Source organism: Pseudomonas sp. LAIL14HWK12:I7, from assembly GCF_000483465.1.
Taxonomy (GTDB): Bacteria; Pseudomonadota; Gammaproteobacteria; order Pseudomonadales; family Pseudomonadaceae; genus Aquipseudomonas; species Aquipseudomonas kermanshahensis.
In genome coordinates, this window is record NZ_AXYZ01000001.1 from 1 (window position 1) to 56,431 (window position 56,431).

Annotated in this window: 53 protein-coding genes (1 of these 53 cut by a window edge); 31 read left to right on the plus strand and 22 right to left on the minus strand. The window is 62.5% G+C overall.

What is annotated here, in order from left to right:
* Positions 1-133: 133 nt before the first annotated feature.
* The gene (locus tag D886_RS0100005) at positions 134-1,354 is read right to left on the minus strand and encodes a CaiB/BaiF CoA-transferase family protein (protein WP_027591940.1); all 1,221 of its coding nucleotides are present in this window, start codon (positions 1,352-1,354) and stop codon (positions 134-136) included.
* A gap of 14 nt (positions 1,355-1,368) precedes the next feature.
* Complete coding sequence (locus tag D886_RS0100010) at positions 1,369-2,550, minus strand: acyl-CoA dehydrogenase (RefSeq protein WP_027591941.1); 1,182 nt, start codon at positions 2,548-2,550, stop codon at positions 1,369-1,371.
* 162 nt (positions 2,551-2,712) lie between these two features.
* On the opposite strand from D886_RS0100010, the gene D886_RS0100015 reads away from it, so the two are divergent.
* The 10 genes from D886_RS0100015 to D886_RS0100060 all read left to right on the plus strand — a co-directional run bounded on the left by D886_RS0100015 (position 2,713) and on the right by D886_RS0100060 (position 12,550).
* Entirely contained in the window at positions 2,713-3,615 is a 903-nt protein-coding gene (locus D886_RS0100015) for a LysR family transcriptional regulator (RefSeq protein WP_027591942.1), read from the plus strand.
* A gap of 428 nt (positions 3,616-4,043) precedes the next feature.
* A complete protein-coding gene (locus D886_RS0100020) occupies positions 4,044-5,165 on the plus strand; it encodes a Re/Si-specific NAD(P)(+) transhydrogenase subunit alpha (RefSeq protein WP_027591943.1) in 1,122 nt (373 codons plus the stop codon).
* 12 nt (positions 5,166-5,177) lie between these two features.
* Positions 5,178-5,492, plus strand: coding sequence for an NAD(P) transhydrogenase subunit alpha (locus D886_RS0100025; RefSeq protein WP_027591944.1), 315 nt, complete (start codon positions 5,178-5,180; stop codon positions 5,490-5,492).
* A 2-nt stretch (positions 5,493-5,494) separates the two neighbouring features.
* On the plus strand, positions 5,495-6,931 hold the full coding sequence (locus D886_RS0100030) for an NAD(P)(+) transhydrogenase (Re/Si-specific) subunit beta (RefSeq protein ID WP_027591945.1): 1,437 nt from the start codon (positions 5,495-5,497) through the stop codon (positions 6,929-6,931).
* 187 nt (positions 6,932-7,118) lie between these two features.
* Complete coding sequence (locus D886_RS0100035) at positions 7,119-8,612, plus strand: acetyl-CoA hydrolase/transferase family protein (protein ID WP_027591946.1); 1,494 nt, start codon at positions 7,119-7,121, stop codon at positions 8,610-8,612.
* Between the two features lie 408 nt (positions 8,613-9,020).
* On the plus strand, positions 9,021-9,236 hold the full coding sequence (locus D886_RS0100040) for a DUF1127 domain-containing protein (protein WP_012269957.1): 216 nt from the start codon (positions 9,021-9,023) through the stop codon (positions 9,234-9,236).
* A 295-nt stretch (positions 9,237-9,531) separates the two neighbouring features.
* Positions 9,532-9,849, plus strand: coding sequence for a DUF2388 domain-containing protein (locus D886_RS0100045; protein WP_027591947.1), 318 nt, complete (start codon positions 9,532-9,534; stop codon positions 9,847-9,849).
* A gap of 86 nt (positions 9,850-9,935) precedes the next feature.
* On the plus strand, positions 9,936-10,241 hold the full coding sequence (locus D886_RS0100050) for a DUF2388 domain-containing protein (protein ID WP_027591948.1): 306 nt from the start codon (positions 9,936-9,938) through the stop codon (positions 10,239-10,241).
* Between the two features lie 36 nt (positions 10,242-10,277).
* On the plus strand, positions 10,278-10,598 hold the full coding sequence (locus D886_RS0100055) for a DUF2388 domain-containing protein (protein ID WP_027591949.1): 321 nt from the start codon (positions 10,278-10,280) through the stop codon (positions 10,596-10,598).
* Positions 10,595-12,550 carry a DUF4105 domain-containing protein gene (locus D886_RS0100060; protein WP_027591950.1) on the plus strand — a complete coding sequence of 652 codons (1,956 nt, stop codon included), beginning with the start codon at positions 10,595-10,597 and terminating at the stop codon, positions 12,548-12,550. The genes D886_RS0100055 and D886_RS0100060 overlap by 4 nt, the downstream gene beginning before the upstream one ends.
* Before the next feature lie 50 nt (positions 12,551-12,600).
* Here D886_RS0100060 and D886_RS0100065 read toward each other — a convergent pair whose 3' ends face one another.
* Positions 12,601-13,002 carry a GFA family protein gene (locus tag D886_RS0100065; RefSeq protein ID WP_027591951.1) on the minus strand — a complete coding sequence of 134 codons (402 nt, stop codon included), beginning with the start codon at positions 13,000-13,002 and terminating at the stop codon, positions 12,601-12,603.
* Positions 13,003-13,269: 267 nt separating this feature from the next.
* Between D886_RS0100065 and D886_RS0100070 the strand changes: the two genes are divergently transcribed.
* The 9 genes from D886_RS0100070 (at position 13,270) to D886_RS0100110 (ending at position 23,597) form a co-directional block, all read left to right on the plus strand.
* Positions 13,270-14,577, plus strand: coding sequence for a CitMHS family transporter (locus D886_RS0100070; RefSeq protein WP_027591952.1), 1,308 nt, complete (start codon positions 13,270-13,272; stop codon positions 14,575-14,577).
* Positions 14,578-14,650: 73 nt separating this feature from the next.
* Complete coding sequence (locus D886_RS0100075; protein ID WP_027591953.1) at positions 14,651-15,421, plus strand: TerC family protein; 771 nt, start codon at positions 14,651-14,653, stop codon at positions 15,419-15,421.
* 297 nt (positions 15,422-15,718) lie between these two features.
* Positions 15,719-17,377, plus strand: coding sequence for a Na/Pi cotransporter family protein (locus tag D886_RS0100080; RefSeq protein WP_027591954.1), 1,659 nt, complete (start codon positions 15,719-15,721; stop codon positions 17,375-17,377).
* Positions 17,378-17,407: 30 nt separating this feature from the next.
* The gene (locus D886_RS0100085) at positions 17,408-18,814 is read left to right on the plus strand and encodes a pitrilysin family protein (protein WP_027591955.1); all 1,407 of its coding nucleotides are present in this window, start codon (positions 17,408-17,410) and stop codon (positions 18,812-18,814) included.
* Between the two features lie 133 nt (positions 18,815-18,947).
* Positions 18,948-19,970 (plus strand): DUF5924 family protein, encoded by a 1,023-nt coding sequence (locus tag D886_RS0100090; protein ID WP_027591956.1) that lies wholly within the window; start codon positions 18,948-18,950, stop codon positions 19,968-19,970.
* Between the two features lie 143 nt (positions 19,971-20,113).
* On the plus strand, positions 20,114-21,247 hold the full coding sequence (locus D886_RS0100095; RefSeq protein ID WP_027591957.1) for an ABC transporter permease: 1,134 nt from the start codon (positions 20,114-20,116) through the stop codon (positions 21,245-21,247).
* Positions 21,244-22,035, plus strand: coding sequence for an ABC transporter ATP-binding protein (locus tag D886_RS0100100; RefSeq protein ID WP_027591958.1), 792 nt, complete (start codon positions 21,244-21,246; stop codon positions 22,033-22,035). The genes D886_RS0100095 and D886_RS0100100 overlap by 4 nt, the downstream gene beginning before the upstream one ends.
* 3 nt (positions 22,036-22,038) lie before the next feature.
* Entirely contained in the window at positions 22,039-22,977 is a 939-nt protein-coding gene (locus tag D886_RS0100105; protein ID WP_027591959.1) for an MlaD family protein, read from the plus strand.
* On the plus strand, positions 22,974-23,597 hold the full coding sequence (locus tag D886_RS0100110; protein ID WP_027591960.1) for an ABC-type transport auxiliary lipoprotein family protein: 624 nt from the start codon (positions 22,974-22,976) through the stop codon (positions 23,595-23,597). The genes D886_RS0100105 and D886_RS0100110 overlap by 4 nt, the downstream gene beginning before the upstream one ends.
* Here D886_RS0100110 and D886_RS0100115 read toward each other — a convergent pair.
* The 6 genes from D886_RS0100115 to D886_RS0100140 all read right to left on the minus strand — a co-directional run bounded on the left by D886_RS0100115 (position 23,579) and on the right by D886_RS0100140 (position 29,119).
* Positions 23,579-24,808 carry a nucleoside recognition domain-containing protein gene (locus D886_RS0100115; protein WP_027591961.1) on the minus strand — a complete coding sequence of 410 codons (1,230 nt, stop codon included), beginning with the start codon at positions 24,806-24,808 and terminating at the stop codon, positions 23,579-23,581. The two genes, D886_RS0100110 and D886_RS0100115, sit on opposite strands and share 19 nt — an antisense overlap.
* A gap of 242 nt (positions 24,809-25,050) precedes the next feature.
* Positions 25,051-26,379 (minus strand): glutamate/aspartate:proton symporter GltP, encoded by a 1,329-nt coding sequence (gltP, locus tag D886_RS0100120; protein ID WP_027591962.1) that lies wholly within the window; start codon positions 26,377-26,379, stop codon positions 25,051-25,053.
* A gap of 763 nt (positions 26,380-27,142) precedes the next feature.
* Positions 27,143-27,613, minus strand: a complete 471-nt coding sequence (locus tag D886_RS0100125) for an inhibitor of vertebrate lysozyme family protein (protein ID WP_027591963.1) — start codon at positions 27,611-27,613, stop codon at positions 27,143-27,145.
* A 2-nt stretch (positions 27,614-27,615) separates the two neighbouring features.
* Positions 27,616-27,777 carry a DUF1328 domain-containing protein gene (locus tag D886_RS27515; RefSeq protein WP_003252966.1) on the minus strand — a complete coding sequence of 54 codons (162 nt, stop codon included), beginning with the start codon at positions 27,775-27,777 and terminating at the stop codon, positions 27,616-27,618.
* 55 nt (positions 27,778-27,832) lie between these two features.
* Positions 27,833-28,123, minus strand: coding sequence for a hypothetical protein (locus D886_RS0100135; protein ID WP_027591964.1), 291 nt, complete (start codon positions 28,121-28,123; stop codon positions 27,833-27,835).
* A 174-nt stretch (positions 28,124-28,297) separates the two neighbouring features.
* Positions 28,298-29,119 carry a BON domain-containing protein gene (locus D886_RS0100140; protein WP_027591965.1) on the minus strand — a complete coding sequence of 274 codons (822 nt, stop codon included), beginning with the start codon at positions 29,117-29,119 and terminating at the stop codon, positions 28,298-28,300.
* Positions 29,120-29,328: 209 nt separating this feature from the next.
* On the opposite strand from D886_RS0100140, the gene algB reads away from it, so the two are divergent.
* Together algB and D886_RS0100150 are read left to right on the plus strand one after the other, a co-directional pair.
* Positions 29,329-30,675, plus strand: a complete 1,347-nt coding sequence (gene algB, locus D886_RS0100145) for a sigma-54-dependent response regulator transcription factor AlgB (RefSeq protein ID WP_027591966.1) — start codon at positions 29,329-29,331, stop codon at positions 30,673-30,675.
* A complete protein-coding gene (locus D886_RS0100150; protein WP_027591967.1) occupies positions 30,672-32,450 on the plus strand; it encodes a KinB sensor domain-containing domain in 1,779 nt (592 codons plus the stop codon). The genes algB and D886_RS0100150 overlap by 4 nt, the downstream gene beginning before the upstream one ends.
* A 15-nt stretch (positions 32,451-32,465) precedes the next feature.
* Here the strand turns inward: D886_RS0100150 and D886_RS0100155 are convergent, their stop codons facing one another.
* The 7 genes from D886_RS0100155 to D886_RS0100185 form a co-directional block, all read right to left on the minus strand.
* Positions 32,466-34,085, minus strand: a complete 1,620-nt coding sequence (locus D886_RS0100155; RefSeq protein ID WP_027591968.1) for an EAL domain-containing protein — start codon at positions 34,083-34,085, stop codon at positions 32,466-32,468.
* Positions 34,086-34,192: 107 nt separating this feature from the next.
* Positions 34,193-34,981 carry an N-acetylmuramoyl-L-alanine amidase gene (locus tag D886_RS0100160; RefSeq protein WP_027591969.1) on the minus strand — a complete coding sequence of 263 codons (789 nt, stop codon included), beginning with the start codon at positions 34,979-34,981 and terminating at the stop codon, positions 34,193-34,195.
* A 79-nt stretch (positions 34,982-35,060) separates the two neighbouring features.
* Entirely contained in the window at positions 35,061-37,004 is a 1,944-nt protein-coding gene (locus D886_RS0100165; protein ID WP_027591970.1) for a GGDEF domain-containing protein, read from the minus strand.
* 27 nt (positions 37,005-37,031) lie between these two features.
* Positions 37,032-37,886 carry an endonuclease/exonuclease/phosphatase family protein gene (locus tag D886_RS0100170; protein ID WP_027591971.1) on the minus strand — a complete coding sequence of 285 codons (855 nt, stop codon included), beginning with the start codon at positions 37,884-37,886 and terminating at the stop codon, positions 37,032-37,034.
* Positions 37,887-37,897: 11 nt separating this feature from the next.
* On the minus strand, positions 37,898-38,530 hold the full coding sequence (gene dsbA, locus D886_RS0100175) for a thiol:disulfide interchange protein DsbA (RefSeq protein WP_027591972.1): 633 nt from the start codon (positions 38,528-38,530) through the stop codon (positions 37,898-37,900).
* A gap of 203 nt (positions 38,531-38,733) precedes the next feature.
* The gene (locus tag D886_RS0100180) at positions 38,734-39,351 is read right to left on the minus strand and encodes a cytochrome c (RefSeq protein WP_027591973.1); all 618 of its coding nucleotides are present in this window, start codon (positions 39,349-39,351) and stop codon (positions 38,734-38,736) included.
* 31 nt (positions 39,352-39,382) lie between these two features.
* Complete coding sequence (locus tag D886_RS0100185) at positions 39,383-39,685, minus strand: cytochrome c5 family protein (protein ID WP_027591974.1); 303 nt, start codon at positions 39,683-39,685, stop codon at positions 39,383-39,385.
* Between the two features lie 201 nt (positions 39,686-39,886).
* Between D886_RS0100185 and yihA the strand changes: the two genes are divergently transcribed.
* Complete coding sequence (gene yihA, locus D886_RS0100190; protein ID WP_027591975.1) at positions 39,887-40,519, plus strand: ribosome biogenesis GTP-binding protein YihA/YsxC; 633 nt, start codon at positions 39,887-39,889, stop codon at positions 40,517-40,519.
* A gap of 427 nt (positions 40,520-40,946) precedes the next feature.
* Here yihA and polA read toward each other — a convergent pair whose 3' ends face one another.
* Positions 40,947-43,700, minus strand: coding sequence for a DNA polymerase I (gene polA / locus D886_RS0100195; protein ID WP_027591976.1), 2,754 nt, complete (start codon positions 43,698-43,700; stop codon positions 40,947-40,949).
* 74 nt (positions 43,701-43,774) lie between these two features.
* On the opposite strand from polA, the gene D886_RS0100200 reads away from it, so the two are divergent.
* Positions 43,775-44,062, plus strand: a complete 288-nt coding sequence (locus D886_RS0100200; protein ID WP_010951520.1) for a DUF2782 domain-containing protein — start codon at positions 43,775-43,777, stop codon at positions 44,060-44,062.
* A 68-nt stretch (positions 44,063-44,130) separates the two neighbouring features.
* Positions 44,131-45,081, plus strand: a complete 951-nt coding sequence (locus D886_RS0100205) for a homoserine kinase (RefSeq protein ID WP_027591977.1) — start codon at positions 44,131-44,133, stop codon at positions 45,079-45,081.
* Positions 45,082-45,254: 173 nt separating this feature from the next.
* Here D886_RS0100205 and D886_RS0100210 read toward each other — a convergent pair whose 3' ends face one another.
* Positions 45,255-46,211, minus strand: a complete 957-nt coding sequence (locus D886_RS0100210; protein WP_050580704.1) for a zinc ABC transporter substrate-binding protein — start codon at positions 46,209-46,211, stop codon at positions 45,255-45,257.
* Positions 46,212-46,229: 18 nt separating this feature from the next.
* Between D886_RS0100210 and zur the strand changes: the two genes are divergently transcribed.
* The 4 genes from zur (at position 46,230) to D886_RS0100230 (ending at position 49,095) form a co-directional block, all read left to right on the plus strand.
* Entirely contained in the window at positions 46,230-46,715 is a 486-nt protein-coding gene (gene zur, locus D886_RS0100215) for a zinc uptake transcriptional repressor Zur (protein ID WP_027591979.1), read from the plus strand.
* Positions 46,712-47,485: a zinc ABC transporter ATP-binding protein ZnuC gene (gene znuC / locus D886_RS0100220; RefSeq protein ID WP_027591980.1), complete on the plus strand. Its 774-nt coding sequence runs from the start codon at positions 46,712-46,714 to the stop codon at positions 47,483-47,485. Before zur ends, znuC begins: the two co-directional genes overlap by 4 nt.
* Positions 47,478-48,260, plus strand: coding sequence for a zinc ABC transporter permease subunit ZnuB (znuB, locus tag D886_RS0100225; protein WP_027591981.1), 783 nt, complete (start codon positions 47,478-47,480; stop codon positions 48,258-48,260). The genes znuC and znuB overlap by 8 nt, the downstream gene beginning before the upstream one ends.
* 127 nt (positions 48,261-48,387) lie before the next feature.
* Positions 48,388-49,095 (plus strand): PA5502 family lipoprotein, encoded by a 708-nt coding sequence (locus D886_RS0100230; RefSeq protein ID WP_027591982.1) that lies wholly within the window; start codon positions 48,388-48,390, stop codon positions 49,093-49,095.
* 109 nt (positions 49,096-49,204) lie between these two features.
* Here D886_RS0100230 and katE read toward each other — a convergent pair whose 3' ends face one another.
* Positions 49,205-51,349, minus strand: a complete 2,145-nt coding sequence (gene katE, locus D886_RS0100235) for a catalase HPII (RefSeq protein WP_027591983.1) — start codon at positions 51,347-51,349, stop codon at positions 49,205-49,207.
* Positions 51,350-51,575: 226 nt separating this feature from the next.
* Here katE and D886_RS0100240 point away from each other — a divergent pair, with 226 nt between their 5' ends.
* The 3 genes from D886_RS0100240 to D886_RS0100250 all read left to right on the plus strand — a co-directional run bounded on the left by D886_RS0100240 (position 51,576) and on the right by D886_RS0100250 (position 54,089).
* Positions 51,576-52,583 carry a methionine ABC transporter ATP-binding protein gene (locus tag D886_RS0100240; RefSeq protein WP_027591984.1) on the plus strand — a complete coding sequence of 336 codons (1,008 nt, stop codon included), beginning with the start codon at positions 51,576-51,578 and terminating at the stop codon, positions 52,581-52,583.
* Positions 52,583-53,254: a methionine ABC transporter permease gene (locus D886_RS0100245; RefSeq protein ID WP_027591985.1), complete on the plus strand. Its 672-nt coding sequence runs from the start codon at positions 52,583-52,585 to the stop codon at positions 53,252-53,254. Before D886_RS0100240 ends, D886_RS0100245 begins: the two co-directional genes overlap by 1 nt.
* A 64-nt stretch (positions 53,255-53,318) precedes the next feature.
* Positions 53,319-54,089, plus strand: coding sequence for a MetQ/NlpA family ABC transporter substrate-binding protein (locus tag D886_RS0100250; RefSeq protein ID WP_027591986.1), 771 nt, complete (start codon positions 53,319-53,321; stop codon positions 54,087-54,089).
* Positions 54,090-54,210: 121 nt separating this feature from the next.
* Here the strand turns inward: D886_RS0100250 and D886_RS0100255 are convergent, their stop codons facing one another.
* The 3 genes in view from D886_RS0100255 to D886_RS0100265 are tightly spaced (each overlapping or abutting the next) and all read right to left on the minus strand, a layout consistent with a single transcriptional unit that may run on beyond the window.
* Positions 54,211-54,843: an SCO family protein gene (locus tag D886_RS0100255; protein ID WP_027591987.1), complete on the minus strand. Its 633-nt coding sequence runs from the start codon at positions 54,841-54,843 to the stop codon at positions 54,211-54,213.
* Positions 54,840-55,733 carry a heme o synthase gene (gene cyoE / locus D886_RS0100260; protein WP_027591988.1) on the minus strand — a complete coding sequence of 298 codons (894 nt, stop codon included), beginning with the start codon at positions 55,731-55,733 and terminating at the stop codon, positions 54,840-54,842. Before cyoE ends, D886_RS0100255 begins: the two co-directional genes overlap by 4 nt.
* A protein-coding gene (locus D886_RS0100265) for a heme A synthase (RefSeq protein ID WP_027591989.1) crosses the window boundary here: on the minus strand, positions 55,718-56,431 show its 3' portion. Its footprint extends 360 nt past the window's final position; the window shows 714 of its 1,074 coding nt (coding positions 361-1,074); the start codon falls outside the window, past its right edge — the gene reads right to left on this strand; it ends in the stop codon at positions 55,718-55,720. The genes cyoE and D886_RS0100265 overlap by 16 nt, the downstream gene beginning before the upstream one ends.

Consider the following 56,431-nt stretch of genomic DNA (forward strand, 5'->3'; position numbering starts at 1 on the left):
ACGCTGGAAGTGGGGCGCATTATAAGGGGATTCGAAACCCCGTCAACCTTTAATTCCAAGAAACCTTAATAAAGCTGAAAAACAAAGCGGGGAGGCCTTCGGCCTCCCCGCTATTCCACTTCTCTATATAGGCTCAAAGCACCCCAGCACTGCGCAAGCGGTGCACGGCATCCGTATCCAACCCAAGCACCTCACTCAATACCGCCTCGGTGTGCTCACCCAACAGCGGCGGCGCCCGCCGGTACTCCACCGGCGTCTCCGACAGGCGAATAGGGCTGGCTACCTGCGGCACACTCCCCGCCAGTGGATGCGGGACAGTCACCGCCAACCCTCGAGCCACCACCTGCGGATCCTGGAACATCTGCGCCAGGTCATTGATTGGCCCACACGGCACCCCAGCCTTCTCCAACTGGCTCACCCACTCCGCCGTGGTCTTGAACACCGTAGCCTGACGAATCAACGGAATCAGCTCACCACGGTTGGCCACACGCAGCTTATTTGTAGCGAAGCGCGGATCATCCGCCCACTGCGGCTGCCCAGCCACCTCGGCAAACTTGCGAAACTGACCATCATTACCCACGGTAAGGATGAAATCGCCGTCTGCTGTAGGGAAGTCCTGGTAAGGCACGATATTGGGATGCGCATTACCCAGGCGCCGGGGCGGGGTGCCCGTGGTCAGGTAGTTCATGGCCTGGTTCGCCAGGCAGGCCACCTGGACATCGAGCAGTGCCATGTCGACATGCTGACCGATCCCGGTCTGGTCCCGATGGGCGAGGGCAGCCAAAATCGCCACAGTCGAGTACAACCCGGTAAGAATGTCAGTCAGCGCCACGCCAACCTTTACCGGCCCAGCACCTTCTTCCCCCTCAGGCCGACCGGTCAGGCTCATCAGGCCACCCAGCCCTTGGATCATGAAGTCATAGCCCGCGCGCTTGGCATAGGGCCCGGTCTGGCCAAAACCGGTAATGGAGCAATAGATAAGCTTTGGGTTGAGCACTTTCAGGCTTTGGTAATCCAGCCCATAGGCTGCGAGGCCACCCACCTTGAAGTTCTCGATGACAATATCCGACTTCGCCGCCAGCTCACGCACCAAACGTTGCCCTTCAGGCTGCGTGAAGTCGATCGTCACCGAACGCTTGTTGCGATTGGCCGAGAGGTAATAGGCGGCCTCACTGGTGTTCTCACCTCGGGCATCTCTGAGGAAAGGCGGCCCCCACGAGCGGGTATCATCGCCATTACCAGGGCGCTCGACCTTGATCACGTCAGCCCCAAGGTCAGCGAGAATCTGGCCAGACCATGGGCCGGCCAACACGCGCGAAAGGTCCAGCACCCGCAGATGTGATAGCGCGCCCATGGGCTGGCTCCTTATTAATAGAAGGCCTGGATGCCGGTCTGAGCACGCCCCAGGATCAACGCATGCACGTCATGGGTACCTTCATAGGTGTTGACCACCTCAAGGTTCACCAGATGGCGAGCCACGCCAAATTCATCGGAAATGCCGTTACCCCCCAGCATGTCACGCGCCATGCGGGCGATATCCAAGGCTTTACCGCAAGAGTTACGCTTCATGATCGAGGTGATCTCGACAGCCGCCGTGCCTTCATCCTTCATGCGCCCCAACCGCAGGCAGCCCTGCAGTGCCAGGGTGATCTCGGTCTGCATGTCGGCCAGCTTTTTCTGGATCAGCTGATTGGCTGCCAGCGGGCGGCCGAACTGCTGACGGTCCAGGGTGTATTGGCGCGCGGTATGCCAGCAGGCCTCGGCGGCGCCCAACGCCCCCCAGGAGATGCCATAGCGTGCCGAGTTCAGGCAGGTGAACGGGCCCTTGAGGCCGCGCACGTCTGGGAAGATGTTCTCCTCAGGCACGAACACGTTGTCCATCACGATCTCGCCGGTGATCGAAGCACGCAGGCCCACCTTGCCATGGATCGCCGGGGCGCTGAGGCCTTCCCAGCCCTTTTCCAACACGAAGCCGCGGATGTCGCCTGCGTCATCCTTGCCCCACACCACGAACACATCGGCGATCGGGCTGTTGGTGATCCACATCTTGCTACCGGTCAGGCGGTAGCCGCCGTCCACCTTTCTGGCCCGGGTGATCATCGAGCCCGGGTCGGAGCCGTGGTTAGGCTCGGTCAGGCCGAAGCAGCCGATCCACTCACCCGTGGCGAGCTTGGGCAGGTACTTCTGCTTCTGCGCCTCGGTGCCGAATTCGTTGATCGGTACCATCACCAGGGAAGACTGCACACTCATCATCGAGCGATAGCCAGAGTCGATCCGCTCGACCTCGCGAGCGATCAGCCCGTAACACACATAATTAAGGCCGCTGCCGCCGTACTGCTCGGGGATGGTGGCACCCAGCAAACCGATTTCACCCATCTCGCGGAAGATCGCCGGGTCGGTCTGCTCATGGCGGAAGGCTTCGAGCACGCGCGGCGCCAGCTTGTCCTGGGCGAACTGATAAGCGCTGTCACGCACCATGCGCTCTTCTTCAGTGAGCTGCTGATCGAGCAGCAGCGGATCGATCCAGTTGAAGCTTGCTTTACCGGCCATGAGCGAAATCCTCGAAAAGAGAGAGCAAATTCTTGTGCCCTTGAGCCTAGGCCTGATCGGCCGTCGGGACAAACGAGGATTGCGCACGGATTAGTGATAATTTGTCACTTCGTAAATCAGCAAAACGCCACATTGACAGCCTTACAAGTGAGGTTGACGTACATGCGCCGCAAGATCCCCAGCACTGCCGCCCTGGTCTGTTTCGAGGCGGCGGCGCGTAACGAGAGCTTCACCAAGGCCGCGCAAGAACTCGCGCTGACCCAGGGCGCCGTTTGTCGGCAGATCGGCGGCCTGGAGGCCTTCCTTAATGTGGAACTGTTTCGCCGCTCAAGGCGCGGGGTGAAGCTGACAGAGGCTGGCCTTTCCTACAGCCGCCAGGTTGCCGCGCAGCTGGATGCGGTAGAGCGCGATACCTTGTCGGTCATGCGCCAGCAGGGCGCCAATGTGATCGAACTGGCCGTGGTACCCACCTTCGGCACCCAATGGCTGCTCCCCAGGCTCAAGGACTTCCAGCAGCGCCACCCAGACGTCACCGTCAACCTGACCAACCGCACCCGGCCATTTCTGTTTGCCGACACAGCCTTTGATGCAGCCATCTATTTCGGCGATGCCGACTGGTCCGGCACCCAATCGCATAGACTGATGGGCGAGAACCCTGTCCCCGTCTGCAGCCCGGCGTTGCTGGGCGGGCAGGGCATGCTCGACGCCCGCCGCATTGCGCAACTCCCCTTGCTGCAGCAGACCACGCGCCCCTATGCCTGGCGGCAATGGTTCGGCGGCCTGGGCATGAACGTGGAGCGCGACATGACAGGCCCGCGTTATGAACTATTCTCGATGCTCGCGCAGGCGGCGATGCACGAAATGGGTATCGCGCTGATCCCGCCCTTTCTAATCCAGCGGGAGTTGCAGGAGGGTAGGTTGGTGGTCGCTAACAGGCATGCCCTGAGCAGTGACAAGGCCTACTATCTGATGATTCCCGAACGCAAAGTGGAGTCTGCCTCGCTACGGGCTTTCCGCGACTGGCTGGTAGCACAAGCGCAGGCTTACACCACCGCCTCTGCCTAGTCGCAGCCAACCAACCTGACTTCGTAGTCAATTATTTTAAACACCTACAGATATATGTATTTGTCGCATATTCGAAAACTGTTACGCAAGCCTGAAAATCCCGTTTAACCCTGCTGACTGCGCGGCTTTCAGGCTTAAATTGCGACATTGAGCGAACCGTAAGCGAAATACCGCAATTTTTTTTAGTTTTATCTCCTAATCTCCCAATGGCCCATGGTTGACGGGCTGCAACCGAAGGCTTGCGACATACGGTCACAGGGTGACTTGTAGTTTTAACTTCGTTTCGCTCCAGAACCGGTTGAAGCCCCTTGGGTTCATCTGCAAAATGCCTGGCCCGCCTAGGATTCGGCGGGTTGGACCGCACCAGCGCACCAGCCGAAGTACGCTGGCTTCAACAAAGACAAAAGGTCACCGCAGGAGACATAGTCGTGCACATTGGTGTTCCTCTCGAGACGCAGACGGGTGAGACAAGGGTCGCCGCGACCCCTGAAACCATCAAAAAACTGGTTGCCCAGGGCCATCAGGTCACCGTCCAACGGGGGGCAGGGCTAAACGCCAGCATTCCGGACAGTGCCTATGAGGCTGTGGGTGCCTCCCTGGGTACCGCCGCCGATGCCTACGGCGCGCAACTGGTACTTAAAGTAGTCGCGCCCAACGACCAGGAGATGGCGCTGATCAACAGCGGCAGCCTACTGGTGGGCATGCTCAACCCGTTCAACAGTGAACTGATCGGCAAGATGGCCGAGCGCGGTATCACCGCCTTCGCCCTCGAAGCAGCGCCGCGTACCTCGCGGGCACAAAGCCTCGATGTGTTGTCGTCCCAGGCCAACATCGCCGGTTACAAGGCGGTACTGCTGGCAGCGCACTACTACCCTCGCTTCATGCCCATGCTGATGACGGCCGCCGGTACCGTGAAGGCTGCCCGCGTGCTGATCCTCGGTGCAGGCGTTGCAGGCCTGCAGGCCATTGCTACCGCCAAGCGCATGGGTGCCGTGATTGAGGCGTCGGATGTACGCCCCGCCGTTAAAGAGCAGATCGAATCGCTGGGCGCCAAGTTCATCGACGTGCCTTACGAAACCGATGAGGAACGTGAGTGCGCCGAGGGCGTTGGTGGCTATGCGCGGCCGATGCCGGCCAGCTGGATGCAGCGCCAGGCCCAGGCGGTACACGAACGCGCCAAGCAGGCCGACATCGTCATCACCACCGCACTGATCCCTGGCCGCAAGGCGCCGACCCTGCTCAGCGCCGAAACCGTCGCGCAGATGAAGCCTGGGTCGGTGGTCATCGACCTGGCGGCCGCCCAAGGCGGTAACTGCCCACTGACCGTCGCCGACCAGGTGGTGCAGGAAAACGGCGTGACCATCGTCGGCCCGACCAACCTGCCTGCCCAGGTGGGGGCCGATGCATCGGCACTGTACGCACGCAACCTGCTGGACTTCATGAAGCTGTTGTTCGACAAGGACAATGCGCTGGTCATCAACCTCGAAGACGATATCGTCGCGGCCTGCCTCATGTGCCGCGATGGCCAAGTCGTCCGCAAGAACGGCTAAGGAGCACGACAAATGGAAGACATGCTGATTTCCCATGGCATCTACAACCTGATCATTTTCGTGCTAGCCATCTATGTGGGCTACCACGTGGTGTGGAACGTCACCCCGGCGCTGCACACGCCGCTGATGGCGGTCACCAACGCCATCTCGGCCATCGTCATCGTCGGTGCCATGCTGGCGGCGGCGCTGACCGTAACGCCCGCCGGCAAGCTGATGGGCACGCTGGCCGTGGCCTTGGCTGCGGTCAACGTGTTCGGTGGCTTCCTGGTCACCCGTCGCATGCTTGAGATGTTCAAGAAGAAAGCCAAGAACGAGGCGAAGAAGTAAGCATGAGCATGAATCTGGTAACGCTTCTCTACCTGGTCGCCTCGATCTGCTTCATCCAGGCGCTCAAGGGCCTTTCGCACCCGACCACGTCACGCCGCGGCAACCTGTTCGGCATGATCGGCATGGGCTTGGCAATCGTCACCACGGTTGGCCTCATTTATAAGCTGGGTGCAGAACTGGCAACGGCCGGTATCGGCTACGTGATCGTCGGCCTGTTGGTCGGTGGTACCGCGGGTTCGATCATGGCCAAGCGGGTCGAGATGACCAAGATGCCGGAACTGGTCGCTTTCATGCACAGCATGATCGGCCTGGCCGCGGTGTTCATCGCCATTGCCGCCGTGTTGGAGCCGCAGTCGATGGGTATCGTCGCCAGCATCAGCGACCCGATCCCGACGGGTAACCGCCTGGAGCTGTTCCTCGGCGCGGCAATTGGTGCCATCACCTTCTCCGGCTCCGTGATCGCCTTCGGCAAGCTGTCGGGCAAGTACAAGTTCCGCCTGTTCCAAGGCGCACCGGTACAGTTCGCCGGCCAGCACAAGCTGAACCTGATCCTGGGCCTGACCACTATCGCCCTGGGCCTGCTGTTCACCTTCACCGGCCACTACAGTGCCTTTACCCTGATGCTGGTTCTGGCCTTCATCATGGGCGTGCTGATCATTATTCCGATCGGTGGCGCGGACATGCCGGTGGTGGTGTCGATGCTCAACAGCTATTCGGGCTGGGCAGCAGCGGGTATCGGCTTCTCGCTGAACAACTCGATGCTGATCATCGCAGGCTCGCTGGTCGGCTCCAGCGGTGCCATCCTCTCGTACATCATGTGCAAGGCGATGAACCGTTCGTTCTTCAATGTCATCCTCGGCGGCTTCGGCGGCGCGACCGATGCCGGTGGCCCCGCAGGCACCCAGGAAGCTCGCCCGGTAAAATCGGGTTCGGCCGACGACGCTACCTTCCTGCTCAGCAATGCCGACACAGTGATCATCGTGCCGGGTTACGGCCTGGCAGTCGCCCGTGCCCAGCACGCGCTGAAGGAGCTGACCGAGAAGCTGACCCACAACGGTGTGACCGTGAAGTACGCGATCCACCCGGTGGCAGGCCGCATGCCGGGGCACATGAACGTGTTGCTGGCCGAAGCCGAAGTGCCGTACGACCAAGTGTTCGAGATGGACGACATCAACGCCGAGTTCGGCCAGGCCGACGTGGTACTGGTGTTGGGCGCCAACGATGTGGTCAACCCGGCAGCGAAAAACGATCCCAAGTCGCCGATTGCCGGCATGCCGATCCTGGAGGCGTTCAAGGCCAAGACCATCATCGTCAACAAGCGCTCCATGGCCAGCGGCTATGCAGGCCTGGACAACGAACTGTTCTACCTGGACAAGACCATGATGGTATTCGGTGACGCCAAGAAGGTAATCGAGGATATGGTCAAAGCCGTGGAGTAACCCACTGGCTGCAAACCGTGCGCTATATAAGAAGCCCCGCCGAGAAATCTGCGGGGCTTTTACATTTACCTGATCCAGATCAACGGCTCTACTTCCGGGCTTCTCATACGACCATGGTCGTGGGACGGCAACCGGCGAAATCTCTAGACTGCGCTCCAGTAGCTTCAGTAGCCTGAGATAACAATCCATGTACCGTGATCGTATCCGCTTGTCCTCCCTGCACAGCAAGGTAATGAGTGCGGCTGATGCCGCTGGTCTGATCGAGGACGGCATGACCGTCGGCATGAGCGGCTTCACCCGCGCCGGCGAAGCCAAGGCCGTACCCCATGCCCTGGCCGAACGTGCCAAGCAGTCGCCGCTGAAAATCAGCCTGATGACCGGCGCCAGCCTGGGCAATGACCTGGACAAGCAGCTGACCGAGGCCGGCGTGCTGGCTCGCCGCATGCCCTTCCAGGTCGACAGCACCCTGCGCAAGGCCATCAACGACGGCCAGGTGATGTTCATCGACCAGCACCTGTCGGAAACCGTCGAGCAATTGCGCAACCAGCAGCTCAAGCTGCCGGACATCGCCGTCATCGAAGCCGTGGCCATCACCGAACAAGGCCATATCGTGCCGACCACCTCGGTAGGCAACTCGGCCAGCTTCGCGATCTTCGCCAAGCAAGTGATCGTCGAGATCAACCTGTCGCACAACGCCAACCTCGAAGGCCTGCACGACATCTATATCCCGACCTACCGCCCAACCCGCACACCGATCCCGCTGGTCAAGGTCGATGATCGCATCGGCAGCACCGCCATCCCGATCGACCCGGCCAAGATCGTCGGTATCGTCATCAGCGACCAGCCGGACTCGCCATCCACTGTATTGCCGCCGGACGACGAAACCCAGGGCATCGCCGACCACCTGATCAACTTCCTCAAGAAGGAAGTCGACGCTGGCCGCATGACCAACAAGCTCGGCCCACTGCAGGCCGGTATCGGCAGCATCGCCAACGCGGTGATGTGCGGCTTGATCGATTCGCCGTTCGAAGACCTGACCATGTACTCCGAAGTACTGCAGGATTCGACCTTCGACCTGATCGACGCCGGCAAGCTGAGCTTCGCCTCCGGCAGCTCGATCACCCTGTCGACCCGTCGCAATGCCGATGTGTTCGGCAACCTGGAGCGCTACAAGGACAAGCTGGTGCTGCGCCCACAGGAGATCTCCAACCACCCAGAGGTGGTCCGTCGCCTGGGCATCATTGGTATCAACACCGCGCTGGAGTTCGATATCTACGGCAACGTCAACTCCACCCACGTGTGCGGCACGCGGATGATGAACGGCATCGGTGGCTCTGGCGATTTCGCCCGTAACGCGCACCTGGCCGTGTTCGTCACCAAGTCGATTGCCAAGGGTGGCGCGATTTCCAGCGTGGTGCCGATGGTCAGCCACGTCGACCACACCGAGCACGACGTCGACATCCTGGTCACCGAGCAGGGGCTTGCAGACTTGCGCGGCCTGGCGCCACGCGAGCGTGCCCGGGCAATCATCGATAACTGTGTGCACCCGGATTACCGCGCAGCGCTGAACGACTACTTCGATCGCGCCTGCCAGCGCGGTGGCCATACGCCGCACATTCTGCGCGAAGCATTGAGCTGGCACGAAAACCTGGAAGAGACCGGGCGCATGCTCGCCAGCTGATTCCCACACGCCTGTAGTTACACCGCTCCAAACAAGCCGCCTTTAGCCGGTACAGCGCGCGATTCGTCGTCAGCGCCGTGCCGGATGAAGGCGGCTTGCCGGCGATACAGCCGGTACAGTCAAAGCCCTCGCTCGATACGAACTCCAATCAAGCTACGAAACTGTACTACTGTACTGGTATTTTTAGCTGGCTCTCTGCTCACTACCTCTCCCCACCGATAATTTCGCACCATATAAGTGCAGACCAGTACAGTTGCGCCTATTTCGAGTGCAACAGTAGGGTTACACAGTTAACTGAACCATCTTAATGCCGCAGAACTGTATCTACTGTTATGGACAAGAGAGGAGGATCATTGGCATCAGTTAAATCACTACCTAATCCCGCCATAAGCGGAAGGATGAAACATCATGGAACGTACACTCAGTTCCGGTCTGGTCTTTGAAAGCAACGCCCAACAATCCAACGCTTCGATGCCTCTGCGCGCCCTGTCCACCCTGCTGTTGTGGCAGCGTCGCATGGCCAGCCGCCGTCAACTGGCTCGCCTGGACTCCCGCCTGCTGGCCGACGCCGGTATCAGCGAGTCGCAGCGTTACGAAGAGCTGAGCAAGCCTTTCTGGCGCTAAGCTCCGGCTTGCCGGCTATGCCCGGCACCGCGAATTCCTAAACCCGTTGCAGGTGACTGCAGCGGGTTTTTTGTTTGTAAGCTACGTACCAGAGCGGCTCACAGCTCTACAGGTACAGTTTCTTATAATGCAAAAACACACCAGTACAGTACTGGGAAGGGGTGTTCATTAACATCCAGAAACATCGACGCGTGATACGCTTGGCTTAACAGTCTGGTAGAAACCAGATGTTGAAAAGTACCGAGACGCGCAGTGCGAGCGTCCGATTAGCAGAATTCCCTAGGAGTCCACGATCATGTCCCTTAAACACCTGATTGGCGCCGCCCTGATGCTGAGCCTGGCCGGCACCGCCAGCGCCACCAGCTTCGTCGTCACCACTGACGCAGTCGTGGGCGCTGTCGCTGCATCCACCGACGCCACCTCCGACGTATCGTCGTCGTTCCGCGACGACAAGATCGTCCAAGCCGCCCGTGACGATGCCGCCAGCTTCGTTGGCAGCCAAGGCGACATTCGCGGCGCCAAGCTGGAAAGCGCCTTCCTGCATATTCGCGCACAAATGCCGACCCTGCAGGCTAGCGACGCACAGCTGGCACAGGCCATCCTGGCCATCTGACCTGCACTCAACCCTGCGGCTGTACGGGTGCTCGCCCGCACAGCCGCAGGTGTCTTCACCCCCTCGTTCCCAGCCGTCAGAAGCCCATGCGTTATCTGTTGCCGTTGTTGTTAGTCGCCGTTGGCATCCCCCTGAGCATGGCACCTGCCCATGCGTTGGACACCACCACGCAAAGCCTGGTCATCACAGGCTATGTCACCAGCCAAGTCACCACCGCGCCGTTCGACCGCAAGCTGGTCAGCCAGGCCCGTGACGATGCTGCGGCATTCGTCGCCAGCGATGGCCTGATCCTCGGTGCGCGCCTGGAAGCGGCGTTCGCCTCGCTGCGCCAGCACGGTGCTGCACAGGCTGTCGGCGACCTGGAACTGGCGCAAGCAATTCTCGTCCAATGACTACACCTGACTCCCTGTATTTTTCGGAGATGCTCCATGCGTAAACCGCTGATTGCCGCTACCCTCGGCATGCTGCTGCTGGCCGACCTGGCCCAGGCACAGACGCTGGTGGCCACCAGCAACATCATCGTGCGTGCCTTTGGCCGTTCGATCGATTTCACGTCCGACACCACCACCTCGATCCGTGATTCCAAAGTCGTGCGTGAAGCGCACGACGATGCCGCCAGCTTCGTCGCCAGCAACGGTGATATCCGTGGCGCCCAGCTTGAAGCTGCGTTCAATACCCTGCGCGAGCGCCTGCCTGAAGCGCGAGGCGCCAGCGACCAAGTGCTGGCTGAAGCCATTCTCGCGCTGTGAACCAGGTGCGTGCCTGGCTGCTCGGCTGCGCCCTGACGCTGCTCGGCACACCCGCCCTGGCCGACCTGCAGCTTGAGCTGCAGGCTTCCGGCCTCGACCCTCAACAACGCCAAGCCAGCCAGGCACTGCTCGACGAAGCACTGAGCAAGCTGCCGCCGCGCTTCAAGCAGCAACTGGACCGGCGTGTGCAGGTCAGCTGGACTGCGCGCATGCCCGCCGACGCCTATGGCCAGGCGTCGCTGGTTTCTACCCTGGAGCTCAACAGCCGCCTGCTGCCCGGGCTGGTCGATGGCAGCGCCGCCCGCGAACGCACCCACCGCCCACACGGCACCGTGCGCGAAGAGCTGCTGGCGACTGTCCTGCATGAGCTGACCCATATTTACGACCGGGCCCGGTTGTGGCCGTCCACCGAGCGCTCGCTGATCGCCCGTTGCAAGCGCCAGCAGGGCACCGTGGGCAAAATCGGCTTGCCAGAGGCGTGCCGCGGCCAGGCCGAGCGGCGCTTCACCTTGAGCGATGACCCACGCCTGCTCGACCTTGCGGGCTGGCAGCAATATGTCGGCCGCCGCGGTGAGCGTGAGCAGCACAACGGCCAGTTCGTGCGCAGCCCAGACACCTATGAGCTGAGCAGCCCCAAGGAATTCATCGCGGTCAACATGGAGTACTTCCTCCTCGACCCGAGCTATGCCTGCCGGCGCCCCGCCTTGAACCAGTACCTGCGCGACCACTTCGGCTGGGCACCCGCACAAGAGAGCTGCGCCAAGGGCTTGCCATTCCTCAACGCGGGCAGCGACTTCGCTCGCCAGCCACTGGGCGAAATCGACCCCGAACGCGTTTATGAAGTCGACTACCTGCTGGCCGAGGCCAATCAAAACTGGGTCAGCCGCTGGGGCCACAGCATGCTGCGCCTGGTCATCTGCAAACCTGGGCGGCCGCGCGGCCCGGATTGCCGCCTGGACCTCGACCAGCACCTGGTGCTGTCGTACCGCGCCTTCGTCAACGATGTGCAGTTGTCCAGCTGGGACGGCCTGGTCGGCGCTTATCCATCGCGGCTGTTCGTGTTGCCGTTGGGCCAGGTCATCGACGAGTACACCAAGACCGAGCTGCGCAGCCTGGCGTCGATCCCCCTCAAGCTCGACCGCCAGGAAGTCGAGAACCTGGTGCGCCAGGCGGCGGAAATGCACTGGAGCTACGACGGCAATTACTACTTCCTGTCCAACAATTGCGCGGTCGAATCGCTGAAACTGCTGCGCAGTGGCACCGCCAACCCGCGCCTGAACGACCTCGACAGCATCATGCCCAACGGCCTGCTGGAAGTGCTCAAAGGGCGGGGCATTGCCGATACTCGTGTGCTTGATGACCCCCGCGAAGCCCTGCGCCTGGGTTACCGCTTCGACTCCTACCGTGACCGCTACCAGGCCATGTTCGACGTGCTGAAAAAGCAGCTGCCGATCAAGCAGGACAAGGTCGAGGACTGGCTGGCCCTGGATGCCGAACAGCGCCGCGGCTGGTTCGCCCAGGCCGACCTGCGCACCAGCGCTGCCTTGCTGCTGCTTGAGCAGGCCAGCCTGCGCCGCCAGCTGTTGCTGGCCCAGGACGAGGTCAAGCAGCGCTACTTGAACGCGGCGGCGCTGAAGGATGGCAGTATCGACAAGGCCAACCAGACGCTGCAGCAGATGCTCGCCAACAGCGGCTTCCTCAGCCGCCCGGCAGAACTGCTGGACGCCAAAGGCTATGGTCTACCGCAGCCCGATGAGCGCAAGCACCTGGAGAAAGTCAGCAGCGAGCGGCAGGCCCAGTTGCTGCGCCTGAGCACCGACCTGGACAAAGAGGTGAGGGCGCTGCTGGATCCGTCGCGGGCCAAGGAGATTGCCGCGATCGAGACCAACGTGAAGCAGGTGGGTGAGCATCTGCGAACGCTGCACAAGGCCGCAGGCGGGTTGCAGTTGTAGTCATCACAGCACCGGCCTCATCGCGGGCAAGCCCGCGAAGGCCAGATGACCTACAGGCTTTCCCCAACCTCCCCAGGCAGATCCTCATCCAGGTGCAACCAAGGCAACCGGCTACCCGTCCAGATATGCCGGTTGGCCCGCACCCGCTCCGGGTGGTCCAGCGTCGCCACCGTCACATCGATGCTGTCCGGGCTGTGCGAAGTGACCAGGGCCACATGCGCCCCACACTGCCCACAAAAATACCGGCTGCAACTGGCCGGCGCCACATAGCAGCGCGGCTCGCCCACCAGCCACTGGAAAGCGGAACGTGGCACCGTCAGCCAAGTCACCACCAGCCCGCCACTGACGCGCCGACAGATCGAACAATGGCAGTGGGCAACATCCGTCAGCGCGCCCTCCAGCCGATACCGCAAGCCACCACAGTGGCAGCCACCTTCGGTCACATTCTGCATCACCTACCTCCCGTCGCCTTTGTCACAGCGAAAGCTGGCTGAAAGCTTGCCCTCTTAGGATAGCGCCCACTACCGGCACAAGACCGGTCAGCCAGGGCACCCGGAATCTTCCGCGCCCGGCCCAATCAACAACAACAATGGTGATTCTGATGTATTCCTGTGCCCGCCTTCATGTCGTCCCCCTCCGCATGCTCCCTGCACAGCGCCTGACGCGCTGATCCGCCCGAATCGACTGTCCTTTCGCCGCGCCACGCCTGGAGTATTGCCATGCTGACCTTCCTCGGCTTTGCCATGGTCATCACCTTCATGTACCTGATCATGACCAAGCGCCTGTCGGCCTTGATCGCGCTGATCCTGGTACCGATCCTGTTCGCCCTGTTCGGCGGTTTCTCCGCCAAGATCGGCCCCATGATGCTCGAGGGCATCAGCAAACTCGCGCCAACCGGCGTGATGTTGATGTTCGCCATCCTCTACTTTGCCCTGATGATCGACTCCGGCCTGTTCGACCCGGCCGTGCGCAAGATCCTCAAGCTGGTCAAAGGCGATCCGCTGAAAGTCTCGGTCGGCACCGCCGTGCTGGCCCTGGTGGTCTCGCTCGACGGTGACGGCGCCACCACCTACATGATCTGCTGCGCCGCCATGCTGCCCATGTACAGCCGCTTGGGCATGAGCCCGCGGATCATGGCCGGCCTGATCATCCTGGCCGGCGGGGTGATGAACATGACCCCCTGGGGTGGCCCGACCGCACGCGCCGCCAGCGCACTGCACGTGGACCCGTCGGACATTTTCGTGCCCATGATCCCAGCCATGCTGTTCGGCGTACTGGCGATCCTGGCCATTGCCTATCTGTACGGCAAGCGTGAACGTGCCCGCCTGGGCGAACTGCACCTGCCGACCGACGACATCGACCACAGCGAAATCACCGTGTCGCAGTTCCCGGAGGCACGCCGGCCAAAACTGTTGTACTTCAACGGTGCCCTGACGGCAGCCCTGATGGTTGCCCTGATCGCAGGCGTGCTGCCACTGCCGGTGCTGTTCATGATCGCCTTCAGCATCGCCATGATCGTCAACTACCCCTGCCTGCAGCAGCAAAAAGACCGCATTGCCGCCCACGCCGGCAGCGTTCTGGCGGTAACCGGGCTGATCTTCGCCGCCGGTATCTTCACCGGCATCCTGTCCGGCACCGGCATGGTCGATGCCATGTCCAAGAGCCTGCTGGCGGTCATCCCCGAGGCCCTGGGCCCGTACCTGGCGGTAATCACCGCGATCGTGAGCATGCCGTTCACGTTCTTCATGTCCAACGACGCCTTCTACTACGGCGTGTTGCCGGTACTTGCCGAGGCAGCCAGCCACTACGGCATCAGCCCGGTCGAGATGGCCCGCGCGTCGATCGTCGGCCAGCCGGTACATCTGCTCAGCCCCTTGGTACCCTCCACCTACCTGCTGGTGGCCCTGGCCGGCATCGAGTTCGGTGACCACCAGCGCTTCACCCTGAAGTGGGCAGTTCTGGTGTGCCTGTGCATAATGCTCGCCGCGCTGCTGATGGGGATTTTCCCGCTGTTCAGTAGTCTTTAATAAACACGTATTACCCCTCCCGCGATGCGCCCCAAATTGGGGCGCATCGCCTTTACCGTTCGAAGGAATACACATGGAATGGCTGACCAGCCCGGAAATCTGGGTTGCCTTTTTCACCCTCACCGCGCTTGAGATCGTTCTCGGGATCGACAACATCATCATGATCTCGATCCTGGTCAGCCGCATGCCCAAGCACATGCAGCCACGTACCCGGATCTTCGGCCTGGCCCTGGCCATGGTCACGCGTATCATGCTGTTGCTGTCGATAACCTGGGTCATGCGCCTGACCGCCGATCTGTTCGTGGTCTTCGGCCAAGGCATCTCCGGCCGCGACCTGATCCTGTTCTTCGGCGGCCTGTTCCTGTTGTGGAAGAGCTCCCAGGAGATCTACCACGGCCTGGAAGGCGAAGACGAAAGCTCGGACGAACCGAAAGGCGCGGGCGGCAAGTTCTTCTACACCATCATCCAGATCGCCATCATCGACATCGTGTTCTCGCTGGACTCGGTGATCACCGCTGTGGGCATGGTCTCCCATGTGCCGGTAATGATCGCCGCCATTGTCGTCGCCGTGCTGGTGATGATGCTGTGCGCCGGTGCCATCAGTAACTTCATCGACAAGCACCCTTCGCTGAAGATGCTCGCGCTGTCGTTCCTGATCGTGGTCGGTACCGTGCTGATCGCCGAATCGTTCGACGTGCATGTGCCAAAAGGCTACGTCTACTTCGCCATGGCGTTCTCGCTGGCGGTCGAAGCGATCAACATCCGTATGCGCACCGCCCTGTCGCGCAAAGATGGCAAAGAGCATGATCCGGTGAAACTGCGCAAGGACATTCCGGGTCAATAAACCCAGGAAGCGCGTTTCAAGCAAGGGCCCTTCGGGGCCCTTTTTCGTGCCTGCCGGCCTCTTCGCGGGTAAACCCGCTCCCACAGGCGCCAACGATCCCTGTGGGAGCGGGTTTACCCGCGAAGAAGCCAGTAGGGCAATCATTCATGACCGGTTGTTTCAAATCGCCGACAGCCATGCGAAGCTGGCAAGCGCTGCACAAAACAACTAAAGCTTTGAGTGGGCACTGAAATTTTCCAAAACGCCCACGCTCCACTTATTGGCCCACATGGGCCATTGGCAACAGGGGGCTTCGCCATGCTGACCCTGCTCAACCTGCTCTCGGCCGTGACGCTATTGGTCTGGGGCACACACATCGTGCGTACCGGCATCCTCCGGGTTTTCGGCTCTGACCTGCGCCGCATCATCAGCCAGAACATGAACAAACGCCCCCTGGCGTTCATCGCCGGGATTCTGGTTACCGCCATGGTGCAGAGCAGCAACGCCACCGCGATGCTGGTCACATCCTTCGTCGGCCAAGGCCTGATGGCCATGACACCGGCCTTGGCGATCATGCTTGGCGCCGATGTCGGTACCGCGCTCATGGCCCGGGTGCTGACCTTCGACCTGTCGTGGCTGTCGCCCCTGCTGATCTTCCTGGGTGTGATCTTCTTCCTCTCGCGCAAACAAACCCGCGTCGGCCAGCTGGGGCGGGTAGGGATTGGCCTTGGCTTGATCATCCTGGCCCTGGAGCTGATCGTGCAGGCCGCTGCGCCCATCACCCATGCCCAGGGCGTGAAAGTCCTGTTCGCGTCGTTGACCGGGGACATCTTGCTCGACGCCTTGGTCGGCGCGCTGTTCGCGATGATCTCCTATTCCAGCCTGGCGGCGGTGTTGCTCACCGCGACCCTGGCCGGCGCTGAAGTGATCAGCCTGCCGGTGGCCATCGGCCTGGTGGTGGGTGCCAACATCGGCAGCGGCTTGCTGGCCTTCATCAGCACCAGCATGCAGAACGCCGCCGGGCGGCGCGTCGCGCTGGGCAGCTTGCTGTACAAGCTGTTTGGCCTGTTGCTGATCATTCCGGTGCTGCACCCACTGGTGGAGTGGATGGACACCTTGAGCTTCAGCCCTCAGGAGCTAGTGATCGGGTTCCACCTGCTCTACAACACCCTGCGCTGCTTGCTCATGCTGCCAACCGTCAAACCCATGGGCCGGCTGTGCAACTTCTTACTGCCCGAGCGCGAAAACGGCAATGGCCAAGTACGCCCGCGCCACCTCGATGCCTCAGCGCTGGAAACGCCCAGCCTGGCACTGGCCAACGCGGCCCGCGAAACCCTGCGCCTGGGCGACATCGTCGACAGCCTGCTCGAAGCCATGCTCGGGGCCTTGCGCGGCACGCAGACCGCCCTGCCACAGCAGGTGCGCGCCTTGGCCGAGGACGCCGAGGCCCTGTACAGCGCCATCAAACTGTACCTGGCGCAGATGACGCGGGAGGACCTTAGCGAGCGCGATAACCGGCGCTGGGCCGAAATCATCGAGTTGGCGATCAACCTCAAGCTGGCCTGCGACCTGGTCGAACGCATGCTGCGCAAAGTCCAGCAGCAGAAAACCAGCCAGCGCCGCGCGTTTTCCCAGGTCGGCCTGGAGGAACTGACCGGCCTGCAGGAGCAGTTGCTGTCGAATCTGCGCCTAGGCCTGTCCGTATTCCTCAGCGCCGACCCCGAAAGCGCGCAGCTGTTGCTGCGTGAAAAACGCCGGTTTCGTGCACAGGAACGGCGCCTTGCCCACGCCCATGTCAGCCGCCTGCAACGCAAGGTGGTGCAAAGTATCGAGACCAGTTCGCTACACTTGGAGCTGATCGCAGACATGAAGCGGTTGAACTCTTTGTTCTGCAGCAGTGCCTATGTGGTACTCGGTGGCTCGGACACGGGCGGGCTAATGCTCGACAGCGTGCCGGACGAAGCCCGCTTGCCGTGATTTCGCCAACCAGGAGATCCAAGCTCGCCCATGCGTTGCCTGATGTTCGTTTGCCTACTGATCTGCAGCCTGCCCACGCTCGCCCTCGACCGCTCGCGGGTTGAAGGCTACCTGCTGCCCAACGGCCTGCAGGTCATCCTCAAGAACGGCTATGAACGCGACCACGTGGCCATCCGCCTGGTGGTGGGGGTCGGCCTGGATGACTTCAGTTGCGAGCAGAAAGAGCTGCCGCACTTGCTCGAGCACTTGCTGTTCAGCGGCATCGACGAAACGGGCGAGGGCGGCCTGGAAGAGCGCCTGCAAGCCCTGGGCGGCGAGTGGAATGCCTACACCAGCAGCGCCGATACCACCTTCGTGATCGAAGCGCCGGCGCGCAACCAGCGAAAAGTCCTCGACCTGCTGCTGGCGATAATCCGCGACACCCCGATCGACGCCAAGGCCCTGGCCACGGCGAAAAGGATCATCGAGCGCGAAGATGGCGGCCACTATGGCCACCTGCAGCGCTGGCTCGACCGCCAGGACATCGGCCACCCCGCCAGTGACCAGTTGGCCACCGAGCTGGGCCTCAAGTGCGCCGAGCGCTCGAACATCGACGACATGACCCTGGAACAGGTGCAGGCCCTGCGCGACCGCTGGTACGCGGCCAACAACATGACCCTGATCCTGGTCGGTGGCCTCGACCGCCTGCTGCCGGCCTACCTGGAGCGGACTTTTGGCGAGCTGCCTGCCACCGAACCGGAAGAGCGCCGCAACCTCGAGAGCATCAGCCAGCAGGCCGACCAACGCCGCGACCTGACCCGCGGCTGGCTGGGCGACAGCGTCAAGTTGCACTGGCTGTTCATCGAGCCGGTGCTGGACAACGACCACCAGCCGACCCTCGACCTGCTGTCACGCTACCTGGACTGGGCACTGTACGACCAGTTGCGCCTGCGCAATGGGCTGTCCTACGGCCCATCGGTGCAGCGCGAAAGCTTCGGCGACAGTGGCATGCTCAGCCTTAACGCCGACCTGGAACGCGACGACATCGACAAGGCGGTCAAGGTGATGCAGGGCTTGTTCGACCACCTGCGCAAGGAAGGCCTCGACCCGGACACCTTTGCCCGTATCAAGGACGCCAGCGTTGCCCGGGAAAGCTGGAGTACCCAAGGCAACAGCGCCTTGGCCGACTATTACTGGGGCGCGTTGAACGACTACACCGACGGCCGCTTTGCCAACCCTGCGCGCAAGTTGCGCCAGGTCAGCCTGGCACAGGCCAATGAGGCACTGAAGGAATTGCTCAAGGACCCGGGTTACCTGCGCATCGAGAAACCGCTGCTGGGTTACGACGAGCTGTACGGGCTGCTCGCCCTGCTGCTGGGGCTGATCCTGGCGGCAGGGTTGCTGCGCTGGCGCCGGCACACCCCGCAACCACCGAGCGGTGCTACACGGCAGAAGTGATTCGGCGGTATCCTTTAGCCAGTACCGGCCTTTTCGCGGCCCCGCTCCCACAACGGTAGACATTGCCCCTGTGGGCGCGGGCTTGTCCGCGAAGCGGCCGGCACAGCCACCCTATCTCTCCTGTTGTAGACCCATGCCCCCAATTCCCCGCTTCGTCCAGCGCGTCATCGAACTGCTTAAACGCTACCCCGGCATCATTGCGCTCGGGGGGTTCCTCTCTGGCATCGGCAGCTTCATCCTGGTCGACCGCCAGGCCGGCCTGGCCAGCTGGGTAGCCGTCCTGATGCTGGTCAGTTGGGTCTGGCTGATGCTGGAAAACACCCTTACCGGCTTGTTCGCCCGCACCTTCAACCGCGAAATCCCGCAGCCCTTGCTGCGCTACGCGACGCAGATGATCCACCAGGAAACCCTGTTCTTCGTCCTGCCGTTCTTCTTCATCACCACCACCTGGAACAGCGGCCAGCTGGTGTTTACCGGCTTGCTGGGCGCTGCCGGGCTGATTTCGATCGTCGACCCGCTGTACTACAAGTGGCTGGCCCCACGGCGCTGGCTGTTCCTCGCGCTGCACACCCTGACGTTGTTCGCAGCATTGCTGACCGCGCTGCCCATCATTTTGCACCTGACCACCGCCCAGAGCTTCAAGCTGGCGTTGATCATCGCCATGGCCCTGTCCTTCCCAAGCCTGGCCAGCAGCTTCCCGGTGAATACCTGGCGGCGCGGCGTGGCCCTGGTGCTGGTGACGCTGTCGGTCGGGGCCGGAGGCTGGTTGCTCCGCTCCTGGGTACCACCGGCGACGCTGTGGATGACCGAAGTGGCCGTCAGTACCGAAGTGCTCAACCGCCAGCCCGGCGAGTCGCTGGACGAGATCGCTGCCAGCCGCATCAAGAGCAGCGGGTTGTATGCGTACACCTCGATCAACGCACCACGAGGCCTGAACGAGCGGATCTATCACGTGTGGCAAAAGGACGGCACGGAAGTCGACCGTATTGCCCTGGACATCCACGGTGGGCGCAAGGAAGGCTACCGCGCCTGGACCCACAAGCAGAACTTCCCGCCTAACCCGGTGGGCAAATGGCAGGTGAGGGTGCTGACCGAAGACGGGCAGGTGATTGGCGTGCTGCGCTTCAAGGTGGTCGACGACACTGCGGCGAAGTGATGGTTGGGGCTTGCCGGGGCGCCGAACCGCTGCGATGGGCCGCAAAGCGGCCCCAAGCGCCCCCACTCAGCACATAATCAACAAACCAGCCCATGCCCTCTGCGCTATGATCAGCCCCTAAGCCTTAGCGCCGAGTCAGTTGCATGGAGCCTATGACCCCCCCCAGTGCCACCCTGGACACCAATCAACACCCCGCCTGCCTGCGCATAACCGGTGATTGGACCCTGGCCCACTACGCCAGCCTCAAGCGCGAAAGCGACCAGTTGCGCACGCAATGCAGCAGCGACACCGTTGCCGACCTCAGCCAACTGGGCCGCCTCGACACCGCCGGCGCCTCGCTGCTGGCCGAACTGCTCGGTTCCGAGCGCCTGTCCCATTGCACCGACAGCCTGCCCGACGCCAGCCGCGCCCTGCTCAAGAACGTCTACTGCTCCGTCCAGGACTACTGCATCCCGGTCAAGGAAGCAGAACGCCCGGTGCTGCTGTTGCTGCTGGAGCGTATCGGCCGTGCCGTCAATACCCTTTGGCAAGACACCCGACAATTGCTCGGCTTCGTCGGCCTGATTCTGGAAACCCTGCTGCGAAGGGCCTTCCAGCCGCACCGCTGGCGGCTTACCCCGGTGGTCGCTCACATCGAGCAGACCGGCCTGGACGCCGCCCCCATCGTGGCCTTGCTGACCTTCCTGGTAGGCGCGGTGGTGGCGTTTCTCGGCGCCACGGTGCTGGCTGCCTTCGGCGCGACCATCTTTACCGTCGACCTGGTGGCGTTCTCGTTTCTGCGTGAATTCGCCGTGCTGCTGACCGCCATCCTCATGGCCGGCCGCACGGCCAGTGCCTTCACCGCGCAGATCGGCTCGATGAAGGCCAACGAAGAAATCGACGCCATCCGCACCCTGGGCCTGAACCCGATGGAGTTGCTGGTCGTGCCCCGGGTGTTGGCCCTGTTGATCTCGTTGCCACTGCTGACCTTCCTCGCGATGATCTGTGGCATTGTCGGCGGCGCGGTGGTCTGCGCGCTGTCGCTGGATATCTCGCCGGCCATGTTCCTGTCGCTGCTGCAAACCGACATCGGTGTGCAGCACTTCCTCGTCGGCCTTGCCAAGGCGCCGTTTTTTGCCTTCCTGATCGCGGCCATCGGCTGCCTTGAAGGCTTCAAGGTCAGTGGCAGCGCAGAATCCGTAGGGGCACACACCACCTCGGCAGTGGTGCAGTCGATTTTCGTGGTCATCGTGCTGGACGCGGTGGCGGCCCTGTTCTTCATGGAGATGGGCTGGTGAGCGGGCGCGAAACAGTCATCGAGGCCCGGGGCATCTGTAACCGCTTCGGCAGCCAGAGCGTGCATGAAAACCTCGACCTGGACCTGTACCGGGGCGAGATCCTGGCCGTGGTCGGCGGCTCGGGTAGCGGCAAATCGGTGCTGCTGCGCAGCATCATTGGCCTGCGCCGGCCCAACGAAGGGCAGATCAAGGTATTCGGCCAAGACCTGGCCGAGCTGCGCGAAGAGCAGCGTTCGTTGGTTGAGCGGCGCTTCGGCGTGCTGTTCCAGAAGGGTGCGCTGTTCTCGTCGCTGACCATCACCGAAAACGTCGCCTTGCCGCTGATCGAGCATGCTGGCTTGTCCCGCGCGGATGCCGAGCACCTGGCCGGGGTCAAGCTGGCCCTGGCCGGGCTGCCGATTTCGGCCGCCGACAAATACCCGGCCTCGCTGTCCGGCGGCATGATCAAGCGCGCGGCGCTGGCACGCGCCTTGGCCCTGGACCCGGACATCCTGTTCCTCGATGAACCCACCGCGGGCCTCGACCCGATCGGCGCCGCCGCGTTCGACCAGTTGATCCTGACCCTGCGCGACGCACTGGGCCTCTCGGTGTTCCTCATCACCCACGACCTGGACACCCTCTACACCATCACCGACCGCATCGCGGTGCTGTCGCAGAAGAAGGTGCTGGTGGCCGGCCCCCTGGCCGAGGTCGAGCAAGCCAACGACCCCTGGATTCAAGAATACTTTCACGGCCCCCGCGGGCGTGCAGCCGAACAGGCCGCCGCCCGCCCGAGGCAGGAGCGCTGAACGATGGAAACCCGAGCACATCATGTCCTCATTGGCCTGGTCACCGTCCTGGTGGTGGCCGGTGCCATGCTGTTCGGCCTGTGGCTGACCAAGTCCAGTGTCGACGATGCCTTCAAGGATTACGAAGTGGTGTTCAACGAAGCCGTCTCGGGCCTGTCCCGGGGTAGCCCGGTGCAGTACAACGGCATCAAGGTCGGCGACGTGTCGACCCTGCGCCTGGACCCCAAAGACCCGCGCCGCGTGCTCGCCCGCGTACGGCTGAGCGGCGACACACCGGTCAAGGAAGACACCCAGGCCAAGCTGACCCTGGCCGGGGTCACCGGCAACTCGTTCATCCAGCTCAGCGGCGGCACGCCCCACAGCCCGGAGCTCAAGGGCAAGGACGGCAAGTTGCCCGTGATCATCGCTTCGCCTTCGCCGATCTCACGCCTGCTCAACGACAGCAGCGACCTGGTGACCAACATCAACCTGCTGCTGCACAACGCCAACCAGATGTTCTCTGACGACAACATTGGCCACCTCAGCAGCACCCTGGCCAACCTCGACAAGACCACCAGTGCCTTCGCCGGCCAGAACGGCGGCATTGCCCAGGCCATCGAGCAACTGGTGCAGGTTGGCAAACAGGCCAGCGCCACCCTGGCCGAAACCCAGGCACTGATGCGCAACGCCAACGGCCTGCTCGGCAGCGAAGGCAAGCAAGCCATCGGCAATGCCGGGCAGGCCATGCAGTCGCTGGCCGACAGCACGGCAACCATCAACCAGCTGCTCAAGAACAACAGTGAGGCCATTGGCGACGGTGCCCAGGGCCTGAACCAGCTAACCCCCGCAATCCGCGAGCTGCGCGAGACCCTCAACGCACTGAAGGGCATTTCCCGGCAACTGGAGGCCGACCCGAGCGGCTACCTGCTCGGCCGCGACAACAACAAGGAGTTCCAGCCATGAAACCTTCGCTGCGCCTGTTGGCCCTGGCGGCCGCGATGAGCCTGGCCAGTGCCTGCTCGATCCTGCCGCCAAGCGAACCTGTGGACCTCTATCGCCTGCCCGTGAACCAGCCAAGCCGCGTTGCCACGCCGCTGGACTGGTCGCTGCGGCTGAACAAACCGCTGGCCAGCGAAGTGCTGGCCGGCCCCCGGATCACGGTGATTCCACAAGGGGACGTGGTCAGCAGCTACAAGGGCGCACGCTGGAGCGACGCTGTGCCGGTACTGCTGCGCAACCGCCTGCTCGACGGGTTCCAGCGTGACGGCCAGGTGCAGCGCCTGAGCGCCGACGACAGCAACCTGCAGGCTGACTACGAGCTGGCCGGCGAACTGCAGGCGTTTCAAAGCGAGTACCGCCCGGACGGGGCAGTGGAGGTGGTGATTCGTTACGATGCGCGGCTGGTCCAGGGCCGTAGCCAGCGCATTCTGGCCAGCAAACGGTTCGAAATCCGCCGGCCGTTGGCCGACAAGCAGGTCGCGGCTGTCGTCGCAGGCTTCGGCGCGGCCAGCGACCAGCTGGCAGGGCAGGTGGTGGCCTGGACAGTCGCCCAGGCCGCGCAGGCTCAGCCGAAGAACCAGTAGCAGACGAAGATCGCCGCGACCACCCCGGAGAACTCCGCCAGCAGTGCGCAACCGACCGCGTGGCGCACCCGCTGGATGCCCACCGCACCGAAGTACACCGCCAGCACATAGAACGTGGTCTCGGTACTGCCCTGGATGGTCGCTGCGACCAGCGCCGGGAAGCTGTCCACGCCTTGTGTCTGCATGGTCTCGATCAACATCGCCCGGGCGGCACTGCCGGAGAACGGCTTGACCAGCGCGGTGGGCAGGCCTTCGACGAAGCGTGTATCCAGGCCCATCCAGTTCACCGCATGGCGAATGCCATCCAGCGCCAGCTCCAGGGCGCCCGAGGCGCGCAGCACACCCACCGCCACCAGCATGGCCACAAGGTAAGGCAGCAGGTTCTTGGCCACGTCGAAGCCTTCCTTGGCCCCTTCGACAAAGGCTTCGTACACCTTGACCCGCTTCAGCGCGCCGATCACCAGAAACAGCATGATCACGCCAAACAGCGTGAGGTTGCCCAGGAGCGACGACAGGCTCGACAGCGCGGCCGCCGACAAGGTGCCGAGAAAGGCCATGAAGCAGCCCAACAGCAGCGCACCGGGGATCAGATACGCCAGTACCACCGGGTCCCACAAACGCAGGCGCTGCATGACGGCCACCGACAGCAGGCCGACCAGAGTCGACACGCTGGTGGCCAGCAGGATCGGCAGGAACACCATCGTCGGGTCGGCCGCGCCTTGTTGCGCGCGGTACATGAAGATGGTCACCGGCAACAGGGTCAGCGACGAGGCGTTGAGTACCAGGAACAGGATCTGCGCGTTGCTCGCGGTGGTGCTGCTGGGGTTGAGCTCCTGCAGCGCCCGCATGGCCTTCAGGCCGATCGGCGTGGCCGCGTTGTCCAGGCCCAGGCCATTGGCGGCGAAGTTCATGGTGATCAGGCCCAGGGCAGGGTGGCCCTTGGGTACCTCTGGCATCAGCCTGGCGAACAGCGGGCCAAGCACCTTGGCCAGCCATTCGACGATGCCGGCCTTCTCGGCGATTTTCAGAAAGCCCAGCCACAGGGTCAGGGTGCCGAACAGCAGGACCATCACCTCCACCGACAGCTTGGCCATGGCAAAGATGCTCTCGACCATCGCCGCGAAGATGCCGGCGTTACCGCCGATCAGCCATTGGGCCAGGGCGGACACGGCCGCCACCAGAAAAAAGCCGAGCCAAAGGCCGTTGAGCATCCGTGTATTCCCCCTGAAAAATGCCCGAATGATAGCGTATCGAGCTGTTCATTAGCGCCAAACGTAGCCCACCCCCCTGTAGGAGCAGCCTTGTGCTGCGAAGAGGCCGGTGACAACTGTTCTGTTCTCAGCGCCTGCCCCGGCCTCTTCGCAGCACAAGGCTGCTCCTACAGGCCGGTGTGCTTTACAACAGATAGCAAAAAGCCCCGACAAGTCGGGGCTTTTTGTTCAACGCGTTAGCTTCAGCGTTTGGCGGTCTGGCCAACCACTGCAGCTTCCTGCTTGTCGGCCATCAGCGAGGCGTAGTACTGCTCGCCCTTGGCAGCGTCGTACATGCCTTCCCAGCGTGCGATAACCAGCGCGGCCAGGGCATTGCCGACCACGTTCAGTGCGGTACGGGCCATGTCCATGATGCGGTCGACACCAGCGATGAAGGCCAGGCCTTCCAGCGGGATGCCCACGCTGCCCAGGGTCGCCAGCAGTACCACGAAGGATACGCCCGGTACACCGGCAATGCCTTTGGAGGTGACCATCAGGGTCAGGACCAGCAGCAGCTGCTGGCTCCACGACAGGTCAATGCCGTACAGCTGGGCAATGAAGATTGCCGCGATGCTCTGGTACAGGGTCGAACCATCGAGGTTGAACGAGTAGCCAGTCGGTACCACGAACGAGCAGATCGACTTCGGCGCACCGTACTTCTCCATCTTCTCGATCACCCGTGGCAGCACGGTTTCGGAGCTGGAGGTGGAGTAGGCCAGGATCAGCTCATCTTTCATGATGCGCATGATCTTGATCACCGAGAAGCCGAACACGCGCGCCACCAGGCCCAGCACCATGAAGGCGAAGAAGGCGATGGCGAAGTACACCAGCAACACCAGCTTGGCCAGCGGCAGCAGCGAGCTGAAGCCGAAGTTGGCGACGGTGACGGCGATCAGGGCGAATACGCCGATCGGGGCGTAGTTCATGATCATGTGGGTGACCTTGAACATGGTCTCCGACACAGCCTGGAAGGTACGCACCAGCGGGTCGCGCAGTTCTGCCTGCAGGCTCGACAGGCCCAGGCCGAACATTACCGAGAAGAAGATGATCGGCAGCATTTCGCCACGCATCAGCGCTGCGAAGATGTTCGACGGGATCAGGTTCAGCAGGGTTTCGATGAACGCGTGCTCATGCTGCACTTCGGCCGCGGTGGCCTGGTACTTGGAGATGTCCACGGTACCCAGGGTGCTCATGTCGATGCCGGCGCCCGGGTGGAACAGGTTGGCCAACACCAGACCGACGACGATGGCGATGGTGGTCACCACTTCGAAGTAGATGATGGTCTTGAGGCCGATGCTGCCCAGTTTCTTCGCGTCGCCAACTCCGGCGATGCCCACGATCAGCGACGAAATCACGATCGGGACGACGATCATCTTGATCAGGCGAATGAAGATGTCACCAGCGGGCTGGAGGACGTTGCTGATCCACCATGCCTTTTCCGCACTGAAATGATTCAGTAGCGCGCCGATTGCAACGCCCAGGACCAGACCGATAACGATCTGCCAGGCGAGGCTCAGTTTTGCCTTCTTCATGTCTTTACCCTTTGTTCTAGTGGTCATGGGCGTCGAACGAAAACGCGCGTAACAGAGCCGTTGGCAACGTCACGGTGAGCGAAAAAGCTTCCGTCCGGCGACCTCATGTAAGGACACCGCGAGCGAGCGACAGGGCGCTCGGGCCAGCGAAAAGGCGGCAACTATTGCGATGGGGAAGGGGGAAATCTAATGCCGGAAACGCATATCCCATGCCGATACTGCATAACGGTTTGCGCTGAAAATGGCATGTCGCAAGTGCTTGATTTATAACGTTCGGAAACCCGAACAAGACCAAAGCGCCATTTTTGGGCCGATATGGCAGTGCGTAGGGAGGGGGATGAATGGCTTGTTCGACAATCCGAATGGCCGAAATGACACTTGCGACAGCGGCATCGAACGGAAAAAAAATGTGATGTACGGTCGAGACAAAATGTGTCCCGAAGCGAAAAACACGCAAGAAGGGCCATTGGACGATGGCATTGATGAAATGGCTGATGGCTCCTCGGAAGTCAGGTCGGTGCGGTGTCCCCGATGACACACCCGACCTGAGGCTTCCGATTCCGCCTTTCCTGACCCGGCCCAATACTGGAGGCACTCCCTGTACCCCTAGGCCACTCCGATCTTGCAACAATCAGAACAGCCCGGCCCCATGGTCATGTGCTGCCCCTCCTCAGGGCGGCGCATCATAGAAGCCTGAACTATAAAAAGGTTCAGCTTCTATTACGTGACAGTGCGTTACCGTTCATCAGCACTGGCTAAAAGCTCAGTACCATTTCGGGTCACGCTTGAGTTGCTCGCGCAACATCGCCTTCATGCCGTCATCCGGCTTGCCAAGCCAGCGGTACTGCGCATGACGGGTAGGCGACTTGTCGCTCGGCAAGCCTTCGGGTACCTCCACGAGCATCCCGTAGGCATCGTCCTTGTCCCAACTGAACGCCACGATCAGGCGTTTGTAAGTGCAGTTGTCCGCCGTTTCGCACAGGGGGCCGACCAGGTACTGGTCACCGTCCTCGGTGACTGCCGACATCTGCTCCTGGGCACTGCCGGTGAGGTTGACTACCCAATCGGGCAGCCGTTCCTCGCCCTTGATCGTGTCCTCCCAGGCTTCCCGGTATTCAGGGTCCGAGCCGAGCAACTGGTCGACCCGGACCTGGCCGTCATTGGCCGCCATCGCCCCTGCACTGCCGCCCAGCAACAAGGCGGCAGCCAGGGCAGTGCAAAGCTTCCTGCTCATCGTCAACCTCGACCACGTCCAAAGAAGAAGGAGGCTACGAACAGGACCAGGAAGACGATGAACAGGATCTTCGCGATACCCGTGGCGGCGCCAGCGATACCACCGAAGCCCAGTACGGCGGCGACAATGGCGATGATGAGGAAAGTGATAGCCCAACTCAGCATGGTGGTTCTCCTTTCTTTTTTGAAATCAATCCGGCCCTAGGCGTCCAGGACAGGCTCAGAACACCCAGCGATCCTGGGGTACGACAGTTTCTACGGTGGCCGGCGAAGCATCGGCCTTAGGCGAAGGCAGCGGGTCAGCCGCCCTCACCAGGGTACTGGCACGGGTTGCCTGAATCTGCGTCAACAGCGCGGTCTGCGCCGCCACTTGATCCGCCAGACGCGCGGTCTGCCAGCTGTAGTAGAAGAGGCCGGCGGCCAAAGTCATCAGCAGCGCCATGCCGAGAAACAGGAACTGGCGCAAAGGCAGTGCGGCGTTCTGCGAGCGGTTGACGGATTGGCGGTTCATGCCGGCTCCTCCTGCTGTAATTGTTGTTCAAACCTGAACAGGTAATTGCAGCCTGCATGCCAGCCTTTGAATTCAATAAAATTCCTTTAAAATCATATACTTAAGATAATCACCCATGGCACCGAAGGACGTATCCTGCACGATGCCGTCCTTGGCGTCGTGCGAATTGCACGATCAGCCCTCGACCTTGGTCGCGACCTTGAGCAGGTCGGCGTCCACACCGCGCACGCCGATGATCTGCCGGGCGATCTCCACGGCGATGGTTTTCTGCTCGCTGCTGACCACCTCTCCCGACAGCCGCACCAGGCCCTCTTGGCTGGCCACCTTGAGATTCAGGCCATCGAGGTTACGGCTGAAACGGAAGCTGTTCTGGATCTTGTCGACGATCCAGCTATCGCTGGGTTGCGGCCCGGTCGGGGCACCCACCGGGTTCTCGCGAGCCTTGGCCATGGCGGCGGTATCCAGGCTGACCAGGTTGTTGACCAGGTGCACGCCGTCGGTGGTCCGCGCCACCACACCGGCCAGCTCCTTGGCCTCTGCGCTGTCGACCCTGCCGCGAAGCGTCACCACGCCATCGCTGCTTTGCACCTCGATAGGCGCTTTCTCGGTCGTGCGGCTCCACAGCAGCCGTGCCCTGATCACGGCAGCCAACGTTGCATCTTCCAGCCGCTGTGCATAAGCCCGCAGTTCCAGCGGGCGCTCCACCAGCTGGGCATTGACCTTCAACTGGTTGTCGACCTTTTCGATACCGCGCGTAGCCAGGGCGACATGCTCGGCCAACTGGCGCTCGACATCGTTCTCGACCTCACCGGTCAGCCGCGCCTGCTGGCCGTCCACCTCGACATCGATGCGAAACGGGTTGAGCATCCTGTTGAGCGATAACGCGGTTTGCAGCGAGCCCTCCAGGCGGGCGTCCTGCACAGGGTCAGCGAATGCCGGGGTCAATACCGGCAGCAAGGTGGCCGCCAACACGGCCAGTCGTGGGGAAAAGGGCATGGCTGTGCCTCCTTTGTTGGCAAAAACAGAAAATAGTCGCAACCAATGTGCCAGCGCGTAGCTCTAAGCAAATCATCGAGATATCGCGGTTTTCGGGCTTACTTTGGCCATTGGCTAGCATGCAAAGGACAGAATCCTTCAGAATTGACCATGCAACTTGCCCGATTTTTCCCACACTAATTGAAGATCTATCCTAAGGAGCGCAGGAAATGGAATCAGCCCAGGACAACCAAGGCCGCATTCTGCTGGTGGATGACGAGTCCGCGATCCTGCGCACCTTCCGCTACTGCCTCGAAGACGAAGGCTATAGCGTGGCCACCGCCAACAGTGCCGCCCAGGCCGAAACCTTGTTGCAACGCCAGGTGTTCGACCTGTGCTTCCTCGACCTGCGCCTGGGCGAGGACAACGGCCTCGACGTACTGGCGCAGATGCGCATCCAGGCCCCCTGGATGCGGGTGGTGATCGTGACCGCGCATTCGGCGATCGACACCGCGGTGGATGCCATCCAGGCAGGGGCGGCCGATTACCTGGTCAAGCCCTGCAGCCCAGACCAGCTGCGCCTGGCCACCGCCAAACAGCTGGAAGTGCGCCAACTGTCGGCACGCCTCGAAGCCCTCGAAGGCGAGGTGCGCAAACCCAAGGACGGCCTCGACTCGCACAGCCCGGCCATGATGGTGGTGCTGGAAACGGCGCGCCAGGTCGCAACCACCGATGCCAACATCCTCATCCTGGGCGAGTCCGGCACCGGTAAGGGCGAGCTGGCCCGCGCCATTCATGGCTGGAGCAAGCGTGCGCGCAAAGCCTGCGTCACCATCAACTGCCCCTCGCTGAATGCCGAGCTCATGGAAAGCGAGCTGTTCGGCCATACCCGCGGCGCCTTCACCGGTGCCAGCGAGAGCACCCTTGGCCGGGTCAGCCAGGCCGACGGCGGCACGTTGTTCCTGGATGAAATCGGTGATTTCCCACTGACCTTGCAGCCTAAGCTGCTGCGCTTTATCCAGGACAAGGAGTACGAGCGCGTGGGTGACCCGGTCACCCGACGCGCCGATGTGCGCATTCTGGCTGCCACCAACCTCAACCTCGAGGAGATGGTGCGCGAAAGCCGCTTCCGCGAAGACCTGCTGTACCGCCTGAACGTGATCACCTTGCACCTGCCGCCCCTGCGCGAGCGCAGCGAAGACATCCTGACCCTGGCCGATCGTTTTCTGGCCCGCTTCGTCAAGGAATACTCCCGGCCCGCCCGCGGCTTCAGCGACGAAGCCCGTGCAGCCCTGCTCAACTACCGCTGGCCTGGCAACATCCGTGAACTGCGCAACGTGGTCGAACGCGCCAGCATCATCTGCCCGCAGGAGCGCGTCGAGATCAGCCACCTGGGCATGGGCGAACAACCCGCCGGCAACGCACCACGGGTTGGCGCAGCCTTGAGCCTGGATGAACTGGAACGCGCCCACATCGGCGCGGTGCTGGCTGCCAGCGATACCCTTGACCAGGCCGCCAAAACCCTGGGCATCGATGCCTCGACCCTGTATCGCAAACGTAAGCAGTACAACCTATGAAGTGGCAGATGAAGCTGCGCACGCGGCTTTTCCTCAGCATTTCGGCGCTGGTCACGGTGGCCTTGCTCGGCCTGATGCTGGGCCTGGTGAGCGTGCTGCAGATGGCCTCGGTGCAACAGCAGCTCGTGCGTGACACCACCCACGCCCTGGAAGTGGGGCTTAAATTGCGGCAGAACCTCGGCGAACAGCTGACCCTAATCCTTGACGAGGACACCGCGCCGCAAAGCCTGCAAGTGCTGCAAGACAACTTCCAGTCCCTGCTCAACCAAGGGCTTGAACAAGGCGGCGAACGCACCGGCTTCAGCAAGGCCAGCAGCAACTACCAGACCTTCCTCGAGGCCTACCGCGACAGCCCCGCACCGGCGCGCAGCATGGGTATGGACCAGCCCCTGGGGGCTGCCTTCAACCAAGTGCGCACCGACCTCATCGACGCCCACAAGCAAGCACTGGATCACATTACCCGCAGCGAGGAACATACCCGCGATCGCGCCTTGATGGTCAGCGGCGTCCTTGGCCTGATGGGCTTGGTGATCCTCGTGCTGGGTTTCATCACGGCGCACAACATCGCGCGACGCTTCGGCCAACCGATCGAAGCCTTGGCCAAGGCGGCCGATCAACTCGGCAAGGGCGACTTCGATGTGACGCTGCCAGTCACCCAGGCCATCGAGCTGAACCAGCTGACCCGCCGTTTCGGGCTCATGGCCGACGCCCTGCGTAAGCACCAGGCAACCAACGTCGATGAACTGCTGGCCGGCCAGCAACGCCTGCAAGCGGTGCTCGACAGCATCGACGATGGCCTGCTGATCATTGACCGCCAAGGCCGCCTGGAACACCTCAACCCTGTGGCGCAGCGCCAGCTGGGCTGGAGCGACAGCCGCCTAGGCAACACCCTGGCCGAAGCCTTGCAACGCCCGGAGCTGGAGCAACAGCTACGCCAAGTGCTGCGCGGTGGCAGCCTTGATCGCCCACCCGACGACCTGAGCATCGACGTCGATGAAGAAACCCGCCTGCTGACCTACAGCCTGACACCGGTCAGCCACCCCCAGGGGCCGATCCTGGGTGCGGTGATGGTGCTGCACGATGTCACCGAACAACGGGCCTTCGAGCGCGTACGCAGCGAGTTCGTGCTGCGTGCCTCGCACGAACTGCGCACCCCGGTCACGGGCATGCACATGGCGTTCGGCCTGCTGCGTGAGCGGGTGAAGTTCCCGCCCGAGGCGCGCGAGTACGACCTGCTCGAGACCATCGGCGAGGAAATGCAGCGGCTGACCCAACTGATCAACGACCTGCTCAATTTCTCGCGCTACCAGAGCGGCCTGCAGAAGCTTGACCTCGCCCCCTGTGCCATCGATGAGCTGCTGGAGCGCGCGCAGCTGCGTTTTACCGAGCAGGCCGCGCACAAGCAGATCGAATTGATCAAGGAGCTGGAACTGCCGCTGCCACGTATTCAGGCCGACATCGCCCAGCTCGACCGGGTGTTGGACAACCTGCTGCACAACGCCGTCCGCCATACCCCCAGCGGTGGCCGTATACGGCTTCACGCCAGGCGGCATGCGGAGCGGGTGATCATCAGTGTCGAAGACAACGGCGAGGGTATCGCCTATGGGCAGCAAGGGCGCATCTTCGAGCCGTTTGTGCAGGTAGGGCGCAAAAAAGGTGGCGCGGGGCTTGGCCTGGCGTTGTGCAAAGAAATCGTGCAACTGCACGGTGGCAGAATGGGCGTATTTTCCCGGCCGGGGCAGGGCACTCAGTTCTACATGGCATTGCCGGTCTGACGACAGGGTTTGCCCTCAAGACTCATCGGTACCCCGCCGCGCCGGCACCGCCCGCCACCCGCGGGTCACCAGCTCGGCAAATTGACGGGCGTTCAACGGCCGGGCGAACAACCAGCCTTGGCCGTAATTGACCCCTTCACTGTTGAGCAACACCGCCTGGTCTTCGCATTCGATGCCTTCGGCAATCACCCGCAGGTGCAGGTCGTGGGCCATGCGGATGATGTGCGGGGCCACACCGCTGCTGGCGGCGTCGTGCCCCAAGGCGTCAATGAAGGCCTTGTCGATCTTCAGGCAGTCCACGGGCAGCGTCTGCAGGTAGGCGAGGCTGCAATAACCCGTGCCAAAATCGTCGATCAACACTTGGTGGCCCACCGCACGCAGAGCCTGCAGGTTGTCGCGCGCCACCACCACGTCGATCAGGCCGCGTTCGGTCACCTCGAAGGCGATCTGGCTGGCCGCCACCCGGTGCAAGGCCAGCAGCCGCGCCGCCACCCGGCCAATGCGCGGGACCATCACATCACACGCCGCAAGGTTTACCGAGATGTACAGGTTGCGGTGCGAACGCAGCAACTGGCCCAACTGCTCAAGCACCCGCTGCAAGACAAAGTCAGTGATCTGGCGGATCTGCCCGGTATTTTCGGCCAACGGAATGAACAAGTCCGGGCTGGTCAAGGTGCCGTCCGGGCGGCGCCAGCGCACCAGGGCCTCGGCACCGACACAACGCCGTGTGTCGAGTTCGATGATCGGCTGGTAAAGCACCTGCAGTTCGCCCCGGCGCAGTGCGTTCTGCAGCTCCGAGCTCATCGAGCGCCGCTGCAGAATCAGCTGCAACACCAGCCAGCCAATGCAGCAGGCGGCCAGCACGCTGCCAGGGAACAGCAGCCAGAGCATGCCGTTCATGCGCAGGGGCAGGCTGGCGCGTGGCGCAATCAGCACCAGTTGGTAATCCGGCGATTTGGTCGGCATGCGGTAGATGAGGCGGTCGCTCAATTCGAGCAGCGACTTGTGGCTGGCCGACCAGGCCGAGGGCGGTGGCCACACCTGCGGCGGGCCTAGTACCGGGATGGCCCGGGTACCGTTGTCCAGCACCACCACTAGGCTGCCACCGGGCGGCAGGTCGACAACATCGGTCAGGTGCCCGCGCGACGTGGACACCACGAAATTGCCACGCCCCAGCATCAGGGCTGCCAGATTTTCGTCGGGCTCGATCGTGGTGTTCAACCAGTAGCTGTAGGTCGGCCCCTTGATGTCGGGCGCGCGCAGTGGCTCGAAGGCCCGTTCATCCCCCCGGTTGGAGCAGGCGACATGGGCATCGACGTACGCGGCTTCATAAATGAAGCGCGAACTCAGGCCCACCTGCTGCAATGCCGCCAGCATCTCTGGGCTGCAGCCGCGCAAGGGCTGCGCCTGCAGGGTGTCGACCCCTTCACGAAGCTGGCCGAATACCTGCTCAAGGCGATCGAGAAAGCGCTCGCCCTGCGCATTCATCTGTTCACTCTCGCTTTGTTTCATCTGCTGCAGGGCAATACCGATGCTGGCGCTGAGCAACAGTGCGGCGCTGGCCAGTGCTGCCAGTGAGGCCAGCATCCAGGGACGGTAAAAAATTTGGCGCAGCGTGGCGATGAGGGCTGACATCAAGGGCATCCAGTTGATTACCAAGGTATAGCAACTGAATCGAGAATCATCCTCGCCGTTGGGCGATTAACGGGTCAAGGGCTGCTGCGCAGCCCATTCCCCCTGCATCAACGCATGCGGTTGAGCACTTGCAGCATGGCGGCCGTCTGGGCATCGGGCATGCCATCGAAGCGTTGTGGGCGGAAGCGCATCTGGAACGCCGCGATCACATGCCGGGTGGCCACGTCGAGTTCACCGGTTTGCGCGATCGCATAGCCGAAACGCGCCAGCTCCTGCTGGTACCAGCTCACGCTCGGCGGGTTGACGCTGAAGAAGGCTTGTTGCCGCGCCACTGCGTTAGGCTCGGGCCAGATACCGATACCCGCGTCGGCCAGGCGCTTCCACGGGAACAACGGGCCTGGGTCGAGCTTGCGCAACGGCGCGATATCGCTGTGGCCAACGATATGCCGGGGGTCGATGTTGTTGCGTTTGACGATGTCTTTGAGCAGCGCGATCAAGGCCTGAACCTGGGCTTCGCTGTAGGGGTGCCAGACTCGGCCATTCGGCGTATCGGTGAACCCTGGGTTGACGATTTCGATACCGATCGAGGTCGAATTCAACCAGGTGCGCCCTTGCCATTGGCTGTCACCGGCGTGCCAGGCGCGGCGGCTTTCATCCACCAGCTGATAGACCGTGGCCGGGCCATCGCCGATCAGGTAGTGGCTGCTGACCTCGCCATGGGTCAGTAGCGCCAATGAGCGCTCGAGCGAGGCATTGGTGTAGTGCAGGACGACAAACTGGATACGCTCGTCCTGGTTGGCCGACGGGTGGCTGCGGTCGATGCGCAGGCCCGTCGAGCAACCCGCAACAGCAACCAGCAAGCAGGTGAGCAGTGTTTTTTTAACGGTGGAAAGCACGTCGGCGGCCTCAGCGTGTAAGCGCTACAGTATAACGTGCTCTGAATGGCCTGTGCTCGCCGTGAGTCAGTGCCGCCCCTTACCCCTGCTCGACACGGTTGCGCCCCAAGTCCTTGGCACGGTACAGCGCGGTATCGGCGCGCTTGAGCACCTGGTCACCGCGCTCGCCGGAGCGGAATGCACCCAAGCCAATGGAGGCGGTGATCACCACGCGCTCGCCTTTGAAATGGAACGGGCAGGCTTCGATGGTCGCACGCAGTAGCTCAGCCATCTGTGCGGCCGCGGCGGGTGAAGTCTGCGGGAACAGCAGGACGAATTCCTCACCGCCAAAGCGGGCGATGAAGTCGCGCCCGCGCAAGCGCTTGCGCAGCTGGTCAGCGACGATCTTCAGCACCTTGTCACCCGCCAGGTGCCCATAGTTGTCGTTGATGCGCTTGAAGTGGTCCAGGTCGAGAATCGCCATGGCCAAGTGGCCGCCGTTTTCCTGCCAGTCGAGCATCTCGCGTTCCAGGTGCTCGCTCCAGGCCGCGCGATTGGGCAAGCCGGTCAGCGGGTCGAGCAAGGCCTTTTGCCGCTGCTCTTCAAGGTGCTCGCGATAGCCAAGCGCCTCGTGCTCCATGTTCGCCACACGCTCGGACAGGCCCTGCAGGCGACCGGCAAGTTCCTGCTCGCGGCGATCACGCTCGTGCTTGTGCTCGTCCATGGTCACCAGCAAGCCCTCGAGCCGGTTTTCCAGGATGTGCTTGAGGCTGTCCACGTCGGCGGCACCCTTCACACTGCTCTGCAGCCCATCGACCTGCTGGCGGAGCTGGGTGTCCAGCGCCTCGGCGGCGGTGCTGTTGTCGGCATGCCCGGCACTGGCTTCGTGCAGGTGGCTCTGGAAACCTTCCAGGCGCACGTTGAGCTGTTGCAGGTAGGTCTCGAATTCGTGCTGGCCGCTGTCGGTGATCGCCAGCATCAGCACCGCCAAGTCGTCGAGCACCGGGATCAGTTCGTACCAATTCAGCCCCCGCGCCACCCGCTCGCGCATTTCCAGGGCCTGGGCCTTGTGCCGCTCGGGCAGGCTGAGGTCGTCAAGCAGGCCGATCAGGGTCTGCTCGATATGGGCGGCCACTTGGCTGTAGGGCGGCTCTACCGCGTAGGGCAGGGCATAGGGGCCATCTTCACCGAACGTTTCTTCCAGCGTCTGCGGCGGTGCGGCCTCTGGCGTGGGTTGGCTGAGGGCTGGCTCTGGCGCTGGCGGCTCATCCGGCACAGGTTCGGGTTGTGGCGCGCTCGGCACGTCTGCGGTTTCGATCAGCGCCGGCCCTTCCAGCTCCGCTACCAAGGCCGGCTCAGCCAGTGCTGGGGGTGCCAAGGGCAGCAGTGCGTCTACATCCTCGGGCTGCGGGTCTTCGGCAACGTGCTGAACGGGGGCGGCAACGGGCGGCGCCACGGCCTCAGCCATTGCCACAACAGGCGCCGCCGCCAGTGCAACCTCTGCTTCGTCGGGCTGCTCGCTGTCACGACCACCAAACAAGCGCTGCAAAAAGCCTGGCCGCTCTTCTTCAGGCTTGCCCAACGCATCCAGCGCGCGACCTTGCAGGCCGCTCAGCTCGCCCAGCAACGGGGGCAGCTCACGCGACTGGGCAACCCCGCCGTCGAGTTTCTTCGCCAGTTTTTTCAGCGGCCGCGAAATGTCGCTTGGCAGCGGCAAGCCTTGCAGCTGAGTGACCAGCGCCGTCAGCGCATCGCTGACCTGGTTCATGCGGGTTTCCCGGCGTTGCTCGGAATCCAGCACGGCTTTTTCCAGGCGCGGAATCAGCCCGGCAAGGCCAGCGTCCATATTGTCGCTGCGGATGACCTCGCGCATTTCCTTCATGCACTGGTCCACCACCTTGTCACTGCCTTCGGCAGCCAGGGTGCTGCGCACCAGCCCACGACGCAACAGGTCGAGACGTGCGTCCCAACGGCGTTCAAGCTTCTCTTGCTGCTCGATGCTCTTAAGGTATTTCTCTTTCCAGCGCTCAGCGTCGTCAGTCATGCCCGGGCCCGCAAACGGTGATGGCAATTAGCTCAAAACCGGCAGCGTATCCACAGTCAATGCATCAGGCAATCGAATCTCGACGGCAACGGGAAGGTGATCGGAAATTGGCTGCGCCAACACCTCCACGCGCTCAAGGGTGAGGCTTGGGCTGAGCAGGATATGGTCCAGGCAACGCTGCGGTCGCCAACTGGGGAAGGTGGCCTCGACTTGCGGGGCAACCAGGCCCAGGTCGCGCAGGGGGGAGTGCTCCAGCAGGTCGGTGGCATGGGTGTTCATGTCACCCATCAACACCTGATGGCGGTAGCCGCCAATCAGCTCGCGAATGTAGCCAAGCTGCAGGGCGCGGGTTTTGGCGCCGAGCGCCAGGTGCATCATCACCACGATCAGCGCATCTTCACCCTCGCCGAAGCGCACCAGAATGGCACCGCGGCCGGCCGGGCCGGGCAGGGGGTGGTCTTCAAGGTGTTGCGGCTTGAGGCGGCTGAGCACGCCGTTGCTGTGCTGGGCGAAGCGCCCGAGGTTACGGTTGAGCTGCTGGTACCAGTAAGGGAAGGCACCCAGTTGGGCCAGGTGTTCGACCTGGTTGATGTAGCCCGAACGCAGGCTGCCGCCATCGGCTTCCTGCAAGGCCACCAGGTCGAAGTCACTGAGCAGCTTGCCGATTTTCTGCAGGTTGCTGGCACGCCCGGTGTGCGGCAGCAGGTGCTGCCAGCTGCGGGTCAGGTAATGCCGGTAGCGCTCAGTGCTGATGCCAACCTGAATATTGAAACTGAGCAGCCGCAGGCGCCCATCCTCTGGCAGGCCAGGCGCCTGCAGGTGATGTTCGTTGACCTGCGGCTGGTGCAGGCCAATGCCACGCGTGCTTCGGAAGCGGGGCATGGGTACGCCGCTTACTTAGCGGCGCGCTCCTTGGCGATCAGCTGGTCGGCAACATTCAGCACGCCCTCTGGCCCGCCTGCGGTGCCCAGGTCGAAGCGGTACTTGCCGTTGACGACCATGCTCGGTACGCCGGTGATTTCGTACTTCTTCGCCAGTTCCTTGGCCTGGTTGACCTGGCCTTTGATGGCGAAGGAGTTGAAGGTGGCGAGGAATTTGTCCTTGTCCACGCCTTGGGTGGCGAGGAAGTCGGCCATGTCCTGAGGCTCGGTCAGGCGCTTTTTCTGGTTCTGGATGGCGTCGAAGACAGCGGCATGCACCTTGTGCTCGACGCCCATGGCTTCGAGGGTCAGGAACATCTGGCCGTGAGCGTCCCACGCGCCACCAAACATGGCCGGTACGCGCTTGAAGTTAACGTCTTTCGGCAGTTTTTCAGCCCACGGGTTGATTACCGGCTCGAAGTGGTAGCAGTGAGGGCAGCCGTACCAGAACAGCTCGACCACTTCGATCTTGCCAGGCACGGAAACCGGAACAGGGTTGCTCAGCTCGAGATATTCCTTGCCGGCAACAGGCTCGGCGGCCTGTACCGCGGTCATACCGAATACGCTGGCGGCGACCAGCGCAGCGCTGAGAATCAGTTTACGCATGCTTTACTCCTGAGCATTCATGGGTCGCCTCGACGCGACCTGTGTTGAGACAGGCCGGGCCAGGCCCGAGTTCTGTAGTGTAACGGCTGCGGACGTAAAAAAGGGCGGTCCGGCCGCCCTTTCATCTTTGGCTTACAACATTAACCGAATGTTAATACGCCAGCTTCTTCGCGGGTTTGCCCACGAAGAACTCGCCATACACCTCAGTGCAGGCCCTGGATGTAGCTGGCCAACGCTTCGATATCGTGGTTGCTCAGCTTGCCCGCGATGGTACGCATGGTCATGGCATCGCCATCGTTGGTACGCACGCCTTCACGGAACTCGGTCAGTTGCTTGGTCACGTATTGCGAGTGCTGCCCACCCAGGTGCGGGTAGCCGGCCAGGGCGTTACCTGCGCCGTTCGGTGAGTGGCAGCCGGTACAGGCGGGCATGCCTTTTTCCAGGTCGCCGCCATTGAACAAGGCGCGGCCGCGTTCGACGAGCTTGGGGTCGGCCGCCCCGACGCTACCTTTCTGGCTAGCAAAGTACGCCGCGATATCGGCCAGGTCCTGGTCACTGAAGGCAGCCAGCATGCCGGTCATCTCCAGCACGGTGCGCTTGCCGGACTTGATATCGTGCAGTTGTTTTTCGAGGTAACGCTGGCCCTGGCCTGCCAGTTTCGGGAAGTTCGGTGCCAGGCTATTGCCGTCGGGGTTGTGGCAGGCACCACAGACGGCCGTCTTGGCCTGGCCGGCGGCGGCATCGCCTTTGATAGGTTCCGCAGCAATGGCCGCACCTGCGACACCCATGGTCAACAGCAGACTCACGACTAGTTTGTTCATCAGCTAATCCAACACGGCTAAGGGTGAAATGTTATGTATCGGGACTGCCGCTCATCCAAAGGATGACCAAACGGTAGTCCTCGGCACTGCAGTCCATGCACAATCCACGCGGCGGCATAGCCTTGAAACCCTGGGTCACATGCCTCACGAGTACATCCACACCTTGCGCCAGCCTTGGCTCCCATGCTGCCCGGTCACCCTGCTGGGGGGCCTGTGGCAACTGACCGGCGTGACAGGCCGCACACGTGCGGTTGTACAACACCTCGGGATCCTGTGTAGCCTGTGCGCTGAAAAACGGCAGGAACATACCGACAGCAAGCAGCCATTTCGCCATGCGGAACGACCTTCAGGGTTGGGGGCCGCGCTGCGTTCTGATGCGCGAGCTATTGTTCGACACCCCATGCTCGCTCTCCTTCGCTGGGAGAATGAGCACACAAAAACTGGGGCATTATATACTTCCGCCATCCAAACGGAAACGACACCGCTTGCCAGGCTCGAGCCTTCAGAGTCAGGCAACACCCACATCGGATATCCCATGCAAGTCAAGAACCCCATCCTCGGCCTCTGCCAGAAAGCCACATTCGCCCTCAGCGCAGCCAAGGTCGAACAATGCCCGGACGACCAGGGTTACGAGGTGGCTTTCGCCGGCCGTTCCAACGCCGGCAAATCCAGCGCCCTCAATACCCTGACTCATGCCAGCCTGGCGCGTACCTCGAAAACCCCGGGGCGCACCCAGCTGTTGAATTTCTTCAGTCTGGACGATGAACGGCGTTTGGTCGACCTGCCGGGCTATGGTTATGCAAAAGTACCGATTCCACTCAAGCAGCACTGGCAGCGCCACCTGGAAGCCTACCTGGGCAGCCGTGAGTGCCTGCGCGGTGTGATCCTGATGATGGACGTGCGGCATCCGATGACCGACTTCGACAAGATGATGCTCGACTGGGCCAAGGCCAGCCGCATGTCGATGCACATCCTGCTGACCAAGGCCGACAAACTCACCCACGGCGCCGGCAAGAACACCTTGCTCAAGGTGCAGTCGGAGATCCGCAAGGGCTGGGGCGACGCAGTGACCATCCAACTGTTCTCGGCACCGAAGCGCCTGGGGGTGGACGAAGCCTACCGCGTGCTGGCGGACTGGATGGAGCTGGAAGACAAGCCCGTGGCCTGAAAACCTGCATAGACTCCAGTAGGAGCAGCCGTGTGCTGCGAAGAGGCCATGTCAGGCTGTAGATATCTGTTGCCCATATTGGCCCTTTCGCAGCACAAGGCTGCTCCTACAGTGGGGAGCAGCAGCGCCTGTCAGGCAAATCGCAGGCAAAAAAAACCCCGGACTTCGTATGGGGAGGGGGAAGTTCGGGGTCCAAGTCCGGACCGCTAGGGCGGGGTCCAGATATCTGCCAACACTTAACACAACATAGGAGCATCGAAGGGCTTCACCAGCCATTCAGTTACTCTGAGTTCCGCTTCACCGGTTTAGTTCCGAAGCCCTGAAAACTATTTGCGATAGTTTCATGAAACTCCAGCACTAATGGCATCTAGCCATGCCAGGATCCGCTTCACTACGTCGCAGATCCTACACAGCTTTGCCGGCTCAATCAGTGAGCTTCGTCCCAATTCGCGCCAATGCCTGCTTCAACCAGCAACGGCACATCCAGCTGCGCGGCACGGCTCATGTGCAATCGAATTTCATCTTTTACCTGCTCGACCAACTCCTCACGCACCTCCAGCACCAATTCATCGTGCACCTGCAGGATCACGCGGGCATCCAGGCCGCTCTCGGTCAGCCAGTTGTCCACATTGACCATCGCCCGCTTGATGATATCGGCAGCCGTACCCTGCATCGGTGCGTTGATCGCCGTCCGCTCAGCGCCTTTGCGCAGGGCCGGGTTCTTGGCGTTGATGTCTGGCAGGTACAGGCGACGGCCAAAGAGCGTTTCGACGAAGCCTTGCTCGGCGGCCTGAGCGCGGGTGCGCTCCATGTAGGCCAGCACGCCCGGGTAGCGGGCGAAATAGCGGTCGATGTAGTCCTGGGACTGCTTGCGGTCGACGCCGATCTGCTTGGCCAGGCCAAAGGCGCTCATGCCGTAGATCAGGCCGAAGTTGATGGCCTTGGCGCTGCGGCGCTGGTCGGTGGTAACAGCCTCAAGCGGCACGCCGAACACTTCAGCTGCAGTGGCGCGGTGCACGTCGAGGTTGTTGCGGAAGGCATGCAGCAAACCTTCGTCCTTGGCCAGGTGAGCCATGATGCGCAGCTCGATCTGCGAATAGTCCGCCGCCAGCAGCTTGTAGCCAGGGCTGGCCACGAACGCCTGGCGGATACGCCGCCCTTCGGCGGTGCGAATCGGGATGTTCTGCAGGTTCGGGTCGCTCGACGACAGGCGCCCGGTGGCCGCCACCGCCTGCTGGTAAGAGGTGTGAATGCGCCCGGTGCGTGGGTTGATCTGCCCTGGCAGTTTGTCGGTGTAGGTGCTCTTGAGCTTGCTCAGGCTGCGGTACTGCATCAGTACCTCAGGCAGCGGGTAGCCTTGCTCGGCCAGTTCGTCGAGTACCGCCTCGGCGGTAGACGGCTGGCCCTTGGCGGTCTTGCTCAGCACCGGCATGCCCAGCTTGTCGTAGAGGATCGCACCCAACTGCTTGGGCGAGCCCAGGTTGAAGGTCTCGCCAGCCAGTTCGTAGGCGCGGCGCTCCAGTTCGGCCATCTTCACGCCCAGTTCGCCGCTTTGCACGTGCAGTAGCTCGGCATCCACCAGCGCGCCCTGGCGCTCGATCTTGGCCAGCACCGGCACCAGCGGCATCTCGATGTCCATCAGCACCGGCTGCACGCTTGGGGTTTTGGCCAGGCGCGCCTGCAGCGCCTGGTGCAGGCGCAGGGTGATGTCGGCGTCCTCGGCGGCGTACGGGCCAGCCTTGTCCAACGGGATCTGGTTGAAGGTCAGCTGTTTCGCGCCCTTGCCGGCAATCTGCTCGAAGGTGATGGTGGTGTGGTCGAGGTACTTCTGCGCCAGGCTGTCCATGTCGTGGCGGGTGGCCGTGGAGTCCAGCACATAGGACTCGAGCATGGTGTCGTAGGCCACGCCGCGCATGTGGATAGCCGGGGCGCCATTGGCCAGGATGTTGATATCGTACTTGGCGTTTTGCCCGACTTTGGCTTTGGCTGCGTCTTCGAGCAGGGGTTTGAGCGCCAGCAGCACAGCCTCGCGGTCCAGCTGAACCGGCGCGCCTTCGTAGTCATGGGTCAGCGGCACATAGGCGGCTTCGAACGGCTCGACCGCGAACGACAGGCCGACCAGTTGCGCCTGCTGCGCGTCCAGGCCGGTGGTTTCGGTGTCGAACGCAAACAGCGAGGCCTGGCGCAGTTTGTCCAGCCAGGCGTCGAAACGGGCCTGGTCGAGGACCGTCTCGTACTTCGGTTCGGCCTTGGCCGCCGGCGCCGCTTCTTCAGGCACGGCCACGGTTGCCCCGGCCCTGGCAGCTTCACGCTGAACGTCGGCGACCCAGCTCTTGAACTCCATCTCGGTGTACAACGCCAGCAGCGCATCGCGGTCTGGCTCGCCGCAGACCAGCGCCTCGACTTCGATATCCAGCGGCACATCGATCTTGATGGTGGCCAGCTCATAGGACAGGAACGCCGCCTCACGGTGTTCCTCAAGCTTGGCCGGCAAGGTCTTGGCGCCACGGATGCTCAGGCCCGGGACCTTGTCGAGGTTGTCGTAGACATCACGCAGGCCGCCACCGATACCGGTCAGCAGGCCGGCAGCGGTCTTCTCGCCCACACCCGGCACGCCCGGAATGTTGTCGACCTTGTCGCCCATCAGGGCCAGGAAATCGATGATGTGCTCGGGGCCGACGCCGAACTTTTCGTGCACGCCGGCAACATCCATCACGCTACCGGTCATGGTGTTGACCAAGGTGACGTGGCCGTCCACCAACTGCGCCATGTCCTTGTCGCCCGTCGAAATGATCACCGGCCGGCCTTGCGCCGCGCTGCTGCGCGCCAGGGTGCCGATGACATCGTCGGCCTCCACGCCTTCGACGCACAGCAAGGGGTAGCCCAAGGCCTTGACGCTGGCATGCAGGGGTTCGATCTGCACCCGCAGGTCATCGGGCATGCTCGGGCGGTTGGCCTTGTACTCGGCGAACATGGCATCGCGGAAGGTACCGCCCTTGGCGTCGAACACCACTGCAAACAGGCTGTCAGGGTATTGCTTGCGCAGGCTCTTGAGCATGTTCAGCACACCCTTGACCGCGCCGGTAGGCATGCCTTTGGAGGTGGTCAGCGGCGGCAATGCGTGGAAAGCGCGGTAGAGGTAGGAGGAACCGTCCACCAGGACGAGGGGCGCTTGGCTCATGAGCAGAATCAACCTTTTCGGCGGGTCCGGAGCTAGAATAGCCGGATCAATGACGACAAAGGGACAAGGTTATCATGCGTACACTCAATCGCCTGTTACTGCTCGGTCTGTTGGCAACCATGCCAGTCGTCACCCTGGCGGCGGACGACGCCCCCTCGGCCGATCCCGAGGTGACCATTCGCACGGAAGGCGATAAAACCATCCAGGAATACCGTCAGAACGGCTTCCTGTATGCGATCAAGATCACGCCAAAAAACGGCAAGCCTTATTTCCTGGTACGCGCCGACGGCACTGATGCCAATTTCATTCGTTCCGACCAGCCGGACATGCTGATTCCGTCCTGGAAGATCTTCGAGTGGTAAGCTGACGCGTATCGTTCACATTAACCTGGCACTTCCCGGCGGAAGTGCCCGTATGGGCATTTTTCATCATGTCAGTTTTCACCCCCGTGACCCGGCCTGAGCTGGAAACCTTTCTGGCGCCGTACCAGCTGGGCCGTCTGCTCGACTTCCAGGGCATCGCCGCCGGTACCGAAAACAGCAACTTCTTCGTCAGCCTGGAACAGGGTGAGTTCGTCCTGACGCTGATCGAGCGCGGCCCGAGCGAAGACATGCCGTTCTTCATCGAGCTGCTCGACGTGCTGCATGACGCCGACATGCCCGTGCCGTACGCCCTGCGTGACCGTGATGGCAATGGCCTGCGCGAACTGTGTGGCAAGCCTGCGTTGCTGCAGCCGCGGCTGTCGGGCAAACACATCAAGGTGCCCAACAACCAGCACTGCGCCCAGGTTGGCGAGTTGCTCGCGCACATCCACCTGGCTACCCGCAACCACGTCATCGAGCGCAAGACCGACCGTGGCCTGGACTGGATGCTGGCGTCTGGCGCCGAGCTGATGCCGCGCCTGAGTGCCGAACAGATTGCGCTGTTGCAGCCAGCGCTGGACGAAATCAATGCACACAAGGCGCAGATCCTGGCCTTGCCACGGGCCAACCTGCACGCCGACCTGTTCCGCGACAACGTGATGTTCGAAGGCACCCACCTGACCGGTGTGATCGACTTCTACAACGCCTGCTCGGGGCCGATGCTATATGACATCGCCATCACCGTGAACGACTGGTGTATCGATGAGCACGGGGCCCTCGATGTGCCACGCGCCCAGGCGCTGCTGGCGGCCTACGCGGCGCTGCGCCCGTTCACCGCCGCCGAGGCCGAGCTGTGGCCCGAGATGTTGCGGGTCGGGTGTGTGCGTTTCTGGCTGTCGCGCCTGATTGCGGCGGAATCGTTTGCCGGGATGGATGTGATGATCCATGACCCGAGCGAGTTCGAGGTGCGCCTGGCGCAGCGCCAGCAGGTGGCATTACACCTGCCGTTCGCCCTCTGAACCCACCAAGAGCGAGGATGAACCTGTAGGAGCAGCCTTGTGCTGCGAAGAGGCCGGTAATAACAGCAAAGATTTTCTGTGTTTTTACCGGCCTCTTCGCAGCACAAGGCTGCTCCTACCAGGATCGCGCATGGCCGCAGGCAGGGCGCAACCCCACCAAAAAGCCGCGCGCCTTAGAGCTGCTCCAGGCACCCCGCCAGGTCGCTACCCAGCTTCTCCAGCAGGCGCTCATAGCCCTTGGCATCCACCGGGTCCGTGCCACCCAAGGCATCCAGCTCGGCCAACCGCACCGGCAACCCCGCCGTCAGCGTCTCCGCCAACCGCGGCCGCAGCGGCGGCTCGCTGAACACGCAGGTCTTGCCCACTTCCTGCAGGCGCTTGCGCATGGCGGCCACATGCTGCGCGCCCGGCTGCACCTCGGAAGCCACACTGAATACCCCGGTGTGCTTCAGACCATAATTGGCCTCGAAGTAATCGAACGCCTCGTGAAACACGAAATACGGCTTGTCGGCGATACCCGCCACCCGCGCCTTGATACGCCCATCCAGGGCATCCAGACGCTCGACGAAGGCCTTCAGGTTGGCCTGGTAACGCGGGGCATTGGCCGGGTCGACCTCGGCCAGGTCCGCCGCCATCTTCGCTGCGATCACCCGGGCATTGACCGACGACAGCCACAGGTGCGCGTCGAGGCTGCCTGGGCGGTGATCGTGGTCATGGTCGTCGTGGTCGTCTTCATCATGCGAGTGGCTGTCTTCGCCAAAATGGCGCAACTGCATGCCAGTCAGCGACTGAACCGCAACGGTGGCCTTGTCCCGCCCTTTCAGCACGCGCGGCAGAAAGTTCTCCATGTCCGGCCCGATCCAGTACAGCAGGTCGGCATCCGCGACGCGCCGTACGTCGGAGGGGCGCAGGGCGTAATGGTGCGGCGAAGCGCCAGGCGGCAACAGCACATCCGGGCTGCCAACCCCGTCCTGAACGGCGGCGGCAATCTGCTGCAGCGGTTTGATACTGGTCAGCACACGCACGTCGGCCTGGGCTGAAAATGCGATGAAAGCGACAAAAAGGGCTAGGAATCGGGACACGGTGAATACTCGGCTCGACAGAAACAGGTAACATAATAACGTCTCCATCCAGAACCGTCGCTGCCCATGTCCATCACGCCGCTGGCCAACCGCCCCCACGATCACTCCCATTGCGTACACAGCGCACTGGCCGAAGCCGATGCCTTGTGCACCCGCCAGGGGTTGCGTCTGACCGCACTGCGCCGCCGTGTGCTGGAGCTGGTCTGGCAAAGCCACAAGCCGCTGGGGGCCTACGACATTCTCGCCGTGCTCAGCGAGCAGGACGGCCGCCGCGCCGCACCGCCGACCGTGTACCGCGCCCTGGATTTTCTCCTCGACAACGGCCTGGTGCACCGCATCGCCTCGCTCAACGCCTTCATCGGCTGCAGCCACCCAGAGCATGTGCACCAGGGCCAGTTCCTGATCTGCCGTGCCTGCCATGTAGCCATCGAGCTGGAGCAGGACAGCATCAGCGACGCCATCATCAGCAGCGCCAAGGGCGTCGGCTTCAGCGTCGAAACCCAGACCGTGGAAGTGGTCGGCCTGTGCAGCAACTGCCGGAGCGCGGCATGAGCGACGCACTGATCCGCCTGGAACAGGTCGGTGTCACCTTCGCCGGCGAGGCGGTGCTCGACAGCATCGACCTGTCAGTGGCACCGGGCCAGATCGTGACCCTGATCGGCCCCAACGGGGCAGGCAAGACCACCTTGGTACGCGCCGTGCTGGGGCTGCTCAAGCCGCACCGGGGCAAAGTCTGGCGCAAGCCGAAGCTGCGCATTGGCTACATGCCGCAAAAAATCCAGGTGGATGCCACGCTCCCGCTGTCGGTGCTGCGCTTTTTGCGCCTGGTACCCGGCGTAGACCGCGCAGCTGCCTTGTCGGCGCTGCAGGAAGTGGGGGCCGAGCAGGTCATCGACAACCCGATCCAGACCATTTCCGGCGGCGAGATGCAGCGCGTGCTGCTGGCCCGGGCGCTGCTGCGCGAGCCACAACTGCTGGTGCTCGATGAGCCGGTGCAAGGGGTCGACGTGGTCGGCCAGACCGAGCTGTACAACCTCATCACCCGCCTACGCGACCGCCACGGTTGCGGCGTGCTGATGGTTTCGCACGACCTGCACCTGGTGATGAGCGCCACCGACCAGGTGGTCTGCCTCAACCGGCATGTGTGCTGCTCCGGCCACCCCGAGCAGGTCAGCAACGACCCGGCCTTCGTCGAGCTGTTCGGCCAGAACGCGCCAAGCCTGGCGATCTATCACCACCATCACGACCACAGCCACGACCTGCACGGCTCGGTGGTCGCCCCTGGCACCCATGTTCACGGAGAGCACTGCAAGCATGGCTGATTTTCTTCTTTATGCCCTGCTTGCCGGTCTGTCCCTGGCGTTGGTGGCCGGCCCTCTGGGGTCGTTCGTGGTGTGGCGGCGCATGGCCTATTTCGGCGATACCCTGTCCCACGCCGCGCTGCTCGGGGTAGCCCTGGGTTTTGCCCTGGACGTCAGCCCAGCACTGGCGGTAACCGTGGGCTGCCTGCTGCTGGCGTTGCTGCTGGTGACTTTGCAGCAACGCCAACCGCTGGCCTCCGACACCCTGCTTGGCATCCTCGCCCCCAGCACGCTGTCCCTGGGCCTGGTGGTCCTGAGCTTCATGCACGATGTGCGCATCGACCTGATGGCCTACCTGTTCGGTGACCTGCTGGCCATCAGCACCACTGACCTTGCCTGGATCCTCGGTGGCAGCGTGCTGGTATTGCTGCTGCTCGCCGCACTGTGGCGGCCGTTGCTGGCCGTGACCGTGCATGAAGAATTGGCCATGGTCGAGGGCCTGCCAGTGGCGGGCCTGCGCCTGGCCTTGATGCTGTTGATTGCCGTGGTGATCGCCGTGGCGATGAAGATCGTCGGTGTGCTGTTGATTACCTCCCTGCTGATCATCCCCGCCGCCGCCGCGCAACGCCACGCCCGCTCGCCCGAGCAGATGGCCTTGGGCGCCAGCCTGCTGGGGGTGACGGCGGTGTGTGGCGGCTTGGCCATGTCCTGGTTCAAGGACACCCCGGCCGGCCCTTCCATCGTGGTCTGCGCGGCAGTGCTATTCTTGCTGAGCCTGGCCCTGCCAAAACGCTGAAAACCGGGGTGCGCAACAGCGCACCCTGCAACCTTTTCGCGGGTAAAAGGTCTGTAAGACTTGTTTTCGAGCGTGCGCACCTGGGTGTAGACTTGCTCGCTTTTTGCGCAAATAGAGAGTCGCAGGAATGAAGCCGTTCGCCTCCCGTTATCTGCTTGTTGCCGCGTTTTCCCTGTTCCTGGCTGCCTGTTCCAGTGCCCCGGTCGAACAGGCCGATGCACCTGCCCAAGCCGATGCCTGGCAGCAGTTGCAACAGAACATCGCCAGCAATGAGCTAGCTACCGCCGAAGACCAGTTGGCTGCCTTGCAGGCCCAGTCACCCGTTGACCCGCGCCTGGAGCAGTACCAGCGGCAGCTGGCCGAAGCGTACCTGCAGCGTAGCCAGATCGTCCTGCAGAAGGGCGACGTCAACGCTGCAGCCACCGCCTTGGCACGTGCCCGCGCGCTGATGCCCCAGGCCCCGGCGGTCACCGGTGGCGATGCCGTCAGCCAGGCCCGTAAGGCCGAGCTGGAAAAGGCCGAGGCTGCGCTGAAGGCGGCCGAGGCCAAGCCCCAGGCGCGCGTGATCGACCCGACTGCACCGAGCACCGTGATTGCGCTGAAGACCACGGACATTGCCGCCATGCGCCGCCAGCTCGATGAGATTGCTGCCGATGTGGTGAGTTATCAGTGCGACGTGGTGTTCCAGGTGCCGCGCACCGAGGATGCGCCTTGGTTGAAGACACTGCTGGAAAAGCGGGTGCACAAGATTGACAGCGGGTTCAAGCTAAACCAGAAGCACGAAATTCAGCGCAAGCTGCCAGCCCAGGTGGTACTGATCCCGCATCAGCGCTGAACAGCTTCGCGGGGCAAGCCCGCTCCCACAAATGCCACCACTGCCCTCAGGAACTGTGGTGCACTTGTAGGAGCTGGCTTGCCTGCGATGGGCTGCAAAGCAGCCCCCCTTAGGCCGGCACCGCCTCAGCAGCCGCCTCCCGCTCCCAAACCCGATGCCCCTCTACCGCTTTCACAAAGGCATCCACGGTTTTCTGGTCATCCCCCAGCAGCAAGCCCTTGTCTTCCTTGAGCCCCAAGCTGCCCAGCAATGCCTTGCCTTCCTTGGCCAACGCGATCGCCTTCAGGTGCTTGTAGCCCTCCAGCAGGAAGTGCTTGGCCAGCCCACTGGCGCCCAACGCATCCAGCGACGCCTTGCCAGCCGGCACCAGAATGCCGTCGAACATGATCGAAGGCATGCCCTCCATCGACGCATCCACCGGTAGCGGCTTGCCTTGGGCGGTTTTAACCGGCGCCGAACTTGGCCCCAGCACCAGAATGCGCGCACTGTGCGCCTCCAGCGCCTTGACCAACTGATCGACACTCGCCCCATCCACCCCATCTGCCACCAGCACGGCAATTTTGCGGCCTTTGATACCGACACTGCCCGGGTGATTCATCTGGCTCAAGGCCGGTGATTGCGCCAACTTGCTGCCTTTGACCTGCACCGTGCCAGCCTTGGGCGCAGGCAAGCCGAGGTTGGCTGCCACCGCTGCTGCCAGCTTCAGGTCGATGTTGGCCAGAATCTCGTTCACCTCACGCACGCGGATGTGCTCGCGCTCCACTTTGCCCAGCTCGAAGCTGTACGCCTTGATGATGTGCTGCTGCTCATTGGGGCTCATGCTGTGGAAGAACAAACGCGCCTGCGAGAAGTGATCGCCGAACGACTCGCTGCGCTGGCGAATCTTCACCGCGTCGATGCGTTCCTGATAACTCTCAAAGCCGCCATCCTGGGCCGCGGCAGGGGTTTCTTTCGGCCAGCCGCCGTCAATCGAGTTGGGTTCGTAGGACGCGCGGCCCTTGTGGATAGTCTGCCGGTGCAGCGCGTCACGCTGGTTGTTATGGTTCGGCGCGACCGGGCGGTTGATCGGAATCTCATGGAAGTTCGGCCCACCCAGCCGGCTCAGTTGCGTGTCGGTATAGGAGAACAACCGGCCTTGCAGCAGGGGGTCATTGGAAAAGTCGATGCCCGGCACGATATGCCCCGGGCAGAACGCGACCTGCTCCACTTCGGCAAAGAAATTGTCGGGGTTACGGTTGAGCACCATCTTGCCCAACGGTGTAACCGGCACCAGTTCTTCGGGGATGATCTTGGTGGGGTCGAGCAGGTCGAACTCGAATGTGTGCTCATCGGCTTCCGGCACGATCTGTACGCCCAGCTCCCACTCAGGGTAGTCGCCGGTCTCGATGGCCTCGCTCAGGTCGCGGCGGTGGAAGTCGGTGTCCTTGCCCGCAAGCTTTTGCGCTTCGTCCCACAGCACGGAGTGCACGCCTTGGCGCGGCTTCCAGTGGAACTTGACGAAGCTGGCCACGCCTTCGGCATTGATCAGGCGGAAGGTGTGGATGCCAAAGCCCTCCATCATCCGCAGGCTGCGCGGGATGGCGCGGTCAGACATGGCCCACATGACCATGTGCGCCGACTCGGGCACCAGCGAAACGAAGTCCCAGAACGTGTCGTGGGCCGAACCGCCGGTGGGCATCTCGTTGTGCGGCTCGGGCTTCACCGCATGCACGAAGTCGGGGAACTTGATCGCATCCTGGATGAAGAACACCGGCATGTTGTTGCCAACCAGGTCGAAATTGCCTTCATCGGTATAGAACTTGACGGCAAAACCACGCACATCGCGCACCGTGTCACCCGACCCACGCGGGCCCTGCACGGTGGAAAAGCGCACGAACACCGGGGTGATCTTCTCAGGGTCCTGCAGGAAACCGGCCTTGGTCAGCTCGGCGTGGTTGCCGTAGCTCTGGAAGTAACCATGGGCGCCGGTGCCTCGGGCATGGACGATGCGTTCAGGGATGCGCTCATGATCGAAGTGGGTGATCTTCTCGCGCATGATGAAGTCTTCGAGCAGCGAAGGCCCACGTGGCCCGGCCTTTAGGGTGTTCTGGTTGTCGGCGATCTTCACGCCTTGATTGGTGCGCAGGGCCTGGCCTGTGGCATCGCTGCGCACGCCTTCAAGGCTCTGCAGCTTGGTATTGGTATTGGCATGATCAGGGCTGTTGACCCCGGCGGCCTGGCTTTCTTTGGGTGCATCAACTTTCTTGCTGGGCATGGTCGGCTTTCCTCATCAGTCATCAGGCATTGCCCGTGAGGGCTTGTTCTATTAGTGACTGGAGCCCGATTGGCTACGTTCAATAAGCTTTACCGGTTGTCGCGTTATGCCCGCCGGGTTGGTGCATTACGAAATAAATGCTAAGAACAGCTATGGGAAAAGGCTAAAATGCGCCACCCCAGCTAACCGCTGCCCCAAATTCCATGCGCCCCACAAGGTTCGCTACGTGATCGAGTTCCAACATGTGCACAAGACCTACCGCGTCGCCGGTAGGGAAATCCCCGCCCTCAACCCGACCAGCCTGACCATCGAAGATGGCCAGGTGTTCGGCCTGATCGGCCACTCCGGCGCTGGCAAAAGCACCCTGCTGCGCCTGATCAACCGCCTCGAAGAGCCTTCGGGCGGCAAGATCATTGTCGATGGCGAGGACGTCACCGCGTTCAACGCCAACCAGCTGCGCGGCTTCCGGCAGCAGGTCGGGATGATTTTCCAACACTTCAACCTGCTGGCCTCCAAGACCGTGGCCGACAACGTGGCCCTGCCATTGACCCTGGCCGGCGAGCTGTCGCGCAGCGACATCGACAAGCGCGTCACCGAGCTGCTGGCCCGCGTCGGCTTGCAAGACCACGCCAAGAAGTACCCCGCGCAGTTGTCGGGCGGCCAGAAGCAGCGCGTCGGCATCGCCCGCGCCCTGTCTACCAACCCGAAGATCCTGCTGTGCGACGAAGCCACCAGCGCGCTTGACCCGCAGACCACTGCATCGGTGCTGCAACTGCTGGCCGAGATCAACCGTGAGCTGAAGCTGACCATCGTCCTGATCACCCACGAAATGGACGTGATCCGCCGTGTCTGCGACCGCGTGGCCGTGATGGACGCTGGGCAGATCGTCGAACAAGGGCCGGTGGCCGATGTGTTCCTGCACCCGCAGCACGCGACTACCAAGCGTTTCGTCCAGGAGGACGAGCAGGTCGATGAAGGCGAGCAGCGTGATGACTTCGCCCACGTACCCGGCCGCATCGTACGCCTGACCTTCCAGGGCGAGGCCACCTACGCACCGCTGCTGGGCACCGTCGCCCGCGAGACGGGCGTTGACTACAGCATCCTGGCCGGGCGTATCGACCGCATCAAGGATGTCCCCTATGGGCAGCTGACCCTGGCCGTCACCGGCGGCGACATGGAAGCGGCGTTCGACCGCTTCAAGGCAGCTGACGTACATATGGAGGTACTGCGTTGATGGACGCCCTGAATTTCTTTGCCAACGTCGACTGGGCCGAAATCTGGCTGGCCACCATCGACACCATGATCATGCTGTTCGGCTCGCTGTTCTTCACCGTGCTGCTGGGCCTGCCATTGGGCGTGCTGCTGTTCCTTTGCGGGCCGCGCCAGATGTTCGAGCAAAAAGGTGTGTACGCGCTGCTGTCGCTGGTCGTCAACATCCTGCGTTCGCTGCCGTTCATCATTTTGCTGATCGTGATGATCCCGATCACCGTGCTGATCACCGGCACCTCGCTGGGCGTCGCCGGCGCCATTCCGCCACTGGTGGTCGGGGCCACGCCGTTCTTCGCACGCCTGGTCGAAACCGCCCTGCGTGAAGTGGACCGCGGCATCATCGAAGCCACCCAGTCGATGGGCGCCACAACGCGCCAGATCATCACCAGCGCGCTGCTGCCCGAAGCCCGTCCCGGCATCTTCGCGGCCATCACCGTGACCGCCATTACCCTGGTGTCGTACACCGCCATGGCCGGTGTGGTCGGCGCGGGCGGCCTGGGCGACCTGGCCATCCGCTTTGGCTACCAGCGCTTCCAGACCGATGTCATGGTCGTGACCGTGGTGCTGTTGCTGGTGCTGGTTCAGGTGCTGCAGAGCGTGGGCGACAAACTGGTCGTGCATTTTTCCCGTAAGTAACCCCAATGGGGTCGGCCTGGCCGACCCGTTCGGGGGCCGTCGCGGCCCTCACAAGGAGTGATCAATGAAGAAGCTGCTTGCTGTTGCTGCCGCTGTCGCGGCCTTCTCGGCCCACGCCGATACCCTGACCGTCGCCGCCACGCCGGTGCCGCACGCCGAGATCCTCAACTTCGTCAAACCGCAACTGGCGAAAGAAGGCGTGGAGCTGAAGGTCAAGGAATTCACCGACTACATCCAGCCGAACGTGCAGGTGGCCGAGAAGCGCCTGGACGCCAACTTTTTCCAGCACCAGCCGTACCTGGATGAGTTCAACAAGGCCAAGGGCACCGACCTGGTCAGCGTGACCGGCGTGCACATCGAGCCGCTGGGCGTTTACTCGACCAAGGTCAAGAAGCTCGACGAGCTGCCCTCCGGCGCTACCGTGGTCATCCCCAACGACGCCACCAACGGCGGCCGCGCGCTGCTGCTGCTGGACAAGGCCGGCGTGATCAAGCTCAAGGACAACAAGAACATCCTGTCGACCGTTAAGGATGTTGCACAAAACCCGAAAAACGTGAAGTTCCGTGAGCTGGAAGCGGCCACCATCCCGCGCGTGCTGACCCAGGTCGATGCGGCCCTGATCAACACCAACTACGCGTTGGAAGCCAAGCTGAACCCTGAGAAAGACGCGCTGGCCATCGAAGGCAGCGACTCGCCATACGTGAACATCCTGGTTGCCCGCCCGGACAACAAAGACTCCGAAGACATGAAGAAACTGGCGGCCGCGCTGCACTCGCCAGAGGTGAAGCAGTTCATCAACGAGAAGTACAAGGGCGCTGTCGTACCGGCGTTCTAAGCTTCTAGATCACGCTGGATTCTTCGCGGGGCAAGCCCGCTCCCACAGGTACATCGCTAGCCTCAGGCTTTGGGATGATGCTGTGGGAGCGGGCTTGCCCCGCGAAGCTTTTAAAGCCTGTTTAGTCCCGCTTGACCAGCCCCGGCAACTGCGCCACCAGCTTCTGGTTGTTGAACGGCGCACGAATGAACCCGCGCTGACGCCCATCCGGCCCAACGATCGCCAGGTTGCCGCTGTGATCCACGGTATACCCAGGCTTACTGGTATCGGCCGGAATGAACGGAATGCTCAAGGCATTCGCCAGCTTCTGGGTGTCTTCGATCGACCCCGCCACCCCGACAAAATCTTTGTCGAAGTAGCCCAGGTACTGCTTGAGCTGGTTCGGCGTGTCGCGGTTCGGGTCCACGCTCACCAGCACCACCTGCAACCGGTCCACGGCTTCCTTGGGCAATTCGCTCTTCACCTGGCGTAACTGGGCCAGGGTGGTGGGGCAGATGTCTGGGCAATAGGTGTAGCCGAAGAACAGCAGCGACCATTTCCCCTTGAGGTCATCCAGTTGCACGGGCTGGCCATCCTGGTTGGTCATGGTCACGTCCGCCACCGTACGGCTCTGCGGCAAGAGGATGATGCCGGCGTCGATCAGCTCGGTGGGGTTCGGCTGATCGCGGCCATTGAGCACCTTGTTGACGGTCAGGCCCAGGATCAACGCGACCAGGGCGACGAGGATGAAGACGGTTTTCTGGGTTCGGGTCATAGGTTCAACAACAGGTAGTGGTCAATGAGCAACGCGATGAACAGCGCGAACAAGTAGCCGATAGAGTACTTGAAGGTGCCAATCGCCGCGTGCGGCCGGCTGCCACGGTACAACACCCAGGCCCACTGCAGGAAGCGCAGGCCCAAGGCGAGGGCACAAGCGAGGTACAACGGGCCGCTCATGTGGATGGCATAGGGCAGCAGGCTCACCGCCAGCAAAATCAGGGTGTAGAGCAGGATATGCAGCGTGGTGTAGCGCTCGCCATGGGTCACCGGCAGCATCGGGATATCGGCCTTGGCGTACTCCGCTTTGCGGTGGATGGCCAAGGCCCAGAAGTGCGGTGGGGTCCAGGCGAAGATGATCAGCACCAGCAACAGCGGCTCGGCACTGACATGGCCGCTGACCGCCACCCAGCCAAGCAGTGGCGGCGCCGCGCCGGCCAGGCCACCAATCACGATGTTCTGCGGCGTGGCACGCTTCAAGAAGCCGGTGTAGAGCACCGCATAGCCCAGCAACGACGCCAGTGTCAGCCAGGCGGTCAGGCTGTTGGTGAACACCAGCAACAGCGCCATGCCCAGCACCGCCAGTGCCAACGCAAAGGCCAGCGCCGGTAGCGGCGCGACCCGGCCTGTGGCCAACGGCCGTTTGTGGGTACGCGCCATCAAGGCGTCGATGCGCCGGTCTACCACGTGGTTGACCACCGCCGCGGCGCCCGCACACAGGCCAATGCCCAGGTTGCCGAACAGCAGCACGCTCCAGGCAACGCCTGCGCGGCTGGCGAGGAACATGCCTGCCAGGGAGGTGATCAACATCAGCACCACCACCTTGGGCTTGGTCAGCTCCAGATAATCGCGCCAACCTGCCCGTCGTACGCTTAGAAGCGTCGCCACGAATCGTTCCTCATAGGGTGGGAGATATCCACGCCCACCACCGGCGTCAGGCGCCAGCCATGGCCGACGCGCACTTTGTCGACCACGCGGATGCGGTAATTGACCAGCACCATGCTCATCAACAGCATGGCCCCGCCTGCGTTATGGGCCACTGCCACGCCAAGCGGCAGGTGGAACAGCACGTTGCTGATGCCCAGGCCGACCTGCACGGCCAAGGCCAGCAACACCAGCCGGGCCAGGCCAGAAAGGCCGCAGCGGTAAAGCTTGAAGCTCAGCATCAGCAGCACGGCACTGACCAGCAAGGCACCCAGCCGGTGGCTGATGTGGATGGCCGTGCGCGCATCGCTGTCCAGTTGCCCGCCCAGGTAGTTGGGGCCGACGTGCTGGGTCAGGTGAAAGCCGTTGCTGAAGTCCGCTGCCGGCCACCATTGGCCGTGGCAGGTCGGCAAGTCGATACAGGCGACCGCCGCATAGTTGGCGCTGACCCAGCCCCCCAGGGCGATCTGGCCGATCACCACCAACAGCGCCAGGGCCGCGATGCGGCGCAGGCTCAACGGCAGTTTTGGCAATGGCGCAAAGGCCCGGGATAGACGCAGAGACAGCAGAAACAGCAGGCTCAAGGTGGTGAACCCACCCAGCAGGTGCGCGGTGACCACTTGCGGCCACAGCTTGAGGGTTACTGTCCACATGCCAAACGC

Bases quoted from the DNA above. Each gene is read 5' to 3' on its own strand.
- D886_RS0100005 (WP_027591940.1), bottom strand. From the start codon at position 1,354: ATGGGCGCGCTATCACATCTGCGGGTGCTGGACCTTTCGCGCGTGTTG.
- D886_RS0100010 (WP_027591941.1), bottom strand. From the start codon at position 2,550: ATGGCCGGTAAAGCAAGCTTCAACTGGATCGATCCGCTGCTGCTCGAT.
- D886_RS0100015 (WP_027591942.1), top strand. From the start codon at position 2,713: ATGCGCCGCAAGATCCCCAGCACTGCCGCCCTGGTCTGTTTCGAGGCG.
- D886_RS0100025 (WP_027591944.1), top strand. From the start codon at position 5,178: ATGGAAGACATGCTGATTTCCCATGGCATCTACAACCTGATCATTTTC.
- D886_RS0100030 (WP_027591945.1), top strand. From the start codon at position 5,495: ATGAGCATGAATCTGGTAACGCTTCTCTACCTGGTCGCCTCGATCTGC.
- D886_RS0100035 (WP_027591946.1), top strand. From the start codon at position 7,119: ATGTACCGTGATCGTATCCGCTTGTCCTCCCTGCACAGCAAGGTAATG.
- D886_RS0100040 (WP_012269957.1), top strand. From the start codon at position 9,021: ATGGAACGTACACTCAGTTCCGGTCTGGTCTTTGAAAGCAACGCCCAA.
- D886_RS0100045 (WP_027591947.1), top strand. From the start codon at position 9,532: ATGTCCCTTAAACACCTGATTGGCGCCGCCCTGATGCTGAGCCTGGCC.
- D886_RS0100050 (WP_027591948.1), top strand. From the start codon at position 9,936: ATGCGTTATCTGTTGCCGTTGTTGTTAGTCGCCGTTGGCATCCCCCTG.
- D886_RS0100055 (WP_027591949.1), top strand. From the start codon at position 10,278: ATGCGTAAACCGCTGATTGCCGCTACCCTCGGCATGCTGCTGCTGGCC.
- D886_RS0100065 (WP_027591951.1), bottom strand. From the start codon at position 13,002: ATGCAGAATGTGACCGAAGGTGGCTGCCACTGTGGTGGCTTGCGGTAT.
- D886_RS0100070 (WP_027591952.1), top strand. From the start codon at position 13,270: ATGCTGACCTTCCTCGGCTTTGCCATGGTCATCACCTTCATGTACCTG.
- D886_RS0100075 (WP_027591953.1), top strand. From the start codon at position 14,651: ATGGAATGGCTGACCAGCCCGGAAATCTGGGTTGCCTTTTTCACCCTC.
- D886_RS0100080 (WP_027591954.1), top strand. From the start codon at position 15,719: ATGCTGACCCTGCTCAACCTGCTCTCGGCCGTGACGCTATTGGTCTGG.
- D886_RS0100085 (WP_027591955.1), top strand. From the start codon at position 17,408: ATGCGTTGCCTGATGTTCGTTTGCCTACTGATCTGCAGCCTGCCCACG.
- D886_RS0100090 (WP_027591956.1), top strand. From the start codon at position 18,948: ATGCCCCCAATTCCCCGCTTCGTCCAGCGCGTCATCGAACTGCTTAAA.
- D886_RS0100095 (WP_027591957.1), top strand. From the start codon at position 20,114: ATGGAGCCTATGACCCCCCCCAGTGCCACCCTGGACACCAATCAACAC.
- D886_RS0100105 (WP_027591959.1), top strand. From the start codon at position 22,039: ATGGAAACCCGAGCACATCATGTCCTCATTGGCCTGGTCACCGTCCTG.
- D886_RS0100110 (WP_027591960.1), top strand. From the start codon at position 22,974: ATGAAACCTTCGCTGCGCCTGTTGGCCCTGGCGGCCGCGATGAGCCTG.
- D886_RS0100115 (WP_027591961.1), bottom strand. From the start codon at position 24,808: ATGCTCAACGGCCTTTGGCTCGGCTTTTTTCTGGTGGCGGCCGTGTCC.
- gltP (WP_027591962.1), bottom strand. From the start codon at position 26,379: ATGAAGAAGGCAAAACTGAGCCTCGCCTGGCAGATCGTTATCGGTCTG.
- D886_RS0100125 (WP_027591963.1), bottom strand. From the start codon at position 27,613: ATGAGCAGGAAGCTTTGCACTGCCCTGGCTGCCGCCTTGTTGCTGGGC.
- D886_RS27515 (WP_003252966.1), bottom strand. From the start codon at position 27,777: ATGCTGAGTTGGGCTATCACTTTCCTCATCATCGCCATTGTCGCCGCC.
- D886_RS0100135 (WP_027591964.1), bottom strand. From the start codon at position 28,123: ATGAACCGCCAATCCGTCAACCGCTCGCAGAACGCCGCACTGCCTTTG.
- D886_RS0100140 (WP_027591965.1), bottom strand. From the start codon at position 29,119: ATGCCCTTTTCCCCACGACTGGCCGTGTTGGCGGCCACCTTGCTGCCG.
- algB (WP_027591966.1), top strand. From the start codon at position 29,329: ATGGAATCAGCCCAGGACAACCAAGGCCGCATTCTGCTGGTGGATGAC.
- D886_RS0100150 (WP_027591967.1), top strand. From the start codon at position 30,672: ATGAAGTGGCAGATGAAGCTGCGCACGCGGCTTTTCCTCAGCATTTCG.
- D886_RS0100155 (WP_027591968.1), bottom strand. From the start codon at position 34,085: ATGTCAGCCCTCATCGCCACGCTGCGCCAAATTTTTTACCGTCCCTGG.
- D886_RS0100165 (WP_027591970.1), bottom strand. From the start codon at position 37,004: ATGACTGACGACGCTGAGCGCTGGAAAGAGAAATACCTTAAGAGCATC.
- D886_RS0100170 (WP_027591971.1), bottom strand. From the start codon at position 37,886: ATGCCCCGCTTCCGAAGCACGCGTGGCATTGGCCTGCACCAGCCGCAG.
- dsbA (WP_027591972.1), bottom strand. From the start codon at position 38,530: ATGCGTAAACTGATTCTCAGCGCTGCGCTGGTCGCCGCCAGCGTATTC.
- D886_RS0100180 (WP_027591973.1), bottom strand. From the start codon at position 39,351: ATGAACAAACTAGTCGTGAGTCTGCTGTTGACCATGGGTGTCGCAGGT.
- D886_RS0100185 (WP_027591974.1), bottom strand. From the start codon at position 39,685: ATGGCGAAATGGCTGCTTGCTGTCGGTATGTTCCTGCCGTTTTTCAGC.
- yihA (WP_027591975.1), top strand. From the start codon at position 39,887: ATGCAAGTCAAGAACCCCATCCTCGGCCTCTGCCAGAAAGCCACATTC.
- polA (WP_027591976.1), bottom strand. From the start codon at position 43,700: ATGAGCCAAGCGCCCCTCGTCCTGGTGGACGGTTCCTCCTACCTCTAC.
- D886_RS0100200 (WP_010951520.1), top strand. From the start codon at position 43,775: ATGCGTACACTCAATCGCCTGTTACTGCTCGGTCTGTTGGCAACCATG.
- D886_RS0100205 (WP_027591977.1), top strand. From the start codon at position 44,131: ATGTCAGTTTTCACCCCCGTGACCCGGCCTGAGCTGGAAACCTTTCTG.
- D886_RS0100210 (WP_050580704.1), bottom strand. From the start codon at position 46,211: ATGGAGACGTTATTATGTTACCTGTTTCTGTCGAGCCGAGTATTCACC.
- zur (WP_027591979.1), top strand. From the start codon at position 46,230: ATGTCCATCACGCCGCTGGCCAACCGCCCCCACGATCACTCCCATTGC.
- znuC (WP_027591980.1), top strand. From the start codon at position 46,712: ATGAGCGACGCACTGATCCGCCTGGAACAGGTCGGTGTCACCTTCGCC.
- znuB (WP_027591981.1), top strand. From the start codon at position 47,478: ATGGCTGATTTTCTTCTTTATGCCCTGCTTGCCGGTCTGTCCCTGGCG.
- D886_RS0100230 (WP_027591982.1), top strand. From the start codon at position 48,388: ATGAAGCCGTTCGCCTCCCGTTATCTGCTTGTTGCCGCGTTTTCCCTG.
- katE (WP_027591983.1), bottom strand. From the start codon at position 51,349: ATGCCCAGCAAGAAAGTTGATGCACCCAAAGAAAGCCAGGCCGCCGGG.
- D886_RS0100245 (WP_027591985.1), top strand. From the start codon at position 52,583: ATGGACGCCCTGAATTTCTTTGCCAACGTCGACTGGGCCGAAATCTGG.
- D886_RS0100250 (WP_027591986.1), top strand. From the start codon at position 53,319: ATGAAGAAGCTGCTTGCTGTTGCTGCCGCTGTCGCGGCCTTCTCGGCC.
- D886_RS0100255 (WP_027591987.1), bottom strand. From the start codon at position 54,843: ATGACCCGAACCCAGAAAACCGTCTTCATCCTCGTCGCCCTGGTCGCG.